Annotated in this window: 42 protein-coding genes (1 of these 42 running past the window's edge); 30 read left to right on the top strand and 12 right to left on the bottom strand. The window is 41.4% G+C overall.

Going from position 1 to position 57671, the window contains the following annotated elements; translation table 11 throughout:
* The 5 genes from prpF to MHN79_RS11225 form a co-directional block, all read right to left on the bottom strand.
* A protein-coding gene (prpF, locus tag MHN79_RS11245) for a 2-methylaconitate cis-trans isomerase PrpF (RefSeq protein ID WP_239172972.1) crosses the window boundary here: on the bottom strand, positions 1-466 show its beginning. 719 nt of this gene lie to the left of the window's left edge; only the first 466 of its 1185 coding nucleotides appear in the window; it begins with the start codon at positions 464-466; its stop codon lies beyond the left edge, outside the window.
* A gap of 8 nt (positions 467-474) precedes the next feature.
* Positions 475-3066, bottom strand: coding sequence for a Fe/S-dependent 2-methylisocitrate dehydratase AcnD (gene acnD / locus MHN79_RS11240; protein ID WP_239172971.1), 2592 nt, complete (start codon positions 3064-3066; stop codon positions 475-477).
* A 215-nt stretch (positions 3067-3281) separates the two neighbouring features.
* Complete coding sequence (gene prpC, locus MHN79_RS11235) at positions 3282-4409, bottom strand: 2-methylcitrate synthase (RefSeq protein ID WP_239172970.1); 1128 nt, start codon at positions 4407-4409, stop codon at positions 3282-3284.
* Positions 4410-4501: 92 nt separating this feature from the next.
* Positions 4502-5401: a methylisocitrate lyase gene (gene prpB, locus MHN79_RS11230; RefSeq protein WP_239172969.1), complete on the bottom strand. Its 900-nt coding sequence runs from the start codon at positions 5399-5401 to the stop codon at positions 4502-4504.
* Positions 5402-5413: 12 nt separating this feature from the next.
* On the bottom strand, positions 5414-6118 hold the full coding sequence (locus MHN79_RS11225; protein ID WP_239172968.1) for a GntR family transcriptional regulator: 705 nt from the start codon (positions 6116-6118) through the stop codon (positions 5414-5416).
* A gap of 268 nt (positions 6119-6386) precedes the next feature.
* Between MHN79_RS11225 and MHN79_RS11220 the strand changes: the two genes are divergently transcribed.
* The 27 genes from MHN79_RS11220 to MHN79_RS11090 all read left to right on the top strand — a co-directional run bounded on the left by MHN79_RS11220 (position 6387) and on the right by MHN79_RS11090 (position 40059).
* The gene (locus MHN79_RS11220; protein WP_239172967.1) at positions 6387-7184 is read left to right on the top strand and encodes a hypothetical protein; all 798 of its coding nucleotides are present in this window, start codon (positions 6387-6389) and stop codon (positions 7182-7184) included.
* Between the two features lie 172 nt (positions 7185-7356).
* Positions 7357-9339: a type VI secretion system tip protein TssI/VgrG gene (tssI, locus tag MHN79_RS11215; protein ID WP_239172966.1), complete on the top strand. Its 1983-nt coding sequence runs from the start codon at positions 7357-7359 to the stop codon at positions 9337-9339.
* 4 nt (positions 9340-9343) lie between these two features.
* Complete coding sequence (locus MHN79_RS11210) at positions 9344-9913, top strand: hypothetical protein (protein WP_239172965.1); 570 nt, start codon at positions 9344-9346, stop codon at positions 9911-9913.
* Positions 9910-10212, top strand: coding sequence for a PAAR domain-containing protein (locus tag MHN79_RS11205; protein WP_160927307.1), 303 nt, complete (start codon positions 9910-9912; stop codon positions 10210-10212). Before MHN79_RS11210 ends, MHN79_RS11205 begins: the two co-directional genes overlap by 4 nt.
* A 289-nt stretch (positions 10213-10501) precedes the next feature.
* Positions 10502-11890: a type VI secretion system ImpA family N-terminal domain-containing protein gene (locus tag MHN79_RS11200; RefSeq protein WP_239172964.1), complete on the top strand. Its 1389-nt coding sequence runs from the start codon at positions 10502-10504 to the stop codon at positions 11888-11890.
* A 33-nt stretch (positions 11891-11923) separates the two neighbouring features.
* Positions 11924-12445, top strand: a complete 522-nt coding sequence (locus tag MHN79_RS11195) for a type VI secretion system tube protein Hcp (protein WP_239172963.1) — start codon at positions 11924-11926, stop codon at positions 12443-12445.
* Positions 12446-12464: 19 nt separating this feature from the next.
* Positions 12465-12968 carry a type VI secretion system contractile sheath small subunit gene (gene tssB, locus MHN79_RS11190; protein ID WP_114785776.1) on the top strand — a complete coding sequence of 168 codons (504 nt, stop codon included), beginning with the start codon at positions 12465-12467 and terminating at the stop codon, positions 12966-12968.
* Entirely contained in the window at positions 12968-14446 is a 1479-nt protein-coding gene (gene tssC / locus MHN79_RS11185; RefSeq protein ID WP_160927300.1) for a type VI secretion system contractile sheath large subunit, read from the top strand. Before tssB ends, tssC begins: the two co-directional genes overlap by 1 nt.
* Positions 14447-14506: 60 nt before the next feature.
* On the top strand, positions 14507-15901 hold the full coding sequence (locus MHN79_RS11180) for a type VI secretion system contractile sheath large subunit (RefSeq protein ID WP_239172962.1): 1395 nt from the start codon (positions 14507-14509) through the stop codon (positions 15899-15901).
* On the top strand, positions 15901-16323 hold the full coding sequence (tssE, locus tag MHN79_RS11175) for a type VI secretion system baseplate subunit TssE (RefSeq protein ID WP_160927296.1): 423 nt from the start codon (positions 15901-15903) through the stop codon (positions 16321-16323). Before MHN79_RS11180 ends, tssE begins: the two co-directional genes overlap by 1 nt.
* On the top strand, positions 16316-18067 hold the full coding sequence (tssF, locus tag MHN79_RS11170) for a type VI secretion system baseplate subunit TssF (RefSeq protein WP_160927294.1): 1752 nt from the start codon (positions 16316-16318) through the stop codon (positions 18065-18067). Before tssE ends, tssF begins: the two co-directional genes overlap by 8 nt.
* 18 nt (positions 18068-18085) lie before the next feature.
* Entirely contained in the window at positions 18086-19015 is a 930-nt protein-coding gene (locus tag MHN79_RS11165) for a type VI secretion system baseplate subunit TssG (protein ID WP_160927292.1), read from the top strand.
* Between the two features lie 61 nt (positions 19016-19076).
* On the top strand, positions 19077-21689 hold the full coding sequence (gene tssH, locus MHN79_RS11160; protein WP_239172961.1) for a type VI secretion system ATPase TssH: 2613 nt from the start codon (positions 19077-19079) through the stop codon (positions 21687-21689).
* Positions 21690-21710: 21 nt separating this feature from the next.
* A complete protein-coding gene (locus tag MHN79_RS11155) occupies positions 21711-24260 on the top strand; it encodes an MFS transporter (protein ID WP_239172960.1) in 2550 nt (849 codons plus the stop codon).
* Positions 24257-25249, top strand: a complete 993-nt coding sequence (locus tag MHN79_RS11150) for an ABC transporter substrate binding protein (RefSeq protein WP_239172959.1) — start codon at positions 24257-24259, stop codon at positions 25247-25249. The genes MHN79_RS11155 and MHN79_RS11150 overlap by 4 nt, the downstream gene beginning before the upstream one ends.
* 8 nt (positions 25250-25257) lie before the next feature.
* Positions 25258-25968 (top strand): transporter substrate-binding domain-containing protein, encoded by a 711-nt coding sequence (locus tag MHN79_RS11145; RefSeq protein ID WP_239172958.1) that lies wholly within the window; start codon positions 25258-25260, stop codon positions 25966-25968.
* Between the two features lie 4 nt (positions 25969-25972).
* Positions 25973-26911 (top strand): type VI secretion system-associated FHA domain protein, encoded by a 939-nt coding sequence (locus MHN79_RS11140; RefSeq protein ID WP_160927282.1) that lies wholly within the window; start codon positions 25973-25975, stop codon positions 26909-26911.
* A complete protein-coding gene (gene tssJ, locus MHN79_RS11135; protein ID WP_239172957.1) occupies positions 26911-27393 on the top strand; it encodes a type VI secretion system lipoprotein TssJ in 483 nt (160 codons plus the stop codon). Before MHN79_RS11140 ends, tssJ begins: the two co-directional genes overlap by 1 nt.
* 20 nt (positions 27394-27413) lie before the next feature.
* Positions 27414-28745 (top strand): type VI secretion system baseplate subunit TssK, encoded by a 1332-nt coding sequence (gene tssK / locus MHN79_RS11130; RefSeq protein WP_239172956.1) that lies wholly within the window; start codon positions 27414-27416, stop codon positions 28743-28745.
* Between the two features lie 5 nt (positions 28746-28750).
* Positions 28751-29956, top strand: a complete 1206-nt coding sequence (icmH, locus tag MHN79_RS11125; RefSeq protein WP_239172955.1) for a type IVB secretion system protein IcmH/DotU — start codon at positions 28751-28753, stop codon at positions 29954-29956.
* Between the two features lie 2 nt (positions 29957-29958).
* Positions 29959-33342 carry a type VI secretion system membrane subunit TssM gene (gene tssM, locus MHN79_RS11120; RefSeq protein ID WP_239172954.1) on the top strand — a complete coding sequence of 1128 codons (3384 nt, stop codon included), beginning with the start codon at positions 29959-29961 and terminating at the stop codon, positions 33340-33342.
* 1 nt (position 33343) lies between these two features.
* Complete coding sequence (locus tag MHN79_RS11115; protein WP_239172953.1) at positions 33344-34075, top strand: protein kinase; 732 nt, start codon at positions 33344-33346, stop codon at positions 34073-34075.
* Between the two features lie 131 nt (positions 34076-34206).
* Positions 34207-35181, top strand: coding sequence for a glycerophosphodiester phosphodiesterase family protein (locus MHN79_RS11110; RefSeq protein WP_239172952.1), 975 nt, complete (start codon positions 34207-34209; stop codon positions 35179-35181).
* 329 nt (positions 35182-35510) lie between these two features.
* Positions 35511-36428, top strand: a complete 918-nt coding sequence (locus MHN79_RS11105) for an omptin family outer membrane protease (RefSeq protein WP_202408486.1) — start codon at positions 35511-35513, stop codon at positions 36426-36428.
* A 472-nt stretch (positions 36429-36900) separates the two neighbouring features.
* Entirely contained in the window at positions 36901-37860 is a 960-nt protein-coding gene (locus MHN79_RS11100) for a tripartite tricarboxylate transporter substrate binding protein (RefSeq protein ID WP_239173120.1), read from the top strand.
* A gap of 147 nt (positions 37861-38007) precedes the next feature.
* On the top strand, positions 38008-38526 hold the full coding sequence (locus tag MHN79_RS11095; RefSeq protein WP_239173119.1) for a tripartite tricarboxylate transporter TctB family protein: 519 nt from the start codon (positions 38008-38010) through the stop codon (positions 38524-38526).
* A gap of 12 nt (positions 38527-38538) precedes the next feature.
* Complete coding sequence (locus MHN79_RS11090) at positions 38539-40059, top strand: tripartite tricarboxylate transporter permease (protein WP_239172951.1); 1521 nt, start codon at positions 38539-38541, stop codon at positions 40057-40059.
* Positions 40060-40212: 153 nt separating this feature from the next.
* Here MHN79_RS11090 and MHN79_RS11085 read toward each other — a convergent pair whose 3' ends face one another.
* Both MHN79_RS11085 and MHN79_RS11080 read right to left on the bottom strand, forming a co-directional pair.
* A complete protein-coding gene (locus MHN79_RS11085) occupies positions 40213-41943 on the bottom strand; it encodes a glutamate decarboxylase (RefSeq protein ID WP_239172950.1) in 1731 nt (576 codons plus the stop codon).
* A 99-nt stretch (positions 41944-42042) separates the two neighbouring features.
* Positions 42043-42420: an ATP-binding protein gene (locus MHN79_RS11080; protein ID WP_239172949.1), complete on the bottom strand. Its 378-nt coding sequence runs from the start codon at positions 42418-42420 to the stop codon at positions 42043-42045.
* A gap of 126 nt (positions 42421-42546) precedes the next feature.
* On the opposite strand from MHN79_RS11080, the gene metA reads away from it, so the two are divergent.
* On the top strand, positions 42547-43488 hold the full coding sequence (gene metA, locus MHN79_RS11075) for a homoserine O-succinyltransferase (RefSeq protein WP_239172948.1): 942 nt from the start codon (positions 42547-42549) through the stop codon (positions 43486-43488).
* 98 nt (positions 43489-43586) lie between these two features.
* Here metA and MHN79_RS11070 read toward each other — a convergent pair whose 3' ends face one another.
* Together MHN79_RS11070 and MHN79_RS11065 are read right to left on the bottom strand one after the other, a co-directional pair.
* Positions 43587-53885 (bottom strand): putative adhesin, encoded by a 10299-nt coding sequence (locus MHN79_RS11070; protein WP_239172947.1) that lies wholly within the window; start codon positions 53883-53885, stop codon positions 43587-43589.
* Positions 53886-54393: 508 nt separating this feature from the next.
* Positions 54394-55200: an alpha/beta hydrolase gene (locus MHN79_RS11065; RefSeq protein ID WP_239172946.1), complete on the bottom strand. Its 807-nt coding sequence runs from the start codon at positions 55198-55200 to the stop codon at positions 54394-54396.
* Between the two features lie 121 nt (positions 55201-55321).
* Here MHN79_RS11065 and pilW point away from each other — a divergent pair, with 121 nt between their 5' ends.
* Positions 55322-55999 carry a type IV pilus biogenesis/stability protein PilW gene (pilW, locus tag MHN79_RS11060; RefSeq protein WP_239172945.1) on the top strand — a complete coding sequence of 226 codons (678 nt, stop codon included), beginning with the start codon at positions 55322-55324 and terminating at the stop codon, positions 55997-55999.
* Here the strand turns inward: pilW and MHN79_RS11055 are convergent.
* Together MHN79_RS11055 and MHN79_RS11050 are read right to left on the bottom strand one after the other, a co-directional pair.
* The gene (locus tag MHN79_RS11055) at positions 55996-56196 is read right to left on the bottom strand and encodes a hypothetical protein (RefSeq protein WP_114785800.1); all 201 of its coding nucleotides are present in this window, start codon (positions 56194-56196) and stop codon (positions 55996-55998) included. The genes pilW and MHN79_RS11055 overlap by 4 nt on opposite strands.
* A gap of 92 nt (positions 56197-56288) precedes the next feature.
* The gene (locus tag MHN79_RS11050) at positions 56289-56792 is read right to left on the bottom strand and encodes a M48 family metallopeptidase (protein ID WP_239172944.1); all 504 of its coding nucleotides are present in this window, start codon (positions 56790-56792) and stop codon (positions 56289-56291) included.
* 112 nt (positions 56793-56904) lie between these two features.
* Between MHN79_RS11050 and MHN79_RS11045 the strand changes: the two genes are divergently transcribed.
* Positions 56905-57132, top strand: coding sequence for a glutaredoxin family protein (locus MHN79_RS11045; RefSeq protein WP_114785802.1), 228 nt, complete (start codon positions 56905-56907; stop codon positions 57130-57132).
* 73 nt (positions 57133-57205) lie between these two features.
* Here MHN79_RS11045 and MHN79_RS11040 read toward each other — a convergent pair.
* Positions 57206-57671 (bottom strand): Imm49 family immunity protein (locus tag MHN79_RS11040; protein WP_239172943.1); only part of this gene is annotated, 466 nt, incomplete at its 5' end.

Raw genomic sequence — 57671 nt, 5'->3', positions numbered from 1 at the left:
CATCTCTAATAGGAACATGAATGACGAGAGTTTTTTTTATATTGGCTTGCCAGACCCTGACCGCTACAGTTCCGTTCTTGGGGATACGCTCGGATGGCATTAAACCAGTGTGTATAGCAAAAGGGCCTACCGCTGCAGAGAGATTTCCACAATTACCACTCCAATCGACCAATGCCTTATCAATCGAAATTTGGCCAAATAAGTAATCTACATCATGATTAGGTTGAGTGCTTGGGGAGAGAATGACAACTTTGCTGGTACTCGACGTTGCGCCTCCCATACCATCAATATGTTTAGCATAGGGATCAGGGCTGCCAATTACCCGTAATAAAAATGCATCACGCTCTTTTCCGGGCACTTTCGCTGCAGGAGGTAAGTCGCTTATATTGAAAAAAACGCCCTTGCTCGTCCCGCCGCGCATGTAAGTTGCCGCGACCTTTATTTGATTGGTTTGAAGATTCGCCATTATTCCTCCTACTGAGCAAGAAAATCTTGAGCAAAACGCTGCAACACACCACCAGCCTCGTATACCGAGACTTCATCTTGCGTATCCAAACGGCATGTCACCAAAGTCTCCATGCATTCACCGCTTTTGCGTGTAATGATTAAGCTAAGATCTACACCTGCCTGAATGTTTCCAACTATGTCGTAAACTTCACTGCCATCAAGGTTGAGTGTTTTTCGGTTTTCTCCCTGTTTAAACTCAAGGGGTAGCACTCCCATCCCTACAAGGTTTGTTCTGTGAATCCTTTCAAATCCTTCGGCAACAATCACCTCAACACCAGCTAAACGAACTCCTTTCGCAGCCCAGTCCCTCGAAGAGCCTTGGCCATAGTCTGCCCCTGCAATAATGATTAAAGGTTGCTTTCGACTCATATAAGTTTCAATTGCTTCCCATATACGCGATATTTCACCCTCAGGCTCAATACGAGTGAGAGAACCTTGCACCACCTCGCCATTTTCGCGAACCATCTCATTGAAAAGTTTAGGGTTAGCGAACGTAGCTCGCTGAGCAGTAAGGTGATCCCCTCTATGTGTTGCGTAGGAGTTAAAATCTTGCTCGGGGACCCCCATGCTTGAAAGGTACTCTCCAGCTGCACTTGAAGCGAGTATGGCATTGGAAGGTGATAAATGATCTGTAGTGATGTTATCCCCTAATACGGCTAACGGCCTCATTGAAGATAATGTTCGTTTACCGGCTAACGCACCTTCCCAATATGGGGGGCGGCGTATATAGGTACTCATCGGGCGCCAATCATACAGAGGATTGCTATTGGCTCGTTGATCATCAAGTTTAAACATCTGTATGTAGACTTGTTTAAACTGCTCTGGCTTGACGTACTCAGCGACAGTGTGGTCAATTTCTTCATCACTAGGCCAAAGATCACTAAGATAAATAGGTTGCCCGTCAGAGCTGTATCCTAGCGCATCGCGCTCAATATCAAATCGAATTGTCCCCGCAAGGGCATAAGCCACTACTAAAGGGGGAGATGCTAAAAACGCTTGTTTAGCGTACGGGTGAATACGGCCATCGAAATTTCGATTACCAGACAGAACTGCGGTGGAATATAAGTCTCTGTCGATAATCTCTTGCTGAATGTCAGAGTCTAAAGCACCACTCATGCCATTACAGGTGGTACAAGCATAGCCGACTATTCCGAAGCCCAACTTCTCCATTTCGGGCAATAGCCCTGCCTCTTCAAGGTAGATTTTAGCCACTTTTGAACCGGGCGCAAAAGAGGTTTTTACCCAAGGTTTTCGCTCAAGTCCTAACTGATTTGCCTTTTTGGCGACAAGTCCAGCAGCAACAACATTTCTCGGGTTACTTGTATTCGTACACGAAGTGATCGCAGCAATAATAACTGCTCCATCGGGTAATCGACCTTCTGAATCATCCCACTTCCCAGCAATACCTTTTGCACTGAGCTCTGAGGTCGGTAAACGGCGGTGAGGATTTGAGGGACCCGCTAAGTTACGTGTCACTGAAGAAAGATCAAACTCCAACAAACGTTCGTATTCAGCTTCCTGCAAGTCGCTCGCCCAAAGCCCTGTTTGCTTGGCGTATTTTTCAACTAGTTCGACTTGTTGAGAGTCACGTCCTGTTAGTTTGAGATATTGGAGTGTTTGCTCATCAATATAAAACATACCTGCCGTTGCGCCATACTCAGGCGTCATATTAGAAATCGTTGCCCTATCACCGATTGTTAAGCTACTTGCGCCTTCGCCAAAAAATTCGAGGTAAGATGAAACCACCTTAGCGCCACGCAAAAATTCCGTAATGGCCAAAACGATGTCTGTCGCAGTAACTCCGGGGATGCGTTTACCCACCAGTTTTACACCAACTATCTCTGGTAACCTCATCATCGAAGGGCGACCTAACATGACTGTCTCTGCTTCTAGGCCCCCTACACCAATTGCTATTACGCCAAGCGCATCGACATGAGGAGTATGGCTATCCGTACCAACACATGTGTCGGGAAATGCGATGCCATCTTTGGCTTGAATGACGGGTGACATTTTTTCTAGATTTATCTGGTGCATAATGCCGTTGCCTGCAGGAATAACGCTGACATTTTCAAACGCCGTTTTGCACCACTCAATGAAATGAAAGCGGTCTTCATTTCTGCGCTCTTCAATGACTCGATTTTTTTCGAAAGCGTCAGGGTCAAAACCACCATGTTCCACCGCTAATGAGTGATCCACGATCAATTGCGTCTCGACAACGGGATTAACTTTCGCAGGGTCACCACCCTGCTCAGCGATGGCATCGCGTAACCCAGCTAAATCTACCAAAGCAGTTTGACCAAGAATGTCATGACACACTACCCGAGCGGGATACCATGGAAAATCCAAATCTCTCTTGCGTTCGATTAACTGTTTCAGTGATTCGGTCAAAGTTGTTGGATTACACCGGCGCACTAATTGCTCGGCAAGTACACGGGAGGTATAAGGCAAGCGGTCATAAGCTCCGGGAGAAATATCGTTGATGGCTTGGCGCGCGTCAAAAAAATCCAAGCCGAATCCCGAAAGCGGCTTACGATAATCAGTGTTAACAGTACAACTCATTGTATTACTTCCATCTGAATATCACTCTGGATAGTCGTCAAAATACCTCAAAGTGATAGCAATTATGTTTTTGGGTGACCTTGATAACAGCTGTGAACCTGTTAAACGGTCAGCTGATAAAAGACCTAAGCCTAGAATGTATGACTCTGTCTAAACCCATAAAAATAAAAAGGCTTGATACAGAAACACAAGCCTTGGCAACACAGTGAGATTTCCTATCTTCTATCGATAGGTAGCCATTCTTGTGCGTCTGGCCCTGTATAATCTGCGCTAGGGCGAATAATACGATTGTTTGCGCGCTGTTCAAACACATGAGCAGCCCAGCCAGTTAAACGACTCATAACAAATATTGGTGTGAACAATTTAGTGGGGATATCCATAAAGTGGTAGGCTGAAGCATGGAAAAAGTCAGCGTTACAGAATAATCCTTTTTCACGTTTCATAACGGTCTCTACTCGTTCAGAAACAGCGTATAAGTGATTATCGCCAACCTGTTCTGACAACTCTTTGGACCAACGTTTAATTAATGCGTTTCTTGGATCACTCTCTCTATAAATCGCATGGCCAAAACCCATGATTTTATCTTTGTTGGCCAACATTCGCATGATATTAGACTCAGCCTCTTCGGGAGTTTGCCAGTCTTGGATCATATCCATTGCCGCTTCATTGGCACCTCCATGCAAAGGCCCTCTTAACGTGCCAATTGCAGCCGTAATACATGAGTGAATATCAGAAAGGGTTGATGCACATACTCTCGCTGCAAAAGTCGACGCATTAAACTCGTGTTCTGCGTATAAAATAAGCGAGCAATGCATGACTTGTTTGTGCAATTCTGTTGGCTCTTTATCTGTCAGCATTTTCAGAAAATAGCCACCAATACAGTTTTGTGATTGATCTTGAGTATCAATTTTGACGCCGTCATGACTAAAACGATACCAATAACAGATAATTGCAGGAAACAACGCCAACATTCTCTCTGTCGCATTAAGTTGCCCTGAGAAGTCAAATTCTTGTTCAATGTTTCCTAAAACAGAGCACCCGGTACGCATCACATCCATAGGGTGTGCGTTGCGTGGGAGAAGCTCAAGCGCTTTTTTAACTTCTTCTGGTAAACCACGAAGGCTTATCAGACGTGTTTTATAAGCATCTAGTTCTTGCTGAGTAGGGAGGTGCCCACGCAATAACAGATGTGCGACCTCTTCAAACTGTGCATTGTTAGCGAGGTCATGAATATCATACCCTCGGTAGGTAAGACCGGTTCCTGTTTTACCTACTGTACATAAAGCTGTGCTTCCAGCACTTTGGCCTCTCAAGCCTGCGCCACCTAATTCTTTAGTTGACATATCGAACTCCTTTTCTAGTTGGCAATTTAAATGTGCTTACTAGTCACCAAACTCATTTAAAAATATTGAATAATTGAACTTTTTACACCGTGTCAGTCACTTTCTTGCGAGAAAAGCTTGTCTAATCTCTGTTCATAATCATGATAATTAAGATGATCATACAATTCACTTCGCGTCTGCATCATACCAATGAGCTCCTCCTGATTGCCCTCTTCTAAAAGGTGAGAATAAACAGTTTCTGCAGCTTTATTCATGGCACGAAATGCACTGAGTGGGTACAACACCATATCAACGCCTACTTCCGCAAGCTGCTGGGTGCTAAATAAAGGAGTCTGACCAAATTCAGTAATATTAGCTAGTATTGGGACATCTTTACCTATGGCCTGATAAAGAGCTTTGGAGAATTGTGCATACTGCTCGAGTTTGTTCATTGCTTCTGGAAACACCATATCTGCCCCAGCCTCAACGCAGGCTATCGCCCTATCTATTGCTTTGTCCATCCCTTCGACTGCTAGCGCATCTGTTCTGGCCATAATGACAAAATTTGAATCTTGACGGGCATCGACTGCCGCTTTAATACGGTCGACCATCTCTTGCTGGCTGACTATCGCCTTGTTGGGCCGGTGACCACAACGTTTTTGTGCAACTTGATCTTCCATATGTATTGCAGCCGCACCTGCTTTTTCCATTGCTTTTATTGTGCGCGCAATATTAAACGCGCCACCAAACCCTGTATCAATATCGACCAAAAGAGGAAGATCACACGCGTTGCTGATGCGTTCTACGTCCACTAAAACATCGTTAAGGGTGGTAATACCGAGATCCGGTAACCCATAAGAAGCATTGGCCACACCACCACCAGATAGATAAATGGCTTGATGCCCCAAATTTTTTGCCATCATTGCGCAGTAAGGATTGATAGCTCCAACAATTTGCAATGGAGTATTTTTTTCTACTGCTGCCCTAAACTTTCCACCTTGAGATAAACCCATGACTATTTCCTTCTAATCATTTTGAGTCACTATAATTTGTTGTTCTATTAACTTTCTACTGCCTGAAATGTGCCGTCTCATAAGAAGCTCAGCCAATTCTTCGTCACGATTTTCTATCGCTTTCAATATCAATTTGTGTTCGTTTAATGCTTCATGAGGCCTAGATTGAGAGCGGGGAGATTGATATCTGTACATGCGAAGTAAATGGTATAACTCATCACATAACAAGGAGATAAGTTTGCTATTACGACTGGCCAATATTACACGATAGTGAAAATCGAAATCACCTTGCTGGTGAAAATATGAGCTCCCCTCAACGTCATCAATATGCTTAGAATGTTTGGCGAGTAATGCCTCTAAGCCCAATATCTCGCTTTCTGATATATGCCTAGCCGCTAATCTAGCTGCCATACCTTCCAGTGCTTCTCTAACTGAATACACTTCCACTAATTTTTCAGCGGATAACTTAACTACTCTCGCCCCCACATGAGGAATTCGTTCGATTAACCCTAACCCTTCAATCCGCATCAGAGCTTCTCTCAAAGGCCCTCGACTCACGTTTAAACGTTTGGCTAAGTCGGGTTCAGAAATCTTGCTGCCAGAATGTATTGCTCCGATAACAATTGCCTCTATTAAAAGCTCGGTTAGATTTTCAGACTTAGTGCTTTCTCTCTCTGCGAGTCGTATTTTAATGCGAGACGTGAGTTCTTCATTCATGATTAACGAGTGGTCTTACTATATTGTCTACAATGTTATGGATTGAGTACGAAAATTCCAAGCTTTTACGCTTAAAACCAGATCATTGTCGACAATACTCCTCATGAGATGATGGATATCTATCATATGTCACATTTGCTAGAGATGATTTAAATTCATTACATAAACTTTTATGACTTGAGCTAGGTTTAGCACAAGAAATGATATGAACTCAAATGAGTATATCGCTAATATCTTTTGGTAAGTGCAGTAAGGAGAAGGTAGTCGAATGCGCCCCCACATAATAAAAGCGGTAATCCTAACTGTTGCTTGTATCATTGTTAGCTCATGCTCTTACTTTTCTTCGACCACAAGAGAACCATATTACCCTCTGTTATCAAATAGTATTTTTTCAGATCAAAGCCCTACCTTAATAGAGACAAACAATGTTGTTATCAAAGCCATCAAATCAAATCGTTATGTCAACGTTTCAGACTATCAAGGCGTAAATGACGTAGCTAAAATAGTATTCAATGAAGCAGAAGTAAGTTCTGCTGTATCGCTAAGTGATCTTCAAAACAGTCTGTTTCATAATGCGCTAGAGTCAATTATCAAACAATTTACTTGTGAGGTTTTTACCAGCAAGCACCCCAACAGTTCGATTCAGCTTTGTCCGTTATCTAAAAACGCTACCAATACTGCAGAGCGTGCCCTTCCATTTATTGATGGTATTAGGTTAAAACATCGCTTGAGTACAACGATTCACAACGATTCAGTTGGTCTCGAATTTGAACTCTTCTTAAGAAGTGTCCAAGAAAGATCGCTTGATACACTTTGGGGGGCGGTGCACGAACTGGGAAAAATCCCTAATTCAGAACTATCCCAAGATAGCCTTGTTCTTACCGTCAATATGAACATACATAAGAAAAATGACTTAGACCGACGTTGGCGTTCTCTTCACCATGAACCGTTAGTGTTTTTCGTGATATTGCCATCTGTTGAGTCTATTTGGCAGAGTAAAAATGAAATCAAAAGTATGATTTTTGCCTATGAAAAAGCCGTCTTACTTATCGTAGACAGCAGATAAACTTGCAAAATACAAAGATAGATCACGCATTAGTTTACTTTTAATGAGAGTCATCGAGTGTCCCAGCAAGCTAGATTTATTAACTATGAATTAACTGCTACTTTGTATTAATCCGGTTAGATTTACACATATCAATATAATTTAAAAAGACTTTTTAATATGAGGATATTCTATGCCTGATAAGTATTCAGCATCGGCTGGTTTAATGTCTGCAAAAGATTATAAAAGCCAAGAACACTTAGTTAGTGACTTTACCGTCACTCAGGCTCTGTCCATTACATTTGAAATCACTGCAACTATTGTCTCTTCAACATTTGATGCTCAAGACCAACTTGGTCAGCTCTTAACTGTCAATCGATATAGTAATGAATCTGGCAGCAACAAACTGCAGAGAACATTCAATGGAGTAATAACGCGTATTGAACAAATGGGTTTGGATGCCAATTTCCAGTTCTTGCAGTTTCGCGTCATACTCAAGCCTTGGTTTTGGCTACTAAAACACACTCATTCGTTCCGTGTTTATCAGACTCAAACGACCAAAGATATAATTAGCGATATTTTTGATAATGCTGGTTTTAAGGGCAAATATAAGCTCTCAAGTTTCCCCTCAACAAAAAGAGAATATTGCCTGCAGTACAATGAATCAGATTATGACTTCGTTGTTCGATTACTTGCAGAAGAAGGATTGCACTTCTATTTCGAGCATCAATCCGGCGATCATACTATGGTGATTCAAGATGCCACTTCTCCATATACCAAAGCAGATGTCGCAAAATTTGATATGCAAGAGACCCCTTCTGGAAGCCTACCACTCATAGAATCTTGGGTTCCTGTTATGGACTTCCATGGCGCCAGCATTGAATTAACAGCTTATGACTATTCACAGTCCAAGCTGGTTACGAGTAAAGCAAAAAAAAGTGGTAATACAGTAGCAAACAACACCAAATTGACTTCTGTGCTTTATCCGGAGCTAGGTATCAGCGGTGACATGACAGATCTTTCAAGTAACCTCGCTAAACGAAGAATTGAATATGTTGAACAAGACTATCAATCCGTCATAGCTCATGCCAAACACGATATGTTTGATATCGCTACTTGGTTTTCCCTAAGTAGTCACTTAGATAAATCACAGCTAGGTGATTTTTCCGTCGTTGGCATAGCAACACATTACAAAGACGATGTTCAGTGCAGCACCGAAGTTCGACTGATACCAAAAGCGACACCCAATTATCCAAAACCCAGAGGAAAGCAGTCTGTAAAAGGATTACAAAGCGCGACTGTCGCAGGAAACACCGCAGGAGACATCAACCAAGACGATCAAGGACGGGTAAGAATTCAATTCCACTGGGATACAGAAGCCAGTGGTGACAAAACCAGTTGCTATGTACGAGTCGCCCAAATGATGGCTGGTAGTGGCTATGGTGCGCAGTTTATTCCTAGAGTAGGTCAAGAAGTGCTAGTTTCGTTCATTGATGGGGATCCCGACCAACCCATTATTACTGGGAGTGTCTATAACAGCGATAATGCTCCTCCTTACAAAGAAGCCAATACAACCAAAAGCGGTATAAAAACTAAATTAACCGCAGAGGCCAATGAACTCTATTTCGATGACAAAAAGGACAATGAACTTATTTACCTTCATGCGGCAAAAGATATCTCACAAGAAATTGAAAATAACCATACAGAAACCGTGAAAGGAGAGTTGAGCCAAACCGTTACCAAAGCGATGAAAATAACAACCGAAGATACCTATACTTTATCTGTTACTAAAGATATGAGTGGTTCAGCCAAGACCATTACGCTAGAGGCCGATGACACTATTGATTTGAAGGTTGGTTCCAGCAAAATATCGATGTCTTCTTCTTCAATATCAATAGAAGCCACCAACATAGACATAAAAGCAAGCAGTGCGCTGAATTTAGAAGGCACCAATGTTACCAGTAAAGCGACATCCGCAAATAAAATATCAGGCACGACTACGGCACTTGAAGCAACCACTTCAAATACTATAAAAGGACTAAGCATAGAGATGAAAGCAGACACGACGTTAAGTGCTGAAGGTTCGTTAAGCGCTGAATTCAAATCAGGTCTAAAAGGAACTTTCGACGGCGGTGTATTGGGTGAGTTGAAAGGTGCGATTGTTAAGGTTAATTAAAACTATGTATAAAAAAATCCCCTATCAAAGTAGTTCTCAAATTATGCCAAGGTTTCAAGCTTCTGATGAAGCTAAGGAGTGCATCAATGACGAACTTCCGATAGATCAAGTGATAGTAAGTTTGCAAAAGTCAGAACTTTATAATGACCTAATACAGTTTCTCGCCCATGCGTTACCTGTCAGAGAGAGTATTTGGTGGGCACTATGTTGTCTATATTCACGCAGTGATGTTTGGAATGACACTCAAAAAATGGCATTGAATACTACAAAGAACTGGGCATTGTCTCCGTCTGAAGAGCTGCGCAGAAAGTCTGAGTTATTTGCCAGTCGATTGGAACTCAATTGTGGACCATCTTGGGTTAGCCAGGCGGTATTTTGGAACGGCTCTGGGAGTATAGTGGCGCCAGACTTACCCACCGTATTACCTGATCCATACTTGTACGCTAAAGCAGTCGCGGGAGCCATTAATCACGCCGCTGCACTACCAGTGTGGGATCAAACCTCCACCTATTATGAAAACGCCGTTATAGCAGCAATTGATATTGCACAAGGTGGAAACGGAGGTCTGATATGACTCTTCCTGCCGCCAGACTTACAGATATGCATGTATGCCCAATGCAAACACCCGCGGTTCCTCCTATCCCTCATGTTGGTGGGCCAATTACTGGACCTGGTGCTCCGACTGTTCTGATAGGAAATATGCCAGCAGCTACGCTTGGGGATGTTGTTGTATGCGTGGGCCCGCCAGATTCAATCGTTAAGGGAAGTGCTACCGTATTAATTAATAGTAAGCCCGCAGCAAGAATGGGAGATACCACCGCACATGGTGGCTCAATTGTTCTAGGAATGCCGACTGTTCTTATCGGGGGTTAACTTTTTCTGCATTCTCTATAATAAGAAAAAACCAGTTATTAGCTAATAAAATAACTCATATTAGAATTTCATGAATATGTAACCTATTATTATTACAGAATAAGTTAATCACATTAACAAGATGTGACTTCAGTTTTTAGAAACCGATCACCATTTTAATAAAATAATGAATTCAATGAAGTTTTTTACGGAAAACCATCTAGAATTTGATATGCAAGCTATTACCTATAAATAACAAATAATTGAATAGATTACATTTTTCTTGTCAAAGGCTAAAGATGGACTGTATATGGTAGACGTTGACGCATTATTGAAACCTATATCTGAAGAGCAACCATCAGGTAGCTATCTCAAGTTGGATAGGAGCGCTTACCGTACTCTGCGCAATCACTATAATACAGCTCAATCATCGTTTCGACAGTTAGTTGAAACACCCGACGCCTCAGGTGACGAAGCGCTTATCGAAGCGAACGACACTAATTGGAATTTAGTGCGAACTACCACATTTGATGCGTTAACATCCCAAACAAAAGATACCGAACTACTCGGTTGGTTCATTACCAGCCAACTATTTACCTCTTCCCCTTATACTAACCTCGCTGATGCAACAAAAGTTTTGGTAGAAATTATCCGAGAATTTTGGGAAACCCTTCACCCTCAGCCTCCTGAAGATAAACTAAAAAGTAATGACGAAGGTGGACGTAATAAAGAGCTAACGGAATTTAGGATCAAACCGCTTCTCCAACTCGTGGGGGAAACCCAAGATTCAACTGCCCTTTTCATGCCACTGCAAATGACCGATCTTATAGGACACGTTACATTTGGTGACTTCTTGAGGGCTGAGCGAAACGGAACCCTATCAGAGCTAAAAGAGTCGACTTATTCACTATACTCCAACGAAATGGAAACTGTCGTCGATGACCTTGCCACTGCCTATCAAAACTTCGACATAGCGGAAAAGCTCATCGCTCAGGCGTGTCAGAAAGTAAATGTTTCTCCAATCAGCTTTAAGTATGCCAAAGCAAATATCTCTGATCTTCTCAAAGCAATACAATATCTTGTTGGTGATAGGTTCGCTCCTTGGCCACTAGACACTAATTTCAAACTCATCACCTTTGAATCAGTACAAGGTGAAACAAGTATTGAACAAAGCACTTCGAGCTCAGAGCCTTCTGACGTAACTTCGAGCATGACGCAGATTCCCCAAGCAAATAATCAAAGTGCAGCCGTTGGACAAGGCCAACTTAATCAACCGGGCTCTGCCGCTCATGTGATTTTAAGTCGCGAGCAAGCCTTTCACGAGCTACGTAAAATTTCACGTTTTTTTCAAAAAACAGAGCCACATAGCCCTATCCCATTTTTACTTGAACGTGCAATTCGTTGGGGCTACATGAGCTTACCTGAATTATTAAACGAGATGACAGGTGGTAACTCAGGAGCGATTACCCATATCAATCAGGTCTCTGGTATGGATAACCTGGAAACCACAAAGCTTAGCAGTATTCCCCCATCACCAAACAGAGCATTCACACAACCGTCTGGGCTTGTAGAGACAGATGTAAACACACAACCACTGAAAAATTCAGACTCACCCGAGACTGCAGCACACAGTGAAAGTCCCTCTCAAAATGACACAAATAATCAGTCTGATAGTGGGATTAATAATTTCGAGTGGTAACACACTACATGCTAATTAGCAAAGGAGAACACAATGGCTTCTATTTTTATGAGAATTGATGGAACTACCCCAAAAGGTGCCGCAACAGTAGAAAAAATTAATGGTAAAGACGGGTTCTTCGCTATTGATACTGTATCTTGGAATGCGGTGAGAGGCGTTGGTATTGATGTCGGTAATGCCAATAACGCCGATCAAGGAATGGTAGCATTGGGGGAGGTCAATATTACACGCGGCTGTGATGGTGCAACACCACATATTGAGACTTTCCTATATGCGCCGGGCCCTGAGGGTAAAACCGTCGAAATTGTTATGACCAAACCAAACCGCGAAGGCTCCGGCGCTGATCCATATCAAATCACTACTCTAAGCGGAGCTCGCATTTCTAGTTACAACTCTGCTGGTTCAGATGGTAGCCTACCAAATGAGTCTTTTTCTCTTACTTACACCAAGATTTCTAAAGCTTATTACATTGAAGGTGAAAGTGGAAAAATCGAAAAAGGACCAGAAGTTGGCTTCGATGCAACTACCGCTAAGATCACCTCATCAGCAAGCTAATTAAGTAAGGAGGCCCACTGTGGCACTGAATTCCCAGCACAAACGTGTAAGTAAAAACCGAGTGAGTATTACTTACGATGTGGAAACTAATGGCGCCGTAGAAACCAAAGAACTCCCATTTGTGGTTGGGGTAATTGGTGACTACTCAGGCCATAAGCAAGATAAAGAAGACGTTGAAGACCGTACTTTTTACAATGTTGATAAAGATAATTTTGATACTGTTATGAAACGTGTGGGACCAGAATTGTCCTTAAAAGTCGACAACGTCCTTGCTGATGATGATAGTCAGTTCGAAGCCGCACTCAAATTCAACTCCATGAAAGACTTTGAGCCTGAAGCGATTGTAGAGCAGGTAGAGCCTCTTAAAAAGCTAGTTGAAACCCGCAACCAACTGAAAGTTCTTCTGTCCAAAGCGGATCGCTCGCGGGATTTAGAGAAGCTGCTTAAAGAGGTCCTACAGAGTGCAGATACGATCAACGCGTTATCTGAAGAACTGGGTGTAAGTAAAGAAGGAGGCGAATAATGAGTACAGAAGCTGAAAATCAACCGCAAGCGGAAGCGGCAGAAGGCTCACTGAGTTTTCTTGACCGAGCGATAGAAGCAACAACTCAAACCCCCGCCGACACAACTAAGGAGCTATTTTCAGTTCTTGCTGAACAAGCGCTTTCTGGAACAGTAACATGGGATAAAAATGTTACTAAGACTATTGAAAATGCGATTTCCGAAATTGATAAAAAGCTCTCCAAGCAATTATCTGAGGTAATGCAGCAGAAGGACTTTCAAAAGCTTGAAGGTTCATGGCGGGGCCTACAGAAATTGGTAAAAGAAAGTGAGCTCGGTCGAGACTTAAAGATAAAAATGGTTGATTTCACTCAGGAAGAGCTACTCGACCAATTTGAAGACGCGCCTGCAATCGACCGCAGCCCACTGTTTAACGCTGTTTATCAAGGAGAATTTGGTACCGCTGGTGGTGAGCCTTATGGGACTTTCATTGGTGATTACGAATTCAGTGCTAAAGATGAGGATGTCGCTCTCCTTCGCTATATGGGTGAAGTAGCGGCTGCCTGTCATGCTCCCTTTGTTGCTGCAGCCAATGCACAAATGTTCGAATTCAACGACTTCACTACATTTGATGAGGGCAAACCCGTTGCAGCAGGTTTTGACTCCCCTGCTTATGCGGCATGGAATGCATTTCGTGAAAGTGACGACGCAAGGTATGTAACCCTTACTTTACCCCGAACCTTGGCACGCTTACCTTATGGTAATAAAGGCCTTGGCACAGAGTTGTTCGACTACGAAGAGCTTGCTACTGATATGGATGGTAATCCTAATCCCTCAAGCAACGACCAATTGGTCTGGTCCAACGCTGCCTATGACCTTGGTTTAAAGATGACTCAAGCATATACAGCGTCAGGCTGGTGCACATCAATACGAGGCTTGGACAATGGAGGAAAAGTCGAGAACCTTCCTAACCTAACCTACAAAACTGAAGCTGGAGACCTTGTCCAACAGTGTCCCACCGAAGTAAATCTTACTGATGAAAGAGAAAAAGAACTTAGCGATTTAGGTTTCTTACCTCTCGTTCATTACAAGAACTCTAATTACGGTGTATTTATTGGTGGCCAGACAGCTCAAAAGCCTAAAACGTACACTGATCCAGATGCAACGGCAAACGCAGCAATTTCCGCGCGCCTTCCCTATATTATGGCCAGTAGCCGTATCGCTCATTACCTAAAAGTAATGGGACGCGACAAGCTCGGCTCAAATTTGGAGGCTCCGGACATTCAACGAGAACTTCAACTTTGGATCGATCAGTACACCAATGCTGGCGCAATTGGTAATGAACAACGCGCAAAAACACCACTTTGTGAATCAAGAATAGAAGTTGTTGAGCAGCCTGGACGTCCAGGTTCTTATTCTGCGGTCGCTCACCTTAGACCTTGGTTACAACTTGAAGAGCTGACTACCTCAGTTCGTATGGTTGCCAAAATACCAGGCTAATCGAATTACAGGCCGGTTAACCCCGGCCTTGTTTATATGTTTGTATGACTCAGGGATAATATGCAACTGAACTTAAATCTTGAATGGCAAAAAAAGTTTTTGGAGATAGACAGTACAGACAGCGACTTTCTCAGAAAGGCTCTGTCTGTACTGTTTGAACTTCAACCAAGTGCTCTGGATAACAAGTCTTCTGTCGTCAATTTCGTCGCCAAGATGATTTCTCTACTAGACAGGAAACTCTCGAGCCAAATGGATAAGATCATTCATCATGACGAGTTTAAAAGCTTACATAGCAGTTGGTTGGGGATACACGGACTTGTGAGCTTGCCCATCAATAATCAAAGGGTGAAAGTCAAAGTCCTAGATATGCATTGGCATGAGGTCTCTTCTGATGTCAATCAAGCATACAATATCAAAGCATCAAATTTGTTTAATAAAATAGGTAACAGGGAGCTTAACACTCTAGGAGGTCAGCCTTTTGGTTGCATATTATTTACTCACCCTGTGTCAGTTGATATGGATTTCGACGCTGACTATGACGATCTATTTACTGTTGAACTATTAAGTAAACTTGGTGAATCCACCTTATGCCCAATGATTTTTTCCCCTAATAAAAATTTTTTTGTAGAGTCTGGAGCAGACTGGCTTTCTGACATTGACAGAATAGAAAAAATTTTAGCAGGACCAGATTTTCAGGCGTGGCAATCACTTCGTAGTAAGCAAAGTTGCCGTTTTATAGGTTTCGCAATGCCTTTAATACGCATGAGACATCAATACAAAAACATGAAGGTAGGTTTTATATACAATGAGCTCGGTAGTGGATTATGGGGGAATTCTGGGTTTGCCCTAGTATCAACAATAATGCGCGAATACCATAGGGTTAACTGGTTTGGTTTTCTGAAATCTCGCTGGAATGATAAATCTCAGGGAGCGGTCATTAATATCGACCAGCACGATTGTTTATTCATCAGAGAACCGCAAACCAATGTAGTGTTATTTGGCAAGGTCTCAACATTTTACGCCCAACACGGATTTATCCCTATCACAAAAAGTCCATTGACAGACAAATACTTTTTCAACGGCAATAATTCCATCTGGCAAAGTGGAACATCAGATAATGATAAAGTGCTAACACAGCTCCAAACTAGCTTAATGTCTTGCCGTATCGCACACTACCTAAAAGTACAGGTACGAGAAATGCTAGGAAGCTTCAACACCGCTTCCGAATGTGAACGTTTTTTAACACAGTGGATTGAAAAATTCTCTAGCAATGTCACTTATGCAAATGAAGAAACATTAGCGAAATACCCCCTTAGTTTCGCGAAAATATCAGTATCCGAGTCGGAGACTCAAGCGGGAAGCTTTATTTGCACACTTAGGATTGTACCTCAATATCAATATGATCACTTCACTGGTGAAGTTGTACTGACCACAGAGCTTGATGAGGTTGGCTAATGGGATTTTGGAGAGCATTTATTGATTCAAAAGGTTCAACTCAGACCGAAGAAGTTGAAGACATAAAGTATCACCTAACCAAGCTACTTGAGTCAGAATCTTCTTTACTGAGGATCGACGATCGATTTATTGAACTTCATCGCTCTAACCTTAGATTTGGGATTGAAGATGTTCAGCTGTTAAGTGCCAGTTTAGATCAAGCTCAACTAGCTATTCGCCTAGAAAGCTACATTCGCCATTTTGAACCACGCCTATCTCAGGTCATAGTAGAGTTGCTAGAGCGCAACGAAAGTGAAAACGCTTTGGTGTTTAATATTATTGCTAGAGCCAATACATCGAGAGGAGAGCAAGAACTTATATTTGACTCAAAAATATCTCTCAACGATCTTACAACAATTATGACGGAGGATAGCTATGACTGATCCTTTAATGCGTTACTTTGAACAAGAGCTAACGTTTGTAAGACGTGCACTCGGACAGTTTGGGCACCAACATTCAGAATATGCTGAACGCCTCAATATTCACCAAGGAAAAATTGAAGACCCGAGCCTTGCCAGGCTTCTTGATGGGGTTTCACTGTTAAATGCCACAGTCGAAAAACAATTGTCTGAACAATTACCGCAAGTTGTCGAAGGCCTACTAAATGTCATTTATCCTAGCTACACTCAAACCATACCCAGCGTTGCTTACATGCATTTGTCTGCCCAAGGTGATACTCCAGAGTCAACCACCATTCCAGAAGGGTCGCATTTTACTTCAGATGCTAAAGGTCGAACCTGTCAATTTACGACCGTTGATAAACTGGTGACAGCTCCATTTCAATTAATAGATACCACAGCATCAAGCGCCCCCTTTAAATTTAACCGCCCCGTCAGCACAGAGCAATCGACAGCCGTCATTCAGCTATCACTTTCAACGGGTGACCCTAGTATTCTTTTTTCTCAGCTCAATCATCAAGACCTTGATCTATTCGTACAAGGTTTCGAAAACAATGCCGACTCAATTGTTGAGCTATTGTTAGGTCAAACAAAAGCTATATCTATCTCAGATATGAGCTGTGACAAACATATTGTAATGCCTGCAGGAAAACTAAAAAATAGGGTCAGCGACTTAAATTTTTTATTTCTGCCCCAAAAAGGAAATCAATTTTCAGGCTTTCAGCTAATCAGTGAGTTTTTCTTTTTCAAAGAAAAGCGCCAATTTTTCCGCCTAAAAGATTTTGGATCAGCCGCTAAAGAATTCGATAGCTCAGAAATCAAACTGAATCTGTTTATGCATGCGATTCCGGCTGAATTCATGCGCCTATTCGACAACCATGTGTTTAAACTTGATGTGATACCTGCGGTAAATTTGTTTGAGCAAACTGGAGAACCCACCAGTTATGATCAAAGGTCTCTGACTATACCTGTCAACGCTGACGCACACAGTGATAGCGATATAGAAGTTGTTGAGGTAAAAGAGGTATTTGAAATCACTCCCCAAGGAGAAAAACCATTAATACCTTTATTTCGTGATAGTTATCAATCTGACGTCAATGCTGATTACTGGCAAAGCTCTAGAGATTTATCTGGACAATTTAGACTGGCAATTAGTCTCAAACCAACACATGAACTGGAATTTAGCAAATTGTATGGTACCTACCTGCTTTGTACTAATGGTAAACAAGCTTGTGGAATCGACGGGGAAATGGAATGCTCAGAAAACATAGATATACCGGGTACCTTCAGCGCCATATACCCCCCTACTGCTCCCATTGAGCGTGAGCAGAATTTGAATCTTCACTGGCAATTTGTAGGTCTACTAAATGGTAACTTTTCGTCACTATTGCATACAAATAATCCTACCGAAACACTCAAACAAATGCTTCAGCTATGCAGCAGAGAACAACTTTCTGCTGAAGAAATACAGGCAATACATAGTGTATCGGTTAAATCACAAGTATCAGCCATACGAATCATGGGCAAAAATGTATTTTCACCTGGTACTGAGGTCGAACTAACACTTGATACTCAAAACAGCTTTCTTGCTTTTTGCGATGTACTTAATCGATTTTTCCAGCAATTTTGTAGTTTCGATCGATATATACAGCTATCAATTAGGATCTACGGCAGAGATGGTGTCGTAAAGCAGTACCCTAAAATACATGGGAGTCAGTTAGCCATGTAGCGGCTAACTGGAAAATTAATGTCATTGATAAACGATCTTAGGCAACACCCACAACAATACGACTTTGCGCAAGCGATGAGGTTACTGACACACTGGACAAATCAAAATCCAAACAGAATAACGCTTGAATTGAAAGCAGAAGCGATGCCAACCGGTGACGCAAGTGAAATCCAGTACTTTTCTTTAAAAAATAATCGGCTTAAGTTGCGCCTCGCAAAGCAAGCTTTATCCGGAGTAAAAGGGGTTATTCCAAACTACATATATGAAGAACTATTGTCTTCTTTACACCGCGATGAACATGCCTTAAAGGATTTCCTTGATGTATTTAACCAAAGGTATTTTGAATTACTCAGTCACTTAGAAATCGGTTCCTGGTTGGTTATTCAAAATGAGATTCAACCGGAGAAAGCTGCTTTACTAAACAATCTAGCAGCACTAGACCGAAAGCATTCTAAGTATTTCCAATACTCTATGTTACTCAATCAAGGGCAAAGGAACCTACTTACGCTATCACAAATACTCAACGATTATTTTCCCTTTAGAATGAAGGTTTCGACAAAAATAAACGAAAGACGCCAGCTGCCTGGAGACTCACTAACCCGATTGGGGAAGGATATAAGTTACAACAGCAGAGTGGGCCATGGTTTTTTGTTAGGAAACACGTGCTTGACTCATTTCAGTCATCTTTTGGTTTATATCACGCCGAAGACTGAAAACGAACTAATCACTATACAGTCTGATCCCCTACTCGCAAAAAACATGAGAGAGTTAATTCAGCATTATCTTGGCGATAATACCCCAATCTCGATTTACTTGAATGTGAAAAGGGAATATTTAAATCGCCCAAGACTTTCGAGTAATAAATACAACGCGGCAAAATTAGGCGAAGTAGACTGCCTTGCGCCAGAGCGAAAACCTCAACACATAGTAAGTATCCTTCTGAAGTGAACCACTTCAGGTTAAATAATGAGCTAGGTAATCACAGCCTTTGAGATGAAAGGAAAACGGTATGACGCAAGTTACACTAACAAATTTAGTCGCTAAGCTTTCCCCCGAGCTAAAACAAGCACTAGAAGTATCAGCTGGCGCAGCAATGAATCAGAATGTTCCTTCTATTGAGACCGAACACTGGATATTGCAACTTATATCACAACAAGATCAGCACCTAGCTAGCCTTATTCAATCACAAAACTTGTCCCAAGATAACTTAATCAATGAGTTATCTTCGAAGATAGCCCGCTTTCCCAAAGGCAACGAAGGACAACCAACTCTTAGTCAAGCACTGACCGAAATCGTAAAAGATGCGTGGATGATAGCTTCTGTTAACTATGGCCATGGTGAAATCATTAGTCTGCACCTTATCCAAGCTATGCTGCAGCAAAATGTATTGGGTATGAATACACTGCAGCTCGAAAGCTTACAGAATGTTTCTCTAGAATCGTTACAAGGCCTTATAAACAAAACCGCCGTTGCGAAAACCAAAACATCGGCCCATATTGGTTCTGCAGATGGGACAGTCCCTTCGGGTAATGATGCACTGAGTAAATACACCACAAACCTTACTCAACAAGCTATTGATGGAAATATCGATCCTATCTCTGGGCGTAATAGCGAAGTTCGCAAAGCCATTGATATTCTTTGCAGGAAAAGACAGAACAACCCAATAATGGTTGGTGAGCCCGGTGTTGGTAAAACAGCAGTTGTCGAAGGATTGGCTCTAAGAATTGCAGCAAATGAAGTCCCTAGCGCCCTTCAAGGCGTGCAAATACATTCCTTAGACTTGGGGTTACTGCAAGCTGGTGCCAGTGTGAAAGGTGAGTTTGAAAACCGTCTAAAAGACGTTATTAATGAAGTAAAAAATAGCGATCACCCTATTATCGTATTCATCGATGAAGCACACACCCTAATTGGAGCGGGCGGTGCTGCAGGCCAAAATGACGCTGCAAACTTACTTAAACCAGCCTTAGCTCGTGGGGAGTTTAAGACAATCGCCGCTACTACTTGGGCTGAATACAAAAAATACTTTGAAAAAGATCCCGCACTAACTCGACGCTTCCAAGTCGTCTCTATTGAGGAGCCTAATGCAGAAGACGCTAAGCAAATGTTACGAGGAATTGCATCATCGTTACAGAGCCATCATGGCGCCTTTATCACTGAATCAGCCATTGATGCCTCCGTCCATTTGTCTATTCGCTACCTTCCCAGCCGTCAACTCCCTGACAAAGCAATCAGCCTGTTAGATACGGCAAGTGCTCGAATTGCTCTAACACAAGGCGCAAAGCCAGAAGTCATTGAAGCGCTTGAACAAACAATTCGCTATCAGAAGAATGAAAAATCTGCACTCGAAAAAGAAAATGCATTATTTGCTACCTCTGAAGATGAAATTAAGCTGTTAGCATCTCAAATTACTGACAATGAAAAGAAGCTCAGTGACTATCAGTCGCGCTGGGAACAAGAAATTGAACTTGTCCATGATATCAAGCAGTTACAGCAAGAAATCAGCGATGCACAAGCTGGTGAGCAAGTCGATAAATCAAAACAAGACAAACTGAATGATCTTATTGACAAACTGACAGCACTGCAGGGAGAAGAGCCTCTGGTTAATGCAATGGTTGATGAAAATACCATCGCCCAGGTTATCGCCAATTGGACTGGAATTCCGGTCGGCAATATGATGAGTGACGAGATCGCTCGTTTACTGTCACTTGAAGAAGAACTAGATAAACGAGTAATTGGTCAAAATGTTGCTAAGCAGGAATTAGCGAAAGCAATTCGTATATCACGTGCTGGATTAACTGATAATCGTAAACCTATCGGAGTATTCCTAATGTGTGGACCAAGTGGCGTCGGAAAAACCGAAACGGCCATGGCTCTTGCAGAACAACTATATGGTGGAAACAACGATCTAACCATAATCAATATGACTGAGTTTAAAGAAGAGCACAAAATTTCAATGCTACTTGGGTCACCTGCTGGTTATGTCGGCTTTGGAGAGGGCGGTGTTTTAACCGAAGCTATCCGTCGAAATCCATACTCTGTTCTTTTATTAGATGAAATGGAGAAAGCTCATCCGGGTGTGCACGACCTGTTCTATCAGATTTTTGATAAGGGACATATAAAAGACAGTGAGGGTCGTAATGTTGACTTTAAAAACACAATTATAATCATGACATCCAATGCCGCAGATCAAGCTATTTGTGACGCGTGTTCAAATAGCAATGAGCGCTTGAGCAATGAAGAGTTACTTGAATCTATCCGCCCTGATTTGCAGCACTATTTTAAGCCAGCGTTTTTAGGCCGAACAACTATCGTCCCCTACTATCCTCTTAATGATGAAGAGCTATCGAAAATTACTGAGATATCTCTGAATCGCATCAAGAAAAAGCTGGCTGAACAGTATCAGGCTTCGTTTACTTGGGACAAAGGTTTTGTTGATTATGTCGTAGCGAAAAATACCGACCCAACGACAGGAGGTCGAGCGGTAGAGCAAATTATCAATCGTTCCTTAATGCCCAAACTCGCCGAAGAATGCATCAACAGACTGAGCCAACAACAACCTATATCTCAGGTCTCTGTTGTAGCTGCAAATTCTGAGATGGGCTTCGAACTGACCATTCAGTAATATATGGGATTGAGCAGCAAGATGGATACTTACAATAAAGATAATTCAAAGGGGTTGTTGTCACTGAGGTCTAAACTGATCTTAGCTATTGTTGCTATCTTGCTGTTCTCTAATGGACTAAACACAACGCTCAATTATCTAAACTTTGACAAGAGACTAACTCAAACAAGCGATTCTACCTATCAAGTTGTAGTAGACGAAACAGACAGTGATATCCGACAGGCAATAAGTCTTGGTTTGCCTTTAGCTTCAATTTCAAATATTCAATCTCTCATTGAAAGACGCTCGGAACTCGTTGACGGAATAAATAAAATTCAGGTAGTTAACAATGATGATGAAGTATTGTTTACAACAGGAGTCGCTAAGTTTGGCACCGACCGGCTAATCAAAACTGATATTATTAATACTTTTAATGTGAAACAGGGAGAGCTTAGGCTTTATTATTCTCCTCTATACCTAGAAAAAATTAAACAAGGTCTACTGACACAACAAATTATTTACACATTGCTATGGGTCTTAGTTGCCTCGGTTTTAGGCTATTTAATTGTTAACCTTTTGCTGGATTTCCTTCTAAACAAAATTCAATCGGCCACTGATTTAACCAATAATAGAGAGCTACCTGATAGGCAAGCCCTCCATTCCATCAAAGAACTCATTATCGTTAATAAGGCTCATTCTAATTGGGAACGGATGCGTGCTAAGTACTTTCCAATATTGGTCATTATTTTGGCTATCTTTTTAACTATCGCTTCAAATATTGGCAGTTCACATCATTCACTCACCACTTTTTCTAGTATTTACCAAGAGCAATTAGAGCAGAAATCAAATCTAATCGGAGATACTCTGTCTACTATGATCAGTCGCCTAGTTGAAGAGGGCGTACCGCTGGATAAATTAACAGGGTTAGAGCAAGAATTTGCCTCCTATATCGTCCATCATCCCGAACTTTTGTCCATCCGCATAGAAAAAAATAAAGACTCGATATACCAATATCCGGAGGTTTTCCCTAATTACAAAGATGCAAGTTTACTATCCATCCCTATTGATGAGACTGGCATAATCCAGCTCCAAATGATGGCAGATATAAATATCATCCCACAGCTGATTAAAGACAGCCTTATGGATATGTTGACGGTACTGATTGCCTCAAGCCTATTTGTTATCGAAATCATATTATTTGTTTGCAACGCTATGATAATTAAACCCTGGAAACAGATAAAGCAGCTAGTCACAATAGATGAAAACCAACAAGACCCTCACCTTGTACAGGTTCAGTCGAGAGACGAGCTTGGCATCTTGATAGATAAACTTAATCAACTGGTTCAAAGAACATTTGATGACAAAGTATTTCCAAATAAAAACATCCAAGACTATCGCTTTGTTAGACTGCCACTGTTTATATTAATTTTTGCCGAGGCCATGTCCCTGGCTTTTTTCCCTAATTTTGTCAGTAATATCCCAAGTAGTTTCAATTTGATACCACAAAATTTAGTCACTGGCATTTCTATTTCATTGTTTATGGCTTGTTGGGCATTATCCCTACCTTTTGCAGGATACTGGTCAGACAAAGTTGGCAGAAGAAAATCACTTGTTGCCGGTGGCAGTGTTATTTCAGTAGGACTTATAGCAACATCAGCAAGCCCAAACTTAGAAGTTCTATTGTTGACTAGGGCGATAACAGCTTTGGGGTATGGTGTAGTTTTTATATCTGCTCAAGGATACATCACTGACACAACCACCTCTGAAAACAGAACGAAAGGAATGTCGACTTTTTTCTCTGCATTTTTCTCTGGTTCACTTTGCGGGGCAGCAATTGGAGGCATTCTAGCGGACAAACTCGGTTATACGACAACATTTGCTTTATCTTCGGTATTAGCTTTGATTGGAGTTGTAATAATTTTTAGCGTATTTGATCGCAGCAATACAAACATAACCAGTCAACCAGTCAAACTCTCTGACTTTAAAGTACTGCTAAAAAACAAGTATTTTACACTTATCGCTTTCTTTAGCGCCATTCCTGCTAAGATTATTTTAACTGGCTTCCTTTATTACATTTGCCCTGTTTACCTGCAGTCTCTAGGTGAGAGCAATGCGGTATCAGGACGTATCATGATGACTTATGGTTTAGCCATCGTGCTTATTGCTCCACTTTCGGCAATTTTAATAGACAAATGGAATCATAAAATGACTTTCATCTTTGCTGGAGGAATTTTATCTGCTGTGGCATTGATCAATATTACCGCTTTGCCTGGCACTCTGGGATTACTTTTTATCGTTGTAATAGTCGGTATCGCTCACGGTATTGGTGTTTCACCTCAAGTACCCCTTGTGATTGAATGTTTAGGCGAGTCAAATTTAGATAAAGGTAAAACCATAGGGATATTCCGTTTGATTGAGCGAATCGGAAACATATCAGGTCCCCTAATTGCCGGACTATGTTTGAGCATCGTTAGTTTCGAGACCACCATTATGCTTTTTGGTGTTGTGTTACTGATAAGTTCTTTATGCTTTCTAAGCTTGTACAGCATATTTGTTCGCCGAGACAAAAGACAAATGGAGGTAGTGAAATGAGAGTTTGGCTTCTCGCTATACTGGCGATCCTGCCATTTGAAGCATCAGTAAAGCCGTCTGAAGGAGATAAACATATTGTCATGGTCCTTTGGAGAGGTATCACTGAGGCCGAAAGAGGGTTTATGGATTACCTGTCTGGTAAGATTTCGGCACACTATACTATTCTGGATGCTAAACGAGATAAAGAATTACTAGCAAACCACTTAAAAAGTGTAGATAGGTTAAACCCAGACTTAATTTATACTTTCGGAACAACAATAACACTTGGCTTACTCGGAACTGAAAGTTACCCCAGTTCGTTTAGGAAAGAGAGTGACACTCCTGTCGTATTCAGCATAGTTACAGACCCAGTCGGTTCAAAGATAGTAAGTTCACTTCAAGCTCAACATCGTAACTTTACAGGTGTAAGCCATATCGTACCCCACAATGTTCAGCTAAAAGCGATTAGCCAACTAGATGGACTTGATACAATCGGCATTATTTTTAATCCTCTTGAGAATAATTCAGTGGTAACAGCAAGAAATATTCAGGCTCTCTCTTCTGAGTTCAAAAAAGACGTTTTTCTTTATCCTTTGAGAACAATAAACGATAAGCCAGACACAGGCTCAATAGACAAAGTTGTTGACTTGATGCAAGAAGATGGGGTTCAGTTAGCCTATCTACCACCAGATTCATACATCATTAGTAAAGGCCAAAATATCGTCGATAATTTACATATGCATGGCATTGCTACATTTTCTGCTACAGAATCACCAATACGTAACAACGACGCACTGTTTGGGATTGTAAGCCGCTACTATAACGCAGGACAGTTTGCTGGTTATAAAGCAGAACAAATTCTTACAAGGCAGTTTCCTGTTAGCGAGATCCCTATTGAGTCTTTGACCCAGTATTCATACATAGTGAACATTGGTGCCGCCCGAGCTTTAGACTATTACCCTCCTGTTTCTATCCTTAAAATTTCCGAATTAATTGGAGGAACTGAATGATAACTATCATGAAGTATTTTACTTTCGTCATCCTGTCTTTCTTCTGCATTATGAATATCGCTTCGGTGTATGCTCAGCCAGTATTTGGTCCGGCTCGACTTCAACTTACTACTCAAAATTGGCCCCCATATCAAGATTACGTAGATGAGGAGATGCGAGGCTTGGCAATCGATAAAGTAAAATGCGCACTCAATAAAATGGGACAGCCTTACCAAATTACGATGACGGCATGGTCAGATGCCCAGTTAAGAGTACAAAGCGGCTTACAACACGGATTTTTTGTCGCGACACAAACGGCAGAGAGAGACGAATATGCCACCCTTTCCACAGCCATTGCCCAGCAAGAATTACGTTGGTATTTCGGCCCTGGGGTTAAGCCAAACATCAACGAACTAACTAAGGTCAACCTCAATTTTTCAGCAAAGTTTGGGTCAAGTAAATGGTTTTGGCTAAAACGTAACGGCTTCAGAGTTGTTAAACAGCCAAGAGATGCAAAAATTCTATTAAAACTCCTAAAGCAAAGAGAAATTGATGTTGTTCTGGAAGACGAGAAGGTATTTCAGCGAGAATTAGAGAATGCGGCACTCCCTGCTAACTTCTTTCAGTCCAAACTTAAAGATTCCAAGCCTATGGGAGTCTACTTTTCCAATCATTTCCTTAAAAAGTATACTGGTTTTTTACCAGCCTTTAATTCAGCAATTTTAAAATGTGAGGGGTAAACAAGTGACGATTAGTATTCATTTGATCTCTGTACCCTCTGATGAGGTGGTCACTTCCAGAGTCATATATTTACCTGAAGCTGGAGGAGAGTTTGGCCGCTCAGCATCATGCGATATCGCCCTGCCCGATCAAAGCAAGCGCATATCCAGAGTTCACGGCAGCATTCGGCGTACAGAAGCGGGATACAGTGTAAAAAGTACCGGTCAAAATGCGGCCTCTCTTAATGACAAAGCCATGGTAAGAGATAAAGACTACCCACTTAATGATGGGGATATACTTAAAGTTGAAAGCTATACCATGTTGGTTTCTACTTTGGTGTCAACCAAACCACCCCAAGAACAAGATGATGATAGCACCATGTTTTCAGAGCCTTTTTCATTACAGATAGATAATGATGACACTGATTTTCTTGACGAGACAACTCCTTCTGTATCGAATGAAAAAAAAGGAAACTTTACACAAGAAGGCGTTCTTACAGACGACCCATTTGCAGCGGATCCTTTTGAAGATCTGGAAGATGTTCTTATATCCCAACATATTGAGAAAGACGAACCCAACTCAACTCAGGTTCATCAAACCAGCGATCCTGAGTTGTTACCAGCAAGTACCAAAGACGACTCTCCAATAGAAACATCGTTAGAGAAAATACTATCAATCACAGAGAAGAACCAAAAATACTTAGCTAACCCGACTCTTCACCATGAACTACTGTTTAAAGCGCTCGATCAAACCGTTGACCAGTTCTTAAATGATTTTTCACCAAACCAATTAGAAAAACAGTTTGACGACTATATTTCAGGCGGGATTTTTACCAGTAAACAAAAGAAGTATTGGAGGATCTATCGCAAACACTTTCAGCATCGTCAAGATAATGGAGACTTTAGACGTCAGTTCAAAGCCCTCTTCATGGAAAATATGCAAAAAAATAGAGAGGAAAAATAATGGCTAAGTGGAGTTTGGTATGGGCTTTATTTATGCTTGGATGTTCATCCGATCCTACGCCTGTCGTTACACAATACTCGTTAGCGATAAAGTCAGACAAATCATCTAACCCTTCAGAGTCAAATACTTCAAATCCTGTAGTGGTAAGATTATATCAACTGACTGATGCTCAGATGTTTAAGCAGCAACCATTTATTGACTTATATAGTAATGATGCTCAATTACTTAGTGCCAACTTAATATCCAAACAGATATTGCCTGTGGTTATACCCGATAGCGATACAAAGCTCACTTTAGATATCAACAGCCAAACTCAGTATGTAGCAATATTGGTTGAGTTTATCGACTATCAACATAGCCAGCCTAAAGCAGTCTCTCCACTACCCACAAGCTCTGATGGATACCTGCAATTAAGTATTTCGGGCGATAAAGCCGAGTTAATCGTTATTACACCAGATTCACCTTGGTGGAAATTGTTTTAATCATATTTGAGGGGAAATACGTGGACGCATTCAAAAAAGTGGTATGGCAAGAAGGCATGTTTATTGCCCCACAGCATTTTCAGCAACAAGATCGTTATGTTCAAAACTATATCCGTCAAAATATCGAAACATTGGCTGGTTTTTCTCCTTTTTATGGCGTGACTGAGCTAACCATTAATCATAGCTTACTCAAAATTGGTAAGCTCTCTGTGTCTTCCGCCGCTGGAATATTTCCAGATGGCACCCAATTTGAGTTAAAAGAGGAAATTGCTAGGGATATTCCACAAGGAACAATAGAAACCATTGCATATTTAGCACTGCCAATATCTTTACAAGGCAATAACGATTATGGCAGTGATGAGTCCGAGCAAAGCAGATACGTCACACAATCTATCAATGTATTTGACACTTCAACATCAGAAAATGCCAGTGTTGAGATTGACGTTGCTCAACTAAATGTCTCAATTAAGCTTGAAGGAGAAGATACCTCTGGTTTCACTTTAATCCCCATCAGCAAAGTCTTGGAAAGTATTGAGTCAGGAGAGGTGGTCCTTGATCGTTCTTTTATCCCTGCGTGTCTTCATTATGGTGCATCTATACTGTTAGCCGAAAGAATGAAGGAAATTCATGCGCTTTCTGCCAACCGAGCAAATAGCCTTCTCAAGCGAATTGAGGCAGGACAAGGACAAAAAAGCCCTCAATCCATGATGCAAGATTACTTATGGCTACAGACGTTAAACACTTGGCTTCCCTGGTTTGAACTGACCATTAATAACCCCAAATATCAAACTCACGAACTCTACTTGGAACTCAGAAAATTTGAGGCTCAAATAATGGCCTTAACACCAGCCATACCTGAGTCTTGCGCTAGCCTCCAATATCAAAAGCTGTATGAAAGCTTCAATCCACTTTTTTCCAACCTCAGGAATATGTTGACTATGGTACAGCAAGATTCTGTTGTTGAATTCAGTTGGGACTCGTCTTTGTTTGAAAGACGTCGCTTACTGCGAACATTAATTAAAGACACAGCGAGCGTCGCAAATCGTCGATTTGTATTGGCAGTAAAATCTAACATAAGTAGCGCAGAACTCAATGAGCTCTTCCCAGTCGCGGCCAAACTTGGAAACAATGCGAGAATTGTCGAGCTTGTCCGGAATAGCCTTTCAGGCATAGCTCTTTCGCCATTACCTGTGGCTCCGAGTGAATTAAAACCGATGCAAGGCGTCGCCTATTTCGAGGTAGACACATCGGATAGAATGTGGCTGGAAATGCTGGAAAATCGGGATGCTATTGCTTTGCATGTTGATACTCGCATTAACGAATTAGATGTTATGCTATATGCGTTGAGGTAACAATAATGGATTACTTAGACGAAGAAACGCTAGTATGGAATGCAGAAAAATCAGAATTCTCAGAAAAAAGTAGTGACGACAGTGCTTCGCAATGGACACCTGTTAATGCCTCACAAAATAAGCATGGCTTGCTCGATCATTTCAATAAAGCAGAAAATCAGCTTCTCAACATTAGTAGCGAACTGTTGGCGATCACTCTTAAAGTCTCAACGCTTCCTGAACCGCAAGACGTGACGACTCTGAGACATCAACTTGCTAACAATATTAACGAGATTAAAGCCAAAGGCTCAGAGCTTACCTATCCAGTAGCGGTCATAGATAAGTTGTGCTTTTTATATGCCGTCGTGTTAGACGAACTCATTATATACAGTGAGTGGGGAGAGAAACGTTGTTGGGAAAATAAAACCTTACTTAGTGAGCTCTTCGGTATGCGCAATGGCGGTGAACTCTTTTTTACCGTCGCGGAAAAAGCCATTCGACAACCCCATAAGCTTATTGATTTACTGGAAATAATTTATATTTTCTTGAACATTGGCTTTAAAGGCCAATATCGAGAAACAGGTAGCGAGCAGATAAAAGGATTCATTCATCAACTTGAACAAGCTATTACTCAGTATAGACCGAGTAATAATATTCATTGTAGAACACGAGTAAAGCAGCCCAAAACTCGCAAACCGACAAGGCGTAAACGCTATTTGCTAACCACACTATTTTTCGGGACATTAATAACGTTAAGTATTGGCCTCACACACTTTTGGTACAAAGAAACACTACCTCCAAGGTCACGTGACTTTACCACACTACCCACTTTTAGTGATCGTTATATTCTATCCGGAGAGGTGAAAGATATTGTGTTTATCAGCCAAGATGAAGATTTAGTTTCTCCTCCACAAAAAGCAAGTAAAGTGGAGATGGTGGATACAGTTCCGCCACCAAGCTTGAAAACAAGTAAATCTGGCTGGTTAGTGCAGTTAGCAACCTTTTCTTCACAACGAAATGCAGATTCATTCATCAGAAGTTTGTCACCATCAGCCTACTCACCCACTGTAGAGAAAGTTCGCTCTTACTATCGTGTCATTGTTCGAAGTACTTCTCCCAAGCAAGCAGAACAAATAAAAAGCTGGTATCTAGAAAAAGACTCCATTAAAGCAATCGTTGTGCAGAGTAAAACCACAAGAAATAACACTAAGAACACTTCAGAGGCTCCTTAGTAATGGCAGAACAAAATTCATCTCAACCACAAACTAACAGGCTAAGCACAGTAGTTTGGACATTCGTTTTGGTAATAGCTATTTTTGTATTAGGTGGATTGTTAACGTGGAAATACGCCTACCCAATACATACGATAGCAGGCCTATCATTAACGTTATTGGTGGCTTTAATTCTCGGCTCACTTTGCTTCTGGTTACTATCGAAAAGGCGCATACAGCCTCAAACACCCAATCAAGACAAGCTTCTCATCAATAAGCGTTGCAAACTACTCACCAAACATTTCAAAGCGATGCTTAACATACAAAAACGAAAAAAACGCTTATCTAGTCGATACGATCTACCTTTTTATGTACTTCTGAGCGACGACCCAATTAAAGATAAAAGCATCATTACACAAATGGGCTATGAAGCTTACAAAGTAGACGATTTTGGCAATGATATAGAGTTTCCAATTTTATTTTGGTTAAGTGAACACTCTATATTGATCTCTATTAGCCTAGGAGATGAGCAACATCCAGACTATGTAAAAACGCTTTGTCAAAACCTAAACAAATGGCGCTCTCGTCAGGCAATCAATGGCATTATACTGACAACCGATGTCAAAGAACTATTGAAGTCAACCGAAACCGTCACCCAAAAAGCTGACAAGATCAAATCACAGATAAAAAGCTTCAACCATATTTTTGGCCTTAACCTACCTGTTTACAACATCATAACTCAAATGGGTCAGATCAATGATTTTTGTCAGTTTTTCTCTGCATTTGATGAAACCAAAAGAAACGATGTATTTGGAGTCACTTCTCCAATAATGAAACACGGTGGAATAGATGCAGATTGGTATAACACTGAATACGATAACCTCATTACACAACTGCTCTCTAATATGAGTAATGCATTAGCCTCACAACTCAATCAAGATTATCGCAATGCAATTTGCGCCGCGCCCTATCAATTCGCATTACTTAAAGAGAGTTTATGGGAATTCCTCTATCGTTTGTATCGTGGTGAGCAATTACATGATGGGCTTAACTTTCGTGGGTTCTATTTTACCCATAGCGGCCAGATCCAAAAGCAACATGATGTATTGGCCAATATGGTTAATCAAACGTTGGGATACGAGCAATTTCAGCAGCACCAGCAAATCCCTGTACAACAAACCCTTTTTGCTCAATATTTAATGACTCACACCATTTTAAATGAACATGAGTTAGTCGGGGTTAATCGACGCAAAGAAAATTTATTATTAACGATGCAAGTGGCTTATACCCTATTCTGGCTAAGTTTATTTGCGTTTGTGCTCATCGACATAAAGATCGACTTTGACTACCAAAGTAAACTAGAAGCAGAAGCCGACACTATGTTAGAGCGTTACAAAGAAGCCATATCGGCCCAACCATACAATATAGAAAATATGGCGGATAATATTCCTAACCTATATTCTCTCAATCGAATTTATGCTCTGTATCGGGAGCCAAGGCCTTGGTACAGTTTTTCATTCATGCCAACATCAAGTATCGTCAGTGACGTTGAAGCAGCCTATTTTGATGAATTACAACGAGTGCTTATTCCTTCAATGGAAAACACTCTTGAAAAAGATTTATTTGTTTATGTTAATTTGGAAGATCAAGCCAAGACATTATCATTGCTTAACAATTATCGATTGTTGTTCAATGTTGACCGTAGCAACATTGGTGCACTAAAACGGTACTTCATCACAACGTTGGAGGAGCAAGGTGAAGCAGATAGTGTCAATATTGCGCAACTCGAAGTATTGCTTGATGATGTATTTGAAAAAGGGCTGGTTCCTATCAAGGCCAATTTAGGGCTTGAACAATTAGCTAAGAGAGTCATCAGCCAAACCGGAGTTGAAACGCTACTATATCAACATATTCTTAATTCAGAGACCTACTCAAGCCGAATAGACATACGCCATGAACTAGGAAATAACTTCCGAAAACTGATGTCGTTTTCTCCGAACTATGCTGGTTATATGGTTCCGTATTTGTATACACCATCGGGGTTTAATGAACTCGATTTATCAATAAATTCACCAATTTTAAAAGAAGCCCTAAGAGCGTATGAGGGTGTGGCAGGAGCCTCACCTAGTGCGTCAGAAATGTATCGTATTAGTCGAGATTTGAAGCAGAGATATCAAAATGATTACATTAATTATTGGCGTGATTTTATCTCTCAAATTCAAGTTGCTAATGTTAGCAACGCTGATGATCTTAAACGAACAATGGCATTGCTAACCAATGCGTCAAACAATCCTCTTGCTATGCTTTATAACACGGTAAGTAAATACACGTCCGTTGAGTTACCAAAAGATCCGGCGAAAGATAACGACACCCAGCCACGACAACAGGATATGGATAAAAAGGAATCCGCAAGGCAAATTCAGCTAGCCTTTGAGAAGTTCCACAATCAAGTCACTACTGATGAACAAGGGAATAAACCCATTGACTCATTATTGGGTAAAGTTACTCAGGCGGAAACTTGGCTAGATAAATTCTACCAAGCCGAAGATCCACAAAAAGTCGCCTATCATGCGCTTACCGCATCCATAAAAACCAGTAACCCTATATCTGTTTTGGCTCAACAAGAAGCTGCTCAACCATCAATATCCAAACAAATTTTGACTCAATTAACACGGCAATCAAATGAGTTAGTGATGAGCCTTGCACATGATTATTTAAATAACACCTGGCGCTCCGAGGTTTATCAGCCATATAAAACAACGATTGCTGGCTATTATCCGTTTAATAAGACAGCCAGTTCAGATGCAAGTACCGCCGATGTTGCCGCTTTTTTTAAATCTGATGGAACCCTAGAACAATATTACCAGTCGAAATTGAAAAATTTCTCTACAGAACAGCGCTCTCCTTACCTCTACGGTTTACTACCAAACACAGGATTTGCTTTGGACCCTTCAGTTTGGCAAATGATTTCGAAGGCACGTGACATTCGCAATGCTCTTTTTTTGGCCGACCCACAAAACATGTCACTCCAATTTCAGTTAAGGGCTAAAGAAATGAGCTCTGACGTCACCGAATTTATTATTCAAGGCGAAAAGCCCCTCTTCGTATACCAGCATGGTCCCCGCCTTTGGACCAAACAAAGCTGGAGTGCGGCGGCCATAGAACAAGACTCTGTTGGGTTTCAGATAAAAGCCCAACAAAGTAGCATTGCTTCTGAGAGTTATAAAGGTAACTGGGCATGGTTTAAATTTATTCAGCCAAGGGTTGCTTCAGCGACATCACAAGAAACAGAAGTGGCGATTAAATATGGTAATAGCCAAGTTCAGTTAAGCATTAAAACACAAGGTCAAAACAACCCATTTGTACCCAATTTTTTCTCTGCTTTTTCATTACCATCGAGCATTTAGAATGAAGGAACAGAATCAGTTAGGCGATAAAATAGCGACAGTATTTAGAGTACTGGGGATATCCCAGTATTCTTTACTGAGACAGCAAACATATATAGCCATTCATCCATTTTATGGTTCGTGCATAGTTAAGTTTGCTTTCACGGTCACAACCAAGCAACAACTCAACACCGAGGCTGTATTTCTCCACAATCATAATGAACTCTGTTGGCCTAAATACATAGACTACGGTTCCACTATGGGGATGGACTGGCTGATAATAGAGTTTTTTGACACCTTATGTGGCAACATGCGTAACTTTAACATTGTGGAAAGGCAAAAAGTTACCAAAAGCGCGGAACAAGCTCTGCATACTCTCCATAGCAAAGGCTACATACATGGAGATATCAAGCCTTCCAATCTTATTGTGACTTTATCTCACGAAGTCAAACTGATTGATTTAGGCGGTATAGTCCCGATCGGCTCTAACTATAGAGAGCATAATGTGCCGTCTTTAACTCCTAAATTCTGCCATTTAACCCCCTTCCTTCGAACTGGACAAGCATCCCCTCAACATGACTATTTTTCACTAGCAGTATCACTACAAACCATTTGGAAGAAACATCCATTCGAAGACTTATCCTTGCTAGAGTTTGTTAAAAGCAATGATGTGCCTGAACTTGAAGCACTCTTTAGCCGCTATCAGATTTTGATTTCTAAACAAATCAAACTGGCTAAACGGTCTACTCACTAATATCTTTCAACTCAGGTCAACACCTGATAAAAAATCCAGCATTCGTAGTTTACTCTAGTAGGAGCGGGCCTTTTTGGGCTTGTGGCTCGCTAATTGCCATACAGGCCGTTTTTAAATTCACAGAGTTATATATGAAAAAGTTTAAAATTTTATTATTTGTGCTGATGTTTAACCATTTAGGGGTTGCCTTCTCAGAAACCTTAGCTAACGAAACCTATCCCATATCACCGTATAATAGCAATGACAAAATCAAAAATCGCAATCCACTCATTATTGCTCACCGAGGAGGAACCGCCGATGGTCCAGAGAATACGATTCCGACTATAGAATCATCAATACAGAGAGGCGCTCATATAATTTGGATAACAGTTCAATTATCTAAAGATGGTATTCCGGTATTGTATAGGCCAAGTGACCTGTCAGCACTCACAAATTTAACAAAATCAACAAAAGTGTCAGCAATGACAGCCAAAGAGTTGGCCTCTTTAGATGCGAGTTACAGCTTCTTCAAAGGTAAAACGTCGAATACCAGAAACTTATATAAGATACCAACGTTAAAGGATGTTTTAGTTAAATTCCCACATACAGAGTTTTTTATCGATTTAAAGTCTCCCGATGCTGAGGCCAAAGAGTATATAAGGAATGTTGCCGATGTTATTGAACAGACAGACTCAATTGATAGAACAAGAATTTACTCTACGTCAGAAACATACATAAACGCAGCCAAAAGTCATTCATCTCTCAATGTGTTTAAAAGCCGAGCTGAAACAAGAGATGTTTTATTTGGCAGTAAACTTTCTAATCAATGTAAAGCCACCAGTGGCCAGTCCGGTTGGCACGCTTTTGAATTAACACGTAATGTAGAAGTTGTAGAACACTTTATGCTCGGAGAAGGTCGAACCAAAGCAACTTTCAGATGGTCAAAAGACGACTTATCATGCTTTGACAATACCAATAATAACATTGTGCTTATTGGCGTTAACAGCCTAGAAGATTACCAGTATGCTAAATCACTCGGAGTTTATGCTATCATGGTTGATTCACCAAAGGCAGCTCAATGCTACGAAAGCAGCACTCAAAAACTCGATATATGTGAAGGGTCTTAACTTCGCTACGTTATATCATCAGAAATAAATAACTTTAACAATAAAGAGGGGTTTGCTAACTATCAAGACAAACCTCTCGACATATAGCAAAATGCCTCACCAGCAATTCACATATTGTATAAGGACGATACTCCATCGAAAGGTGGATGGTTCCTAATTTAGCAGACGACAATTTATAAAAGAAACCTAACTTAATAAAACTAAGGTAAACACCGGATATTTTTTAAGCCAACTGATTCTTACAATCCCGTGTGAGTCTCATATCAATATCTCAATTTAGATATTTGGTTTTATTGGCAATTTAAATAGAAACTACCGGAGTCATCTAAATGACCATAAAAAATTTACCCTTAATACTTATTCCGCTTGTCCTAGCACCTGAGGCTATGGCAGCAAATAAAACTAACGACATAAAGCTAGAAGGCGCAATCGGCCTATTGAACGGTTCATCAACCGAGTTAGTTTACGACGATGGACAGAAATTAAGCCAGCTTGATTGGAAGATTGAAAATGTTCCAATCATTAAACTCGGTGCTACTTGGGATATCAATGAAAAGTGGACCATTAAAGGCGGTTTTTGGTCTGTTATGAGTGATAATGGTGACGCTCATATGGAAGATCGCGACTGGGAAGATCCCAATCAATCTTCACCAACGGATATATCCATCAGTCCTGATACCAAATTGAGAAATGCTTATGAAGTGGATCTTAACGCCACTTATTGGCTGTTAAGCGAAAGTAATTACAAGGTTGGTGCGTTAGCTGGATACCAGTACACTCAGTTCAAATGGGATGGCATTGGAGGTACCTATTGGTATAACAATGGTGCTGATGTTGGGTCATTCCCCGATAATTCAGTGGGTATAGACTATAAGCAAGAATTCAAAGTATTTTACCTTGGCTTAGCAGGCGAATACAGTATCAATAAGTCTGATTTTGGTGCTCAAGTTAAGTGGAGCCCTTGGGTTAATGCCAAAGATAGAGACAACCATAATGCAAGAGATCTAACGTTTTATGAGCAAAGTAATGGTAACTCGGACTTTGTTTCATTGACTCTTAATTATGGCTATAACTTTACCCCTAACGTTAAATTATATGCAGAATACGCATACACAATTTATGACGAAGCTAAAGCAAACACAACCATGATTGATAACGCAACTGGTGAGGTCGATAGTTTTGATAACTCTGCAGGCCTTGACAATAAAAATTCACTAGTCTCCATTGGTTTAAAGTATAGTTTTTAATAAAAAAGACTAAGAGAGCAATAAGTTATGTAGTATGCTTGGTAGCCATGTTTTATCATAGAGCATACTACATAGAGACTAAAGAAAATTAAAGAAATTAGTTAATATGAAGTATTTTCACTCAAATATAGATAACCTAAGCCGCTTTCCTAAATCATAAGTAGCTCACAAGTTCTAAGAATGTAATAACTTTGATAAGCCGTCTAACCAGTAACTCTTAAACTTCGTAAGCCTCAAAATTAGATTCGCTTTCTAATAAGCTAATTGAAAAACAGACAGTTACTACCCTGCCAAACATAAATTTTAACCTCACTAACTTTCAGTTTTAAAACATATCATTGACGAACAAATAACATATGAGTATTGTTGCATCACTAATAGTGATGAGCAGGCTAACACCACACATGTGAAAAGGTTGCTCAAGTTAGGTTTAAATAGAACATAAGGAATATAAACTATGTTTAAAAGTTTTATGCGACACCTTGTGTGTGTGTTCATCGCAGCTCCCTTAGCAAGTCAATCTATCGCGTCAGAAGAAATTGAAAAGTTACATTTTCTAATACCTGGTGGAGCAGGTGGTGGCTGGGATATGACAGCAAGAGGTATTGGCGACGTGCTAGTCAAAGAAGAGCTTGTTGACCAAGTATCTTTTCAAAACTTATCTGGTGGTGGCGGTGGTAAAGCTATTTCACACCTAATTGAGACAGCAGAACGCCAACCAAACACTTTAATGGTAAGCTCTACTCCGATTGTTGTCCGTGCACTCAATGGAATATTCCCTCAATCTTTTCGAGATTTAACTCCTGTTGCGGCAACTATTGCTGATTATGGTGCCATAGCTACTTCTACAGATTCACAATATACAAGCTGGCCTGATGTTGTGAAAGACTTTCATAGCAACCCTAGCAAAATCAAAATCGCCGGCGGCTCTGCACGAGGAAGCATGGATCATTTAGTCATCGCAGCAGCCTTTAAAAACGAAGGATTTAACCCGCGAAAAGTAAAATATATATCTTATGATGCAGGCGCTAAAGCAACCGCCGCTCTATTGTCAGGAGAAACGCAACTCTTATCTACAGGTCTCGGAGAGATTCTTGAGAAAGCTAAATCCGGTCAGTTAAAAATTCTCGCAATCACAGCTCAAAAGCGTATTGATGTGGCTCCCGATATCCCAACTCTAACTGAATATGGCAACAACACCGTTTTTGCCAACTGGAGAGGTTTTTTTGCAGCTCCGGGAATCAATCAAGAACAAGTAGATAAGTGGAATCATGCACTGAAAAGAATGTATAAAACTGAAGAATGGCAAGTAGTTAAAAATCGAAATGGATGGATGGATAACTATAAAGCAGATAAAGACTTTTATGCCTTTCTTGAAGGTCAGGAAAGACAAATAGGGAGATTAATGAGTGAACTCGGTTTTCTAAAATAAGCTAAATCCCTTTAACTTTCCGTACATGAACGTCTCAATCATAGAAGCGAAGTTTTAAACTTTTAACTAACCAAGTTTAATTTTAGTACCATTGCTATTTGAGCGCTCATGTACGGTTTGACCTATAGTAAATTGCGAGAGTTAGCCATGCCAAAGTCCTCATCGAAATATTTTCATACCAAGCAGATACAAGCCAATAATAACTTACCAAATAGAGACCGAGTTAGTGCCCTAATATTCCTTGTTATATGTTTTAGCTACGGTTATCAAACAACGCAAATACCTCTCTTTCCAAGTGATGAGTATGAGCCATTCACAGCCAGAACACTTCCGACACTATTAACTTTTGCAGGGATTGGTTTATCATTACTACTGCTGGTAACAGCCAAGCCAGATGCTAACAATGAAAATACCAAAATACTCAATTATAAGCTTCTGATTAAATTTTTAGTATTGATGGTTTTATACGGACTTGGACTTACTTACATTGGTTTTGCCCTTGCAACAGGTACATTCCTCCTGATTGGCTTTTATTTGCTTGGCGAAAGGAGAAAAACGGTGTTGTTTGGTGCATCTTTCCCATTTGCAATAGCCTTTTATCTTTTATTAACACTAGGCTTAGGTATTTATTTAGAACCGGGCATAGTTTTCTCCAATTGGCTGTAAAGGTATAGCATTATGATAGATGGAATATTACAAGGACTTTCCACAGCAGTCATGCCAATGAATATTTTGATGGTCTTTATGGGCTGCTTTGTTGGTACTTTTGTCGGTATGATCCCTGGGCTCGGACCCATATCGGCTATTGCCCTCATGATTCCAATCACTTACAGCCTTGAACCTTCATCAGGTTTGATTCTTATGGCTGGCGTATATTATGGTGCCGTTTTTGGCGGCTCAACCTCTTCTATCCTAATCAATGCTCCCGGTTGCTCGTCTACAGTCGTTACCGCGTTTGATGGCTACCCTATGGCTCAAAATGGTAAAGCTGGTAAAGCGCTGGCACTAGCCGCTTACTCTTCATTTTCTGGGGGAACTTTATCGGCTGTAATGTTGCTAGTGGCTGCTCCAGCACTAGCTAGTGTTTCTCTCAGTTTCCAATCTCCCGATTATTTTGCACTTATGCTACTTGGGTTATCTGCTGTGGCTGCATTTGCTGGTAAAGGGCAAACTCTCAAAGCTTGGATGATGACTATACTTGGGCTTATGCTTTCAACAGTAGGTGTCGACAAAGGCGTGGGAGTAGAACGCTTTACCTTTGGTCTAACAGACCTAATGGATGGTTTTAGTTTTTTAATGCTGGCTATGGCAACCTTTGCCCTAGGTGAGACATTAATTGGTATGCTTAACCCAATGCCCAAAGACACTCAAAATGAGGAAAAAAGCAAATTAAGTAATATCGGTAGTATGAAAATAACCATTGAAGAAGTAAAAGAAGTCACTCCTGTCTCTATTCGCTCGTCTATACTCGGCTTTTTCACAGGTGTTTTACCGGGAGCAGGAGCGACTATTGCTTCATTCCTTAGCTATGGAATGGAACGCAACTTGGCTCCCGCGGATAAAAAACAGGAATTTGGTCAAGGAAGTATTCGAGGGTTGGTTGCACCTGAATCAGCAAATAATGCTGCATCCAGTGGATCGTTTGTCCCTTTACTAACCCTTGGAGTTCCTGGTTCAGGCACTACAGCAATAATGCTGGGAGCGTTACTTGCATATGGAATTCAACCTGGCCCCAGATTGTTTGTTGATCATCCAGACGTGTTTTGGTCAGTTATTATCTCTATGTACTTGGGCAATTTGGTGTTGATAGTCTTAAACCTACCCATGATCCCTTATATATCCAAGCTACTTTCAGTTCCACGCACCATACTATTACCCATGATACTATTTTTCTCTATCACGGGAGTCTATCTAGTATCATTTAATACTATTGATGTATTTATTATGTTAATTATCGCAATCGGCGCCATTTTATTGCGATTAGCGAGTTATCCATTAGCCCCCCTGCTGCTGGGGTTTATCCTTGGTGGCCTAATGGAAGAGAATTTGCGAAGATCGCTAATGCTCAGTGATGGAGGATTAAGTTTCCTATGGGAGCGCCCAATTACGCTCACTTTCACTACTTTGGCGGCCCTTGTTATTACCTACCCTCTACTTAAAAGTTTAAGTGCTTGGATTACTAATACTCTAAGGCTATAAATCAGACAGAAAGGTATATAGAAGGTTTGATGAGTCAGCTCGGTTTTCTAGGTTAGGAAACCGCTGTCATTTAATTAGTAAAAACTAGACTTTCACATATACGCTGAAAAAACAAACTCGCTCTAAACTATTAGTTTAGAGCGAGTTATCGGCTTATTTAGCCCCAAGAGCTACTCTTGATGCTTTTGCTGGATTTTTCTGAATATGCTTCAGCTTCAAGCAAGCCACTTCAACTAAATCGGTTGCGCCACAAGCCACTTCCTGCTCAAAAGAGATACTTGCTTTATATGTCTTATCAGGATTTTGAATACCACGCACTTGCTCTTCAAGCTTGATCACTGCATCGGCATAATTTTGAATCAATATACTGACCATATCTCTACTGATGCCCTCTTTCACCACCATGCGCATCACTGCAATGGCTGGCACATCGTGATTTGCAGGCTTAATAACATTATCATTTTTATCTTTGATAGGCGGTGTTTTTTCAAGCGGCATAGTGAAAGCAGGCACTACCCAATTAGATTGCTTAAGCTTGTCTGATATATCATGAACTGAGTACAAATAGTTTTCAATATCATCATTCGTTAAAGGTTTATCCTGACCATCATATTTTAGATTAAGCCTTACAACAGATGCTGGAAAATAGTCGGCGTTATTGATGACTGAAAATATTGGTTTGTCTTTAAAAATTACCGTTTCCGAAGCATCATCTTGAGCATTTTTATCATGCTCCGTCACCGTTAAGCGCAAAGAGCCTAACCCATTAGACAAATCTCGTGCTAACGACATCAGGTTTTGTATTACCGAACCATAACCTCTTTTACCTAATCGTAAAAAATTATAGTACTGAGCCAGAACCATTGCGCTGCCCCGCGAGAAATTAAGGCTGTAGGTAGACTCATCAAAGCCAAGGACATTAGTTGTAATAAAAAGCTTCTCTGGGATTTCATGAAAATTTTTCCATAATGCCCAACCAACCCCAGGGTACACTAAACCAAATTTATGACCAGACACATTGATGGTTTTCACTTGCTCTAACTTGAAATCCCAGTTTAGTCTCTGTACTTGATTCTCATCACGGAAGGGTTCAATAAAACCACCGCTGGCACCATCGACATGCAGTGGCACATCCCAGCCTTTTTGAGAGTCATTCTTTATATCGACCAGCACTTCGTTAATTGCTTCGACAGGATCATTCTGCCCAGTGTAAGATGTCCCCATAACAGCGACGACACAAGTCGTGTTCTCATCGACAGCTTCTCGTACTTGGTTCGCTGAGATAACGAAGTTGTTTTCTTCACTAATTGGAATCCATTTTATATCAACATCAAAATACTGAGCGTACTTGACCCAGGTGATATGAACATCAGAGCCAATAACAATATTTGGCTTATCAAAACGTTTACCTTGGGCTTTGCGTTTCTTTTTCCATTGCTCCTTGTGAGATAGAGCGCATAGCATCAAAGCTTCAGAAGAACCGATTGCTACCGTTCCCCATCCACTGGGTATGTTTTTATCATCAGCCAGTTCTTGCGCCGTTTTCATGTTGTGTGGCGCGTTGAAAAGATCCAGTAACATCCTTACGCAACGTTGCTCTATTTCTAGAGTACGGTTGTATACTTCCCCATCAATGTAGTTTTTACCTAAATTATCCCGAATAAGCCGATTTGCTTCTTCGTCCATCACTGTGGTCACGAATGACGCCATGTTAAGCGTTGGGTTACCATCTAATTGAAGCTCGTCACGTATGAAGCGATATACTGCTTGTGGGTCATGTTCAATGTCAGGCATTTTATCGCTAGGCACTTCTTCACGGAAAAGGCTACGGCCGTATGTTGGTGTGCTCGCTGTCTGCAGTTCAATATCGTTAATGTTTCCCATTGTTGCCCTCTGAGTTGGTTAGGTTAAAACTCATTGAGCATAGAAAGCAAAGTATATGAACTCAAGCTCGTATTATAAATTAAATATCTAGCTTCCTAATCACCATTTTTGCCAGCGTGCTTTCATCTCTGCAATTGTCTTTGCATCAACACCATGGATATTCTCGTAATTACCATTACATTCAATCACTTCAAACTCAGCGCCATATTGCCTAGCCATTTTAAAGTAAGGGGTAACCTCCCATTTCATAACGAAGGTATTGGCAACGACAACACTCTGTTTGTTTTTAAGGCTCTTACGAACCATTTTTTTACACCAAGAATGCGCTTTCGCTATGTCATCAGGATTGAATTGATACTCGTTGTGTTCATTAATGAAGTACATGTCTGCTTCATAATGGTTTATGCCAAGAGTCTTAGCTAAAGTGCTTTTACCTGAACCTGGTAATCCACGCACAATGATTAGTTTCAACACCATAAGTAACCAATTCGAATAACAAGGCCCTAACTTTACTCTAAAACATCATAAAAATCTTATCGACATCAAGAAAGGTTTACGTTAGATTCAGAAGTATAGACGTCTAAATAGCCAAGGAAGTAAGCCGTGCCAATAAAGATCCCCGATCAATTACCTGCGAGTGATGTCCTCCGTCAGGAAAACATTTTTGTCATGCTAGAATCAAGGGCTTCAACTCAAGGAATTCGGCCCCTTAAGGTACTCATTCTTAACCTTATGCCAAAAAAAATAGAGACTGAAACTCAATTTCTTCGTCTGCTTTCAAATAGTCCGCTGCAAATAGACATTGAGCTGCTTCGTATTGACGATAGGCCCAGCAAAAATACGCCCACGGAACATCTCAATAATTTTTATCGACAGTTTGAAGCGGTAAAAAACCGCAACTTTGATGGATTGATCATCACAGGCGCTCCACTCGGATTGGTACAATTTGAAAATGTCATTTACTGGGAGCATCTGCAAGCCATTATGGCTTGGGCAAAAGAACACGTCACATCAACATTATATGTATGTTGGGCAGCTCAAGCGGGGCTAAAGCTCCTTTATGATCTCCCCAAACGTACGCTCAAAGAAAAACTTTCAGGTGTTTACCATCATCAAATTCATCATTGTTTTCACCCTTTGCTGCGGGGATTTGATGATACATTCCTAGCACCCCATTCTAGATATGCCGACTTTTCGCCTCAATATTTACAAGAGCATACTGACCTCGATATTTTAGCGACATCCGATGTGGCTGGCGTATATCTCGCATCAACCAAGGACAAGCGTAATGTCTTTGTTACTGGGCACCCTGAATACGACGCGTTAACGCTACATCATGAATACATTCGTGATTTAGGCGAAGGGATGGAGCCTTCAATTCCAGTACATTACTACCCCAACGATAATCCAGACAACCCACCCGTTGCTAGTTGGAGAAGCCATGGACATTTGCTATTTTCTAACTGGCTCAATTACTGTGTTTATCAACAAACACCTTATGATTTGGACAAGTTTAGTGAAGAAAACTTTACTAAAGATGATTAGCACCGTTTAGATAGGCGTTAATAGTAATTGCCACAGATTAATAACATTTGAAACGGCTGGGTTATTCCAGCCGTTTTTATATTGGCATCTCTGCGTGACTATTGTCCCTCAGTTTCTAATGCCAAATTGAGCGACTTAACCGCGTTAACAAATGCACTTTCTATTTCTCTTGGGAAACTATTGGGGTTTTCTCTGACCATTTTTAAACGTTGTACGCTCACCCATAGATCCAGTGCGGTATTGTCATCAAAACTGGAACGATATTCCTGAAATATTTCAGAATGACCATTTGCCATTTCTTCAAATAATTGCATCAATGCATTACGATTATTTTGTATCCAACTATCCCATTGCTGAATACGGTTCTGTTGGTCATAGATTCGATGCAAATGGCTGAAACTATCTATTTGGCTAGCCTGAGAATCTTCTGTATGTTGGGTAACCTGAGAGGCTTCTGTATCATCCTCGGGCTGCTGCAACAATTCAGCGATAGGCTTAGCATAGACAACTCTTGGGGTATCTCCAGACACGTCAACGGTTATCAACATACGTTGTCCGCCTTTATTTGAGTAGTTGGGTGGGTTCGCCGCCGACAACTCGTTCCTGCAACCACTGAATGTGACATATTTATATTGTGAGTTCTTAAGGTCCAACTGCTGAAAAACATCACTTAAGCTCGCCTCTGAGAAAGCAAAGGTTCGCTCACGAACGGTAAGCACATCTGTGGTCCTTGTTGTGCCTTGACGATTATTTATTATCGCGTCCACTATGTTAGCTTCCGTTTCCGCACCACCACTATGCCGCCCTTGATATTTAAATATTCGATAATCTTTTATACTGCCAACATCACTTGAACCAGAGGCATCAACGACATTACGTTGGAACATATGTGTGCTACCTGTAGTTTTATGTGAATTGAACGTATGGCCTGAGCTCGTTACCGTTGAGTGTGGGCTAAAGTTAGGATTGTTCATAATCTCTATCGAGGGATCGGATAATGTCCTTCCATGCGGCCCTAAGAACTCCATAGTGACCCCACCTGGAACTTTAATGTCTCCCGTTTTAGGAGCACGGCTGGCTAAAGACGCACTTTGATGATAACCACCGTGAACTGATATCAACAAAGTATTTGCTTGAACGCCATCGTTAGCGGTGTAAAGCATAAAATCATCCCCAACCTTATTTCTAACGACAGAAGCTGTTTCCCCGCTAGGGGTAGTAAATGACTTTAATGACTGACTATCAGGCTTTTGACCACTTAACTTAGGCCAAGAGAATCCATCCGTGCCACCTTTAGTAATCGGTGTTCGCGCTTCAGTTTTAGTCTTTTCGACAGACTGTCTCGGACGTATAGCTACATGTCTTTCTGGAACTACCTCACCAATATCTTGCTGGTCAATTTTAACCCCAGTTGTGGTACGAGTAATTACTACACGGGTCACAACCGTTCGAGAAGAACTATTATCCTGTTGTAAACCATTTGTGGCTGGTGCACTTCGCAAGTTTTGACCAGGTACATTTGTCCCACTGTCATGAAAATGAATGTAAGAACTGGGGCCTTTCCCTCCCGCGCCCATTGGCTCACGACACGCAACAAATGACACTTCATCATAATTACTTAATCTGCCGCCAGGCCGCATTTCATGTATAACATCTCTAAGTGATTTATCCCAACCAGCACTTTGATCAACAACGACTACATCAGTTGGTATAACATCCTGACCTGCCTCGTGCATTGCGCGGTTTTCCCACACGGCCCCCATATAGGCATTAAGTGCGGTTTTCTCATAATGTTTAACTTTGTAGTTTCTTATATCTCCTGCATATTCCTTAAGATCTCCAATACCCGTCGCAGACAGCAGATCTACATCATCAAAATCACCAAATTCAATACTTTTACTTCTACCCCCAGACATAGAAGCATACTTCTTGGGTTGCCCGTTGATAAACATCTCTAGGCCGATTCTTTCTTTCCCTTTCGTTATAGGGTCAGCGGCTTTATCAGGAACATCGGCAAGCGTATTACCGTGTGGCCCGTAGAATACAACCTTCTTCCCTGGTGGAATGTGAACCAAGCTAGGTTTATCGTCAAAAGCAGCATGAGCGCTAATGACAAGTCTTTTAGCAGGGTCACCTTTTCCCCTAATTAGTTGGAAACCGTTTGGGACAACGTCAGTATCCGTAATGACGTCCGGCTTAAGGTCTGGAGAGCTTTGTTCCAGTCTATCGAGTTCTCTGCTCCCTATTGCTTGACTTTCCTCATATACAACACCATGCCCACCAAGTTGTTGTTCATTTTTTGCTCTTGTCTCCTCGATTGTCGATAACTTTTTCTTACCTTTTTCAAATTTTTTGAGGTGTCGTGTAAATTCATCTGAATTGCTATCCAAGGTCTTGAGAAAGGCATTATAATCTCTCTCATACAGTGCTATGCTAACCGGACGATCTTTCATATATGATGCTAGTTTTGGCACACCTTGTTCATCTACGTATGCTTCTACTCCTCCCATCAGACGGCTTGGTTGGTTAGTCTCTTCGACAGGTTGTCCGGCACGTAACTTTTTAGCTATATCACCAAAAGTTACTTCACCTTCACCAACTTTTATCATCCCATTACCCGGGTATGGTGAGATTTCAAGCATAACTCCGTGTCCCTTGCCTCCAGTTAGCGATTTTTCCCACCCGACCAATTTCTTTATCCGAGCAGCAGCTCCGGATAATGGTTTTCCAACACCTCCAGGAGTAGGTAGGCCCTGAATGCTTGGCCCCGGCATGCCTGTCCTCACAAAGAAATTAGTAAAACCATTAAGAGATTCTTTAGTTCCTTGCTCGATTGGGAACAGCCCCTTAAAACGTGCAGAAGGGCGTCTCGGGATCACCCTAGCATAGATAGTCTGTAACTCACCGATTTCGTTAGTTACTTTTCTAGCGCTATTGGCATCTAAGTAACTCAATATGTTGTCTTGATTACTCGATGATAATCCTATCGGTTTTGCCCCCACCTTCGTATCAGAAAATATATAATCTCCACGACTTGAGCGTACTGCAGTAACAGGCTGACCATTGTCTTGTATCACGGCTCTCAGATATCCCTCTCTCACATTTGGCGCAGCTAACCTCTGAACGGCGACACTACTTTGTAAGTCAAGTTCACTAAAATCTTCAAGCACTGCATTAGCAACCGTTCCCGGTGGATATGAGCGAACCAGATTTGTCATTTCATCTTCCAAACTCTTGAGCTCATCTATATCACGACGAATCTGATCCAACAAAACATCTATATCTTCGCTGAACTGCTGCGCCGTATCAGATTTCCATACAGCCGAAGACGCTTGAAAATCACTTGGAACATCATCGATTCTCGGGCCTTGCCTTCTCAAACTACTGACTAGAGTGCTTAAGTCGCCGATTCCATCTCCAGCTTGTCGCGCAGACTTCAGCGCTTTTAGCGCCTTGATTACGTCGCCAGCACTCGACGCCATACCTAGCGCATCCAGAGGTGCTAGGGCCAAAGGAATGAGTCCACTGGCCCTTTCTTCAGGCGAGTCTCCTTCAACAAGCAAATACACCCCTTCTGCTAGCCCTACTCCCAAGCTCGCAGCATCAACAATCATTGCAGCACCCGCCACACCGGCAACCACGGCAGGAGTAGCTGTACCTCCACTAACGACGATTGCAGCGATACTTAGTGCAAACGCTGGAACCGCTAAAACGCCACCGACAATCTCGAGAGCTTTCTTTGTATTCCATTCAGCATGAGAGGTAAGCAGAGCATCAGCGTCTTGTCTAAGCCTCTCCAAATTTCTTCTACCAATAGTATCGAATATGTTGTCATTACCATTTAGAGGTAAATGGTCTAACTTGAGGCCTGCATCAACAGACCAACCAAAAGCCCGATCATCCTCAAGTGCGTATTCGGTACCATGATAGTAATTTGATCCAGCTTCAAACCTATCTAGCTCCTTGCCTGGTGTGTTGCCACCTGGCAGATCAGGCTGCTTATCAAACTCGCTCATGTGCGAAAGGATGAAGTTTCTATTTGCGGGGTTACTGAAAAAGCTATCAAGAGATAGTGAATCATCCGCATACCCGTCTTCATCAACAGAACGTTTACGTTCAAACTCGATAAGCGCTCCGTCAGATTGAAGGCTCACAAGAATATGGTGGTCACCTTTTCTAATGATTAGCATTCCTTCTAGTGGAAAATAATCACCCCTTTTCCCTTGCAACCCTGGAATAGACACCTCGACAGTATCGGAACCCTTTTGCATTTCTAGAATCAGAGCTTTTCCTTCAGGACTTAACTTGCCGTCACGCTCAGCAGAAGTAACGAGCCTGTCAAAGGTCGCTTTAAGGTGATCCGAGTACTCTGAGAAATGGTTTGCTTCGAACTCGTTGATTTTGCCTTCAACCAATCTTTGCATGTCCGTTTTGGCTTGTGGGCTGTAAAGTTTCTTAAAAAGCTCCTCTCCACTGAGGCCTTGATATTGAGGCGGTAACTGATAATCACCGGCAACTTCTACAGTATGAGAACCTGTAATTCCTTGCCAATAGCTTTCACCCAGTGCCTGAATCAAATTTGTTTTGACAATATGACCACCGCCACTATCACCGATAGATGACACAGCTAAATTAGAAAATATGCCGCGGCCATTTATTCTATTTTCAGAGCTATACGGAAAAATGAGTCTATCCAGTGGCGCTTCTTTACTAAGACCAAGCACTCTTCCCAGAGCGTTCCTCGCCGGTCTCCAATTCTCCCGCTTAGCAGGATCAGCAAGATCTTCGAGAGCCGATTCCATACCATCAAATGAAATACCGTCCATTTGATTTACAAGACTGACATGTGAAAGCAAGAATTCATGATTAGCTTCATTAAGAACAAATGCGTTCAGATCGTCTTTAGAATTATAAGTTTGAACCTTGCCAGGTGGCAGCAAGCTGATCATTGTATACTTATCACCATCTCTGATAAGCAACATATTTTCCAACCTAGCTCCATCTATTACTGGCTTCATGAAAAAGGGCAAAGCTTCTGTTGAAGTCGTAAAGTTGGGAGGATTCAATGCTTTATGCAAAGTATTCCTGACATATTCTTGCTCAACCTTATCTGGCATAGCATCAATCAAGGCTGTTGTGCGCTGTTCCAACAACTTACTGTACTTTTCTGGGTCCCAATTGATTTCTTCACTCCCAAGTTCAGTCCTGTTCACTGAATGGAAGTAAGGCTTACCCATTTTTTGTTCAATTAACCGATAGTAGCTAACATCCAGCCTAACCTTTTCAAGCTTTTCCACTTGAACTTTTCGACTATCCCCTTCATTGGGCATTGTATATAAGTTTGCAGCTGGTAGTTTGGGATAGCGATACACGTAGTTAACGTTCTCAGGCTTTGAAATACCGCGCTGTTCCCAATATTGCTTAGCGATGGTTTGGTGATTCAAATCTCCCAGAAGTCCCGCCATTCTGTGGCTTCGTATGATCGATCTCTCATAAGCCAACAGGCCACCATGCACTTCAATGTCTCTAATTTGTTGCGCTTTGGTATAAACACCACCATTAGGTAGGCTTTTGTCTTGTAGCCCATCAAAATAAAGCTTTTCTATCTGTGTGCTATCCTGATGCAGATTGGCAATTTCTCCGTTTCGATATTGCAGAATCCTTGACAGGGCACTTTCTTGATCAAGTTCCGGGTGACTCTTTACAAAGAGTTCTTCACTTGGCAGCAAAGGCAGTTTAAATTCATCAAAACTTGGGCGCTGATAGATCTCGGCTGTGATATTTTTTATCCGGATAGAGTGCTCCGCACGGTCAAGTTCTGATTCAAAGGCTTGTTCAGACAAGGTATAAATTATTTTGTCGAAAGAACTTGTGCTCGCTTCTTTTTTCTCCTTCAACGCAGCTAATATCTGCTCGTACTGCCTTGGCTCAATGTCACTTCCACCAAGACCAAGCTCTGTTTTAACCGCATTCATTCGAGACAATACTCTTTGCTGAAGATACTCGTCTCGCGATTCCTTATGTCTCATATTGCCAATGACTATCAGTGCATTCTTACGAAACTCATCATTGATAGTCATTCCCCTGGGACCACCTGTATTGGGCTGTCTCGCTATAACATCCTGTTGTTCAATAAAAGCGCTAAACTCTTCTTCGCTATACGCTAGGGAATACTCTATGACGAACTTATGGTAATCAATCATAGGCTGAATCAGCTCATGTTTGAGAAAATCGGAGCTAAAAACGTTATCAAGGATCTCTGCATCAACCTCTGACAAAGGAGGACGGAAAGCACGTAGTGCATCACTAAAATGATTGGCGTCATTTGAATCAGCGGCTTGCTTTAATAATGAAATAACTTCAGAAAAAAATGCCGATTGTTCATTCCCTCTAGCTTGAGCCGCCATTTTTTCAATTCTTTTGAGGTTTTTTTCAAGGAATTCTATTCGACCGTCAGTGCTATATATATCCCTGATCTTCTTATAAAACTTCACCTTAACCTGTTCGACATCACCATTAAAACGTGTAAAGAATTTATTGGCTTGTCTGTACCTAGCGCGTCTGGCTTGGCTCTGATAGTTTCTTTCACCTTCTTCCCCTGTATGGCGAGCATAGCGAGCAAGTGAAACTTCTTCATCGGTGACATGCCCTTTTACATTCATGCTGTCTTGCACATCATATGGGGCAATATCATCATTCCATATATCGTCCAAGCCCGTCCAATAATCTTCCCGTAAAACGGGGGGTTCTTGTTTGTAATCGTAAAACGCTCGGCGATAGTCGTTTTCTGTTACAAAGCCGTTAGTGCCAGATGCTCTTGAGACATTGTCCTCTACCCATTTAGGGTCTGAAAAGTAGAAGGTATCACCTAATGAATCCGTATAATCGACGCCACTGATAAGGTGTTCATTCATCGGGTCTCCTTGCCCCCTTAGAATAAAATTCTCACCATGGGCACTAACAATTGCTGGGTTGTGGTACAGGCTGATATGTTGCACTTCATGAGTCAGTGATATTGTAGGATCACATTCCAACCAAGGACGAGCCTTCAGTTCATCCGCACTTGATGCCGACAATGTATTATGGGGATCAAAATAAATGGTCTTTGTCAGAGGACTTGCGAAATTGGCAAAATACTTTTGGCCATCCTCACCAATTCGCATGGGTTTAGCGGCATGATGAGAGCTTATCGTAATACCAAGTTCATTCATTGCCTTAAGAGTGTTTCTACCTACTTCAGTCTGCTGAAGTGTCCGTAAATGTGAGCGAACTGTCTCTCGATATTCGTTGCTTCCGGATATACTAATTCCCTGTAAATCATGCGAAGCTGCTACTGATTCTATAGATTCTTCGCCTTCATCAAGAACATTATTTCCGCCATCTGTATCCTCTGCAAACAAAGGACTCCAACTATCAATTAATCCTTTATTTTGGAGATCTTGCATATTCATATCAAAACTGTCTGACAGTTCTTGCCTGAATGTTTCCTGAAGTTCAGCGATGTCAGTCTCAAAGGCGAGGTCTTGAGTAGCAATCATCTCATCAATAACTTCTTTAGGCAGTTTGTCCTTCATTTCCTCTTTAAACTGCTGCTTCATCTCTTCAAATTGAGTTGTTATTCCCTTGGTATAATTCTGATAGGCTTGGAGAAGCTTTTGCTTTTGTTCTGGTATTTGTTTACTCGTCAAATCGAGCTTTAAAGCCTTGAGTGCTTTTGCTTCCATCACTTTACTTGTTGCTGCACTTGCGAGTAGTGACACTGGCATGAACATTCCTGTAACCGCAGCTTCAACAGCAATGCTCTTCAACCAAGAATCTGTCTTAATTTTATCTTTCGGGTCAACCATCGCGTTATGTGCATGTGCACTCATCACTATTGCACTACCCGCTGCAGTCTTTATCGGTCGAGGTACAAAAGACATAGCAGCTTTAAAACCAAGCTGCTTCAGTCTGTTATTAACCACGTCTTGCACAACTTTATATGGGTAGTCTTCCCCGGGCATGACACCCGTTTTGATCTGATGGACCTTATACGGAATTGTAAATGACGCTATCGTTGTTTTAACTCCCGCTTTGACTGTGCCTTTAACTAAAGTGACGGTAGCACCAGCCGCGAGGTCAACACCTCCCTCAATGACCGCGTAGATCACACCTCGAGTCGCTTGTTTCTGCCCCCACTTTACCGCAAATTCTGCAAACGACTTTTCTTCTGCAAGGTGTTGATCTGGTTTTTTGGGCAAAATAGTTTTATCTTTACGTGCGTAGTGCCACTCTTGACACATTCGAGTCGCGAATAGAATCCCTTCTGGGTCATCATCTGACTTAACAGCATCAAGCAAGCCCTCAGTTTGCAATAGTTGACGTAAGGATTCAGTCGTAGGAATTTCCGTTTCAGGCATCATTTCATTAGCCTTCATACCCCAGTCTTTGGCGACTTTAGCATGTCGAGAAAATGGGTCGAGACGCTTACTTGTTAAAGAAGTAATTTTTAAATCGAGATTATCCAAATCACTCTTGCCCGATACGCTTGCAATACGAGTTTGGTGAATGATGTCACCTAGCTCATCTTCGGTGAATGATGTTTTGCCCTTCAGCTCGTTAAAAATATCGTCTAACTCGGTGATTACCGGATCATAAAAGTTGGAGTCAATGATCTTATCGAGTTCTGTCTTCAGTGTTGCCTGTCCCCAATCTGACAAGCTATCTGAATGCGAGTTAACAAGCTCCCTCAATAAACTGGGCAAGCTGGCAACTTGAGCTTTAATATCCTTGGATACGTCTAATGCTTTACTACAGGCTTGATTAAACTCCCTGACTTTAATAGCTTTATCATTGCTTTCACCTGAGTTCTTGGTGTTTTTATCATGAGCTTTTCCAGTAGAAAAATCATCAATCACTGCCTGGGCTAAATCTTTCATCGCTTCAGCGGCAAAATCCGCTTCCAAAGGCTTATCTTTTTTCAAGTTTGTGGCGGCTGCTTGTAGGGGATTTAAATCATATTGCATACGCAAAGCTGGTTGCTGCATTAGCCAATACATGCTGCGTACAATAGACTTTACTTTCAGCTCCTCAGCTTTCAAACCAGCAGGCGCGCTGATCCTATCAAATCCAACTTTTCTCGCTTTTTTATGACCAACATCTCTCCAGTGATTAAGCGCATACGATGCAAGTTCACCTTGCTTTGGAAGCTCTTGTAGTACTCCTAGAGTGCTCGAGGGTAAGCCTTTAACTTTTTCTGTGAGTGAGTTAAAGGCTTCGCGTGCTTTGTTGCTTGTGTCTACAAAAAAGCGACTTATTGTTTCTTTAAAGGGGAGCTTTTGAGTAACGTAAGATGGTTTGTACTCCCATGCGTCTTTGGGCTTGTTAAAGGTGCCAGCTTTTCCACGAAACTCATTGGCACTTTCATGCACCAAACTTTGGATATCGCCAATGATGTCTCTTGGCATCGAAAAATAGTCGGTGCTCAATACACCCTTATCATACCTGTCTAACTTCGCGTATAAACTACACAATCGATTGTTATTGGCCGTCAGAGTCTTCATAACCTCAGTGCGTTGCTTGACCAAATGTTGGGTCATCAACTCTTGCCCAAAAGAGCTGCAAAGCTTATCCGTCGCCGATTTGAACTCAAACTCACCTTTGCGATTTTTGAAAAAGTCATCGCTATGCCAGAATTCATCGGCCGTCTTCTTTTCCCATTGAGATAAAGAGCCTATAGTCGCATTCATCTGGCTCAACTTTAGCGCTTCATCTACGGCTTGAATGCTCGATTTTACGTGACGTGCAAACTGAAAAGCTAGCCCTCTATCGTCCGAATTAACGCTCGCTTTGTCTTTAATTTTATCTAGAAACCGCTCAATTCTTTCTAATATTTCTTCACTAGGTTGCAGATTAGAAACCTGTGAGCTTTGCTTCGATCTTATCTCGGCAATCCTTTCACGCAGTGATGGTATTAACCCTTTGTCAATCTCAATGATAAGCTCGTTGTAGCCTTTTTCGATAAACTCTATTGCTTCTGGTTGCTTATCTTTTAAAGCTTCAACAAGCAACTGTTTTGGCAAATCTAACGCCGCATCAAGACGTCTAAGCGGGTATTCTTTCAGGCCAACTCCGCATTCTTTTTCTATTTCTCCATACACACTTTCTACAACATCAGAGCGCCTCAACGGAAATACTGTGTCAAATTCACTCTCTCCACTTTCCTTTTTGCCACTCAGTTTGATGTTGGTGCGATATAAATTAGGCCGTTCAAAACTAGGCATCTTGTGCTGTTTTTGTTCGTTCACGCTTTTTATATTAGCGATAGCTAATTCTTGCTTATCTTTTAAAACAGGAGTGGCATTTGCTCCCATCGCTTGCTGAGAAGATGTTGAAGAGGCTTTTGAGACTGCGGGCATAACGTGTATCCATGAAGTTTTAAGAGCTGCAACCAGATCAACATTCTAATAACATTCGATTGAGTCACTTAGATAGACATTGGAGGTTCTGTCCAAAATCTTGCACTCACACACGAACACCATTACTTTGAGTAAAACTGGCTATTCAAAAAAAATATTGATACAACTATCACAATTGATTATATGAAAATGAAATGGGTATTTGTGAGTCGTTATGACAGGATATAAAAAGGTGTAAAAGCCCTAGTTTTTAACTTAGCGCTCCTTATGTAAAAAAAAATTAAAATCGTTAACAATTAGAGCACGTCAAACTTAATTGTTAAAATTATTACCAATATAAAAACATTCTACTCAACCACTTATTGAAATCGTTACATGTTTTTTCAACAAATCTATCAATAGCGATTTGAGGTAATGGGCAGCAAAGAGCAATTGATCGGTTGTAAAAACTCGAAAACAATGCCGCTCTTGTGCCTTCCTACAATGAACTACCAAATGTGCCGAGCACTTAAGTTTTTGGCATTATTTCTATCATCTGCTTAATCTCAGCAATGATCTTGGATGGGCTTTTCCACAGAATAAAGTGCCCTTCGCCTTCAACCTTAACCAATTTTTTTAACTGGCCTGATAAATGGCGCATGGCAAATATTGAGTTATCGGGATCGGCAATGGTATCTTGGTCACCATGGATCAAAGTAACCGGTATTTTGTTTAGAATTTGCCAGTTTTTAGTACTCAATAGTGATAATTCATCAGCAAGGGTCATCATCTCGCCATTTGACGTAGACCAGTTTTGATTCAAAAACAGACCGATTAACCAAGTATCAGCGAGTATGTTATACCATTTGGGCGTTTCTAGTTCTGGGTCAAAAGCTGGGGCAACAAACACCAAACCATTCACCAGCTCGGGCATTTGTAAAGCTAGAGAAAGCGCGATTGGTCCACCAAGGGAATGCCCCACCACAATATTCTTTTTGTCACTCGCAAGCAGTGGTTGAAGATGCTTTGACTGCTGACTAATTTTCGTTTCGAGACGATTAGGAGATTGACCATAGCCTATTCGGTCCACAGATATCAATTGCGCATGATCTAAAAGCCAAGGATCAGACAAATAGTCTTGATACCCTTCTTTACTGCCAGGAGAGCCATGAATAAAAATCAAGCGATAGTCACTTGATGGATTGCCCAGTTCAACATAAGCAATGCCCTCTTCGGTATAGTGCGTTTCTGTATCTAGCTCAGAAGCCAGAGAAGATTTAATCGACAGTCCAGCCAGAAAGCTAACAATAGTCGCGCAAACCACTTGTTTTCTCACACTTTGTTTCCTTATGTTGCTTACATTCTTGTCATTCAACTCGCACAAATGCGCTGATAATGATGAGACCGGAGAATAAGCGTAATACATTCAAATTAATGTAGAAAATACTGAAATCACAATGCAGATTTTTATTATCTTGGCTGCTTTGCTTTTAACTGCCTGCACCGCTTCATTAAGCAGCGATAACCTAGACTCGACTCAAAGACTTAAAGCCGATGCCAGAATTACACTTGGGATGAATTATATGCAGCGAAGTCATATGGTGAAGGCCAAACAAAATTTTCAGATGGCGCTTGAGCATGCCCCCTGGTATTACCGCTCACAAATTGCGATGGCACGCTATTTTGATACTGTCTCTGATTATGAAAAAGCGCATAAGTGGTATAAAAGCGCACTACGCAGTGAGCCAAACAATGGCCAAGTGCTTAATGATTACGGCAGTTTTCTTTGTAAGCGCTCGCAATTTAAGCTGGCTCAAACACAATTTACAAAGGCGGCGACGCTAGACGACTATTATCACATTGCCGATGTTTATCAAAACTCGGCTCTATGTTGGTTAAAAGAGGGCAAACCGGAACAAGCCATCATCCACTTTCGACACACCCTTGCCCGCGATCCTAACAGGCCACAAACTCTGTTAAATTTAGCGAAACTGGAAATAGAGCACGGGGAGCTTAACCAAGCATTAAAACATCTGGACCACTTCACAACGACATTTGGTCAACATCCGCTTTCGATAGCACTTCTCAATGCCCTAGAGGAAAAAAAATCCCAAACAAATCAAAAAATAAATTAGCGTTGGTGCTTATTTCGTTGCTGTAAGGGTGTGTTGCGACGTTTTTTCACCCGCGAAGCGCGCTGAATTTTAAGGTATTCGTTGCGTACAACAAAAACAAAGCCCACCAAGCCAATCAAAAAAAGCAATGCAAACAACACAAGTAAAGTATCGCACAACCATTTGGGCTCACAGGGCATATAGATTTCGAATTCCATCAACCTCGCATCCTCTCTGTTATATGCCGTAAAGCCGCTATTTACTGTTCAGGATAGCCGTATTAATTGATTTAAGCCGCAAATACGCCTTCCTATTTCGAATCGGTTAGATTTTTCACTATCATAAACAAACGAGCATCTAGCTCCAGTTGGTGGTAATCAGGCTCCATATGGCAGCAAAGCTGATAGAACGCCTTGTTGTGCTCTTTTTCTTTAAGGTGAGCCAGCTCATGGACAACCAACATTCTTAATAATGGTTCTGGCGCTTGTTTAAACACACTGGCGATTTTGATTTCATTGTTGGATTTGATTTTTCCACCATGCACTTTCGCCACATAAGTGTGAAGCCCCAATGCATTATTGATCAGGTGTATTTTGTTATCGTAAGTCACCTTCCTAAGCGGCGCGGTCTTTTTCATATAACGGTTTTTAATCGCCATAGTGTAATCAAATAGCGCTTTCTCACTTTTAATCGTGTGATGCTCAGGATAACGCTGATTAAACCAAGTTGCCAAGCGCCCATCTTGGTACATTTTTGTCACTGGGGTAATAATATGTTCTGGGTAGCCTTGAATATAGCGAAGCGCGGGTTCCATACTTATCCTCACTTTGCGCATCATTGAGTGAGCGCTATTCTAATCGATTCACGCTTGCCATTCATCTGTTATTGATTACACTCTTGGGTTACTCAATCAGTAGGAACACCTCATGAAACGACTTGTCCTGTATGTCAAAGACAAATGCCCGCATTGCAAAGAAGCGCAGCGCTATCTTGACGCCAAGGGCTATAAATACCGTTTAACCAACGCCAAAATGCAGCGTGGCCGCAAAGAGCTCGACGCCATTGGTGCACGCTCTCTGCCGGTATTAAAGATTGGTGACCGCTATATGATTGGCTGGAACCCCAGTAACTTTGAGAAGATGTATAAAAGTTAAAGCGCGAGCGTTAACCGAGTGAATAAAAAAGCCCCTTAGCACTTAAGCTAAGGGGCCTTGGGTTTATTGCTTGTTAAGTATCTTCAACTTGATGAGGGAATAACTGTTTATACTCTGGATCTAGAGCGTAAAAGCTTGGAAATTCCCCTTTTACCAACCACAGCGGCATATATTCACTGTCAATGGTCGGCTCAAGGCCACGCGCTTCGAAAGCGTGTGCGGCCAGCGCCGTGATCCAAATAGCAAACCAGCCTTTTCTATCACCTTTAATATTGGGTGAATCTGCTTTGCCGACATCGGTGTAATACTGAATATGGCTTTCCAACGCTTGCTTAAGCTTCGCTGGGTAGCGCGTTTCCCTATCTGGGTGGTGAATCGACACCAAAAGCTCCGCCAAGGGCAAGAGCAAATAATTGGAGTAATCTTGCACTAGCTCTCCGCCAACATACTCGGGGCTTGAGTAGCGCACCAAATCATTGATCCGCTCACCAATTGGTACTGGGTCATCGTCAATAAAAAATGCTCGCACTAAGCGAAAC

It is taken from the genome of Vibrio sp. Of14-4 (assembly GCF_022347625.1).
Taxonomy (GTDB): domain Bacteria; phylum Pseudomonadota; class Gammaproteobacteria; order Enterobacterales; family Vibrionaceae; genus Vibrio; species Vibrio pristinus.
Note: the sequence above shows the minus strand (reverse complement) of the source record. Positions and strands in the feature narration are given on the sequence as shown.

What these genes read in the sequence shown, in the direction of transcription:
- prpC (WP_239172970.1), bottom strand. Translation starts at nt 4,409, where the DNA reads ATGTCAACTAAAGAATTAGGTGGCGCAGGCTTGAGAGGCCAAAGTGCT.
- MHN79_RS11095 (WP_239173119.1), top strand. Translation starts at nt 38,008, where the DNA reads ATGCCAAAGTCCTCATCGAAATATTTTCATACCAAGCAGATACAAGCC.
- MHN79_RS11045 (WP_114785802.1), top strand. Translation starts at nt 56,905, where the DNA reads ATGAAACGACTTGTCCTGTATGTCAAAGACAAATGCCCGCATTGCAAA.
- MHN79_RS11110 (WP_239172952.1), top strand. Translation starts at nt 34,207, where the DNA reads ATGAAAAAGTTTAAAATTTTATTATTTGTGCTGATGTTTAACCATTTA.
- MHN79_RS11115 (WP_239172953.1), top strand. Translation starts at nt 33,344, where the DNA reads ATGAAGGAACAGAATCAGTTAGGCGATAAAATAGCGACAGTATTTAGA.
- acnD (WP_239172971.1), bottom strand. Translation starts at nt 3,066, where the DNA reads ATGAGTTGTACTGTTAACACTGATTATCGTAAGCCGCTTTCGGGATTC.
- MHN79_RS11150 (WP_239172959.1), top strand. Translation starts at nt 24,257, where the DNA reads ATGAGAGTTTGGCTTCTCGCTATACTGGCGATCCTGCCATTTGAAGCA.
- MHN79_RS11055 (WP_114785800.1), bottom strand. Translation starts at nt 56,196, where the DNA reads ATGGAATTCGAAATCTATATGCCCTGTGAGCCCAAATGGTTGTGCGAT.
- MHN79_RS11050 (WP_239172944.1), bottom strand. Translation starts at nt 56,792, where the DNA reads ATGGAACCCGCGCTTCGCTATATTCAAGGCTACCCAGAACATATTATT.
- MHN79_RS11200 (WP_239172964.1), top strand. Translation starts at nt 10,502, where the DNA reads ATGGTAGACGTTGACGCATTATTGAAACCTATATCTGAAGAGCAACCA.
- MHN79_RS11225 (WP_239172968.1), bottom strand. Translation starts at nt 6,118, where the DNA reads ATGAATGAAGAACTCACGTCTCGCATTAAAATACGACTCGCAGAGAGA.
- tssJ (WP_239172957.1), top strand. Translation starts at nt 26,911, where the DNA reads ATGGCTAAGTGGAGTTTGGTATGGGCTTTATTTATGCTTGGATGTTCA.
- MHN79_RS11205 (WP_160927307.1), top strand. Translation starts at nt 9,910, where the DNA reads ATGACTCTTCCTGCCGCCAGACTTACAGATATGCATGTATGCCCAATG.
- tssF (WP_160927294.1), top strand. Translation starts at nt 16,316, where the DNA reads ATGACTGATCCTTTAATGCGTTACTTTGAACAAGAGCTAACGTTTGTA.
- tssE (WP_160927296.1), top strand. Translation starts at nt 15,901, where the DNA reads ATGGGATTTTGGAGAGCATTTATTGATTCAAAAGGTTCAACTCAGACC.
- MHN79_RS11090 (WP_239172951.1), top strand. Translation starts at nt 38,539, where the DNA reads ATGATAGATGGAATATTACAAGGACTTTCCACAGCAGTCATGCCAATG.
- prpB (WP_239172969.1), bottom strand. Translation starts at nt 5,401, where the DNA reads ATGGGTTTATCTCAAGGTGGAAAGTTTAGGGCAGCAGTAGAAAAAAAT.
- tssC (WP_160927300.1), top strand. Translation starts at nt 12,968, where the DNA reads ATGAGTACAGAAGCTGAAAATCAACCGCAAGCGGAAGCGGCAGAAGGC.
- icmH (WP_239172955.1), top strand. Translation starts at nt 28,751, where the DNA reads ATGGATTACTTAGACGAAGAAACGCTAGTATGGAATGCAGAAAAATCA.
- tssH (WP_239172961.1), top strand. Translation starts at nt 19,077, where the DNA reads ATGACGCAAGTTACACTAACAAATTTAGTCGCTAAGCTTTCCCCCGAG.
- tssM (WP_239172954.1), top strand. Translation starts at nt 29,959, where the DNA reads ATGGCAGAACAAAATTCATCTCAACCACAAACTAACAGGCTAAGCACA.
- MHN79_RS11100 (WP_239173120.1), top strand. Translation starts at nt 36,901, where the DNA reads ATGCGACACCTTGTGTGTGTGTTCATCGCAGCTCCCTTAGCAAGTCAA.
- MHN79_RS11080 (WP_239172949.1), bottom strand. Translation starts at nt 42,420, where the DNA reads ATGGTGTTGAAACTAATCATTGTGCGTGGATTACCAGGTTCAGGTAAA.
- MHN79_RS11220 (WP_239172967.1), top strand. Translation starts at nt 6,387, where the DNA reads ATGCGCCCCCACATAATAAAAGCGGTAATCCTAACTGTTGCTTGTATC.
- MHN79_RS11180 (WP_239172962.1), top strand. Translation starts at nt 14,507, where the DNA reads ATGCAACTGAACTTAAATCTTGAATGGCAAAAAAAGTTTTTGGAGATA.
- pilW (WP_239172945.1), top strand. Translation starts at nt 55,322, where the DNA reads ATGCAGATTTTTATTATCTTGGCTGCTTTGCTTTTAACTGCCTGCACC.
- MHN79_RS11105 (WP_202408486.1), top strand. Translation starts at nt 35,511, where the DNA reads ATGACCATAAAAAATTTACCCTTAATACTTATTCCGCTTGTCCTAGCA.
- MHN79_RS11085 (WP_239172950.1), bottom strand. Translation starts at nt 41,943, where the DNA reads ATGGGAAACATTAACGATATTGAACTGCAGACAGCGAGCACACCAACA.
- MHN79_RS11070 (WP_239172947.1), bottom strand. Translation starts at nt 53,885, where the DNA reads ATGCCCGCAGTCTCAAAAGCCTCTTCAACATCTTCTCAGCAAGCGATG.
- MHN79_RS11165 (WP_160927292.1), top strand. Translation starts at nt 18,086, where the DNA reads ATGTCATTGATAAACGATCTTAGGCAACACCCACAACAATACGACTTT.
- MHN79_RS11145 (WP_239172958.1), top strand. Translation starts at nt 25,258, where the DNA reads ATGAAGTATTTTACTTTCGTCATCCTGTCTTTCTTCTGCATTATGAAT.
- tssI (WP_239172966.1), top strand. Translation starts at nt 7,357, where the DNA reads ATGCCTGATAAGTATTCAGCATCGGCTGGTTTAATGTCTGCAAAAGAT.
- MHN79_RS11210 (WP_239172965.1), top strand. Translation starts at nt 9,344, where the DNA reads ATGTATAAAAAAATCCCCTATCAAAGTAGTTCTCAAATTATGCCAAGG.
- MHN79_RS11195 (WP_239172963.1), top strand. Translation starts at nt 11,924, where the DNA reads ATGGCTTCTATTTTTATGAGAATTGATGGAACTACCCCAAAAGGTGCC.
- MHN79_RS11155 (WP_239172960.1), top strand. Translation starts at nt 21,711, where the DNA reads ATGGATACTTACAATAAAGATAATTCAAAGGGGTTGTTGTCACTGAGG.